Origin of the sequence: Vibrio sp. 1CM7H, assembly GCF_023161645.1 — a bacterium.
GTDB lineage: Bacteria > Pseudomonadota > Gammaproteobacteria > Enterobacterales > Vibrionaceae > Vibrio > Vibrio diabolicus.
Genome location: NZ_JALNTV010000002.1, coordinates 173,015 through 230,685, shown reverse-complemented (window position 1 = coordinate 230,685; position 57,671 = coordinate 173,015). Strand labels below are relative to the sequence as shown.

Below are 57,671 nucleotides of genomic sequence, written 5' to 3'. Positions count from 1 at the left end.
GTCTGCACCTTCGTTACCAAAGAAGTCTTTTACTGATCTTCAACCGAGGATGTCGGCAACGATATCTCGCTTTTCCAAAATGTCGGGATTGACACGCGTGCTACTCATTAACTGCGTCGATAATTCTGTCTATAGAGAGTTCATCAGTAAAGCTCTTCAGAGTCATTCTAACGCTGCGATTGTTTTGTCGGAATCACTTGATGCCAAACGTTTATTTGACCGTTACAGTGTTGATGTAAGTGGTGATATTGCCTTCCAACCTGGCTTGATTTCACAAGCTGACGACGGTTATTTGATTGTACCTGCTAATCTCATTCTGGCTAACCCGGGACTTTGGCCGAATATAAAGTCTGCAATTCAACAAAACCTTATCGAGCCACTGAACCTAAGCCCTACTCGCTTACCTACTTCAGTACCGCCATCTAAAGCTTATGATGTAAAACTGATTGTAACTGGGGAAAGAAGTCAGTTAGCAGAGCTAGAATATATCGACGAGGACTTTTGTTCAGGCTTTGCCATGTATACCGAAGTTGAAGAAGATATTCATTTGTCAGAGCAGAATTTGACAGATTACTTTGGTTTGGTGAACTGGATATGTTCTCAATATCAGCTGCCTCACTTAACGGAATGTGGCTTTAGAAGACTGTTGCTAGCTGGTATGAGATTTACTGAAGATCAACATTATTTGCCGTTAGGTGTAATGTGGCATTCTCAACTTCTAACACTTGCTAGCCAGTTCAGTGATGGCCAAACATTAGATTACGAGTCATTAGATAAAGCGATTGACGACAAGTATTATCGCGAATCCTATCTTCCTCAGCGTGCCGTGTACGATATTTTAGATGGACAAGTCATTATTGAGACAACTGGGGAACAAGTTGGTCAAATCAATGGCCTAACCGTCATCGATATGGCTGGACACCCTGTCAGCTATGGTGAGCCTGCCAGAATATCGTGTGTAATTCACTTTGGTGATGGCGATGTTTCCGATGTTGAGCGCAAAGCTGAGCTTGGAGGCAATCTACATGCGAAAGGCATGATGATTATGCAAGCTTTCTTAAGCTCTGCTCTAAAACTGGATGAACCACTGCCTTACTCTGCCTCGATTGTATTTGAACAGTCTTATAGTGAAGTTGACGGTGACAGCGCATCTCTCGCAGAACTTTGTTGCTTGGTGAGTGCGTTATCTGAATCTCCAATTAATCAACAAGTTGCGGTTACAGGAGCCGTCGATCAGTTTGGTCGAGTGCAAGCAGTCGGTGGCTTGAACGAGAAAATTGAAGGTTTTTATCAGGTTTGTAAACATCAGGGTTTTACGGGAAATCAAGGCGTTGTCATGCCGAAATCAAACCTTAAACACCTTGCATTACATAAAGATGTAATAGAAAGCATTAAAAATGGTGAGTTCCATATTTGGTCCGTCTCTACGGTAGATGAAGCTATTCCGATTGTTATGAATAAACCTTTTAGAGGCGAAGACGAGAGCATTATTGGCAAAATAGCGGAACGTATTGAAAACTTTGAAAGACATGAGCATCCAGAAGGAATTGTGCAGCGCATCAAAAACTGGTTTGTCTAGTACTGATCGGAGTTGTTTAGCGTACACGTGTTCACTAAGATGCAGCTATCAAAAATTGGAGTAATTGATAATGCAAAACAAACGTGATTCTTATAACCGTGACGATCTACTTGCTTCTAGCCAAGGGGAACTGTTTGGGCCTGGTTACCCTCAGCTTCCTGCGCCAAACATGCTAATGATGGATCGTATTACTAAAATGTCTGAGACAGAGGGCGATTTTGGTAAAGGTTTGATCTTGGCGGAATTGGATATTACTCCAGATTTGTGGTTCTTTGATTGCCACTTCCCTGGTGATCCAGTAATGCCTGGCTGCCTTGGCCTTGACGCGATGTGGCAACTTGTTGGCTTCTTCCTTGGCTGGGTTGGCGGTAAAGGTAAAGGTCGCGCTCTAGGTGTTGGTGAAGTGAAGTTTACAGGCCAAATCCTACCGACGGCGAAAAAAGTAACCTACGAAATCCATATGAAACGCGTCGTAAATCGTAAACTAGTAATGGGTTTGGCTGACGGTCGTGTATGCGTAGATGGCAAAGAAATCTACGTTGCGAAAGATTTGAAAGTTGGTTTGTTCCAAGACACTTCAAACTTCTAATCACGACTTTAATCGATTTATAAAGGCTCCTATTTAGGGGCCTTTTTGTTTGCCTAGTCTATAAATGTAGAAAAGGCTCCGTAGAGCCCTTTCGAATCCTTCTTTTTGTATGTGGAGAGTTTATTTGTAGAGACCAGATTGTCTTTCATCTCTGGCATCACGCCAACCACCTAACCAATACGACCGAGCATCAACTTGTTGATATGGGCAAGCCTCTTGAGACCTTCCATTCAACCCAGCTTTATAGCCTTGAGATTGAGCTCGTTCTAGGCGATCACGCTTTTGTCTCTTCATAGTTAATTCCTCATACAGGTCCATTTACTAACGTACAGCTGTTATTGTGAAACTTTGATGGAGTTTTTATGACTCCACTTATAAGAATCGATCAAGTTGAGTGATTTCTCAAGGCATAAAAAAAGTAGAGGCTCAAATGTGTGAGCCTCTGCTTGATTTAAAAATTACTGACGATTTTTGACTATTTTCTACGGAACCCAAACAATCCAAGCATGGTCAAAGCTAACCAACCAAGGCCTGCACCTTGACGCTCTGTTGTCGTTGAGTCAACGCTTCGAGACACAATGTACTTCTCAGTCGCACCTGCAATAGGCACCAATTTTACAGCTACGATTTGTTCATCAGAACTACATGTCGCATTGTTTGCTGTTGTACTGTAACCGCCAGCACATTTCATCGCGGTACCAGAAATCACACCTGCATCGTTGATATCGGTTGCGTCAATGATACGGAACTGGTTGTTGTGTTCAGAGTAGTCACCGCCATTAGTCAAACTATCTAGGAACCAAGCTTTTCCATTAAATAGTGTTGAAGCTCGTTCACTAGTCTCACCACCTACGCTATATGGGTAGATAAAACCGCGCTTACGACGTGGCTTACCATCGTCTTCACGCGTCGTTTCCGCATCGAGCTGTCCGACAATTTCATTGTAAGAGTTGATCCCGCCCATCTTACCGCCAGCACCGCTGAAGAAAATTCCGGTACTTGGGTAAAAAGCGTTAATAGAATCCTTACGAACATCATCTACGATAAAGAGACGATTCGGAGCAGAGCCCGTTGGCATTAAGTATCCGCCTGAACGTTTTGCTTCACCAATAGCAACAAAATTTGAGTTAACATCGGTTAATCGTGAGTTTGTATGAACCGTATCATCGCCCTCACGCTGTCTCGCTCCTACAACAACTTTGTTTTTCCAAGTTGCGTTTTCAACGCTACCTTCTGCCTCTAGTGTTCCGACAAAAACAGTAGCATTCAGATAATTGTCATCACGATATGTATTGTAGCCCACTCCGTAAACCGTTGTACCATCTGTGACAAGGTCACGCATACTTCCTTGAGCCAGTCTTTCTCCGTCTTTAGATGTGCCACTTGGCCAAGCCAACTCACTGACGGTTCCACTTTGATCCCAAATAGCTGCTTTCGATGTGTGGTGAGCGCCATTGGTATTGCTTGCTGTTCGAGATACACTACCAACGGTAAAAGTGCCATCGGTTTTCCAAGCGTGGCTTTGCACAACGCTTGCGTCGTTATCACCTGTAACAAAATTTGGTTCAATAGGTGCTACGACTGTATTTCTTGTTTCCAGTGTCGACTTGTTTTCACTGTTGACTTTACTTTGATTACCGACAGCTGCACCATCTTCGGTAAGCTGATTGATAACATTGTTATATTCATTTTTATAAGCAGCAGAATCGCCTTCTACAAATGCTAACGCATTAGAAGTAAAGTCTTTACTACGCTCTTTGTTCCATGGGGTCCAGTTTACAGAAGCCCAAGAGTCACAAGTAGAATAGCGAAGCTGGTTATAACAGTAACGTTCAAAATCTTTGAGTTCTTGGATGTAATAAAAGCCCGCGTCCAATCCAAATGGAATTTCCTCACGATAGCTGTTCCCATCCACGGCTTGTGTTGCTGAAATAGGTGTTGTGCGAGTTTCCATCGCAAGCTTAAATTGGTCTGGTGTACAGTTTGCTGCCGCATCAAAACAGCCCAAAGCGAAAGGGGAACCTGTTGAAGGATCTGTACCCGCATCACCTTGCTGAATTGCAACGCCGTAAGCCGTTTGGTAGTCACCGTTTGAACCATGATCCTGAGGTGAAACCTCAACCACTTGATACAATGCCGCCTGTGCGTTCATTGTGGTACCAACCATCATCGCAATGGCGGTCAATTTGAATTTATTACTACAATTCATTGAATTCTTAACTATCCTGTTGCATTGCTTCGAGTTCTTCCCATCTCTCGAATGCGATTTCCAACTCCTGCTCTAGTGCAGCAAGCTGTTCCAATACCGGCTGAGTTTGCTCTACAGGTTTAGCAAAGAACTCTGGATCGTTCACTTGCTCCTGAAGGCTCTCGATATCCGACTCTAATTGTTCTAGTTTAGCTGGTAGAGCTTCTAATTCTCTTTGCAGCTTATACGATAACTTCTTCGAGTTGTTCTTAGGTTGAGTTGTTTTGGGAGTTTCCTCAACCACTTTTTCTTTTTTCGCTGGCTTTTCAACCGCTTGACGAACCGCCAATACCTGTTCACGCTGTTGTCTTGCATCGTGATAACCACCAACAAACTCTTCAATCACTCCGTTCCCTTCGAAGATCCAGCTTGTGGTAACGGTATTATCAACAAACTCTCGGTCGTGGCTAACTAAAAGCAATGTGCCCTGATAGTTGGCAAGCATTTCTTCTAAAAGTTCCAACGTTTCGATATCCAAATCGTTGGTTGGTTCATCAAGAATAAGTAAGTTGTTTGGTTTCAACAAGATACGAGCTAGCAGTAATCGGTTTTTCTCACCACCAGAGAGCGCCTTAACCGGGGTTCTTGCGCGCTTAGGTGCAAATAAGAAGTCTTGAAGATAACTCAGCGCATGACGCTGACGTCCCCCAACCATTACTTCTTGTTTCCCATCCGCTAAGTTATCGATCACTGTCTTTTCTGGATCCAAAATCTCTCGGTACTGATCAAAGTACGCGACTTCTAATTTTGTTCCGCAGTGTAAACGACCAGACTGCGATTCCAATTGCCCTAATAGCAATTTAAGTACCGTACTCTTACCGCAGCCATTTGGTCCGATAAGTGCAATACGGTCACCGCGCATAATGTTAAAGCTAAAGTTGTCGACGATTGTCTTGCCTTCGTAAGCAAAAGATATGTTTTCTGCTTCAAATACAATTTTCCCTGAACGTGAAGCATCATCGATATTAAGGTTAACTTTGCCTTGGACATCCCGGCGATCGCGACGCTCTTCACGAAGTTTCTTCAATGCGCGTACACGACCTTCATTTCGAGTTCGGCGTGCTTTAATGCCCTGCCGAATCCAAACTTCCTCTTGAGCAAGTTTTTTGTCGAATTCAGCATTCTGCATTTCTTCAACGCGGAGCATCTCTTCTTTTTCTTCTAGGTAGTTGTCGTAATCACCAGGGAAAGAAGCTAATTGCCCGCGATCTAAATCAACAATGCGTCTTGCCATTGATTTGATGAACGCACGGTCGTGAGAAATAAAGATGATCGAGCCTTTGAAGTCTTTTAAGAAGTTCTCTAACCATTCGATAGTTGTTACATCAAGATGGTTTGTTGGCTCATCAAGAAGTAATACATCAGGGTCACAAACCAGCGCGCGAGCTAAAGCGGCTTTACGTTGCCAACCACCGGATAAATCGGTCAGTTTAGTTTCTGGACTTAGTTTTAAAGCACCAAGTACGTTCTTAACACGGTCATCAAAACGCCAAGCATTAGAATGGTCAAGCTGCTCTTGAACCTTGGCTAAACGGTTGATGTTTTTCTCACTCGGGTCTTGAGCAACAAGATCGAGAAGATCGTGATAGATCTTCAGTTGTTCGCCGATTTCAGCCAAACCGCCAGATACGTATTCGTAAACCGTACCCTCTTGATTACGCGGTGGATCTTGTTCAAGTCGAGAAACAACGACGTCTTGAGTGATTTGAATCTTGCCGTCGTCCAACAAAATGTCGCCGGCAAGCACTTTCATTAACGTGGACTTACCTGCTCCGTTGCGACCCACTAAACAAACGCGTTCGTTTTCTTGAAGAGCGAACTCCGCTTTGTCCAGTAATGGGTGGTCACCAAATGCAAGTTGTGCGTTATGAATGGTAAGTAATGCCATTATTATCCAACCAATGTGTGAGTTGTTCTAAGTCAAACGGCCAGTTCAACTCAGAATCTTGATACTTTAATATGGGTATTGTGACGCCGTAACGAGAAAACAGTGCATCATCGAACGCAATATCAATGATATCTGTTTGCTCGGCCAAACCAATTTGGTCTACTAGAGCAAATGCCATCTCACAAAGATGGCATCCCTCCGTGCTATACAATATCAGCACGTATTAATCCTTTTGTTTATACTACGCGTGCGTTACTAGCCAACAGTTATGAATCTGTTTATTACGCGCAAAATCTAATGGTAACGTTTGAGAAGAAATATTCTGAGCCTTCAAACCAAGTTCGGCCAGCGACTCTTCATCCATCTTGAAGTGGCGCTTGTTATTCGAGAATACGATAGTGCCTTCACTTCTTAGTAAACGTTTAAGATTCTTCATCAGTTTAATGTGGTCACGTTGTACGTCGAATGATGTTTCCATACGCTTAGAGTTAGAGAACGTAGGTGGATCAATAAAGATCAAGTCGTACTCACCTTTCGCGTTTTCTAGCCATTGCAAACAGTCTGCTTGTTCATAGCGATGTTGACGTCCTACACAGCCGTTAAGCTGCATATTGTCTTTCGCCCAGTTCAAGTAGGTATTTGACATATCAATAGTCGTTGTGGAACGAGCGCCACCAACCGCTGCGTGAACCGTCGCACTCCCAGTATATGCAAACAAGTTTAAGAAATCTTTACCTTGCGCCATTTCACCTAAGCGACGACGAGTGATCTTATGATCCAAGAACAATCCAGTGTCTAGATAGTCATGAAGGTTTACGATCAGCTTCACACCGTACTCGTTTACTTCAAGCGTCTCTGATACCTGACCTAATTTTTGGTATTGGCTGCGACCCTTCTGCTTTTCACGAACTTTAAGTACTACTTTGTTCGCCTCTACACCTGTCACCTGAATCGTTGCACGAATGATATCCGTTAGGCGACGTTTTGCTTTTTCTTCTGGAATGTTTTTTGGCGCAGCATACTCTTGAATTACGATTTGATCGCCGTATACGTCTATCGCCACATTGTATTCAGGAAGATCAGCGTCATAGATTCGGTAGCAATCAAGCTTCTCTTTACGAGCCCACTTGCCAATCTTGCCAATGTTTTTCTTTAAACGATTTGAAAAGTCTGGTGCGATTTGAACATTAGTATCAGCACCCTTCACCTCATCAGCACTGCGCTCTGCAATACTGTAGTTCTTTTGGTGACAAGGTAACGCACCATTATTCAATTTAAATTGTTTATCAGCACGCATACGAAGACAGCTCAGCAGCTCGTCTGAACTCGAGAAGATAGAGGCTTTGCATCCACCAAACTCAGATTTTAGCTGTCCACCAAATGCGGTGTAGAGCGCAATTAGCCCCGGCTCAGTTCCTAGACGTTCACCGTAAGGTGGGTTTGAAACGATAACACCGTGTTCGAATCCTGCAGGACGAGTAATGGTTGCAGCATCACCTTGTGCGAACTCAATCAATTCTTCAACGCCTGCTCTGCGCGCGTTTTCTTGAGCAACTTTTAATACTTTAGGGTCGTTATCGAAGCCAAAAAACTTAGCGTCAACTTTCTTGACACCTCGTCTAGCTTGAACATTAGCCTCTGATTTAATCTCTGCCCAAGTCTCTGGTTCAAAGTCTTCCAACACTTCGAAACCCCATTGCTTTCGCTTAACGCCAGGAGCCATGTTGGCAGCCATCATCGCAGCTTCAATAAGCAAAGTACCAGAACCGCACATTGGATCGAGTAATGGTTGATGCCCATCCCAGCCACAACGCATGATAATCGCAGAAGCAAGCGTTTCACGTAACGGGGCACGACCCGATTCTGGTCGGTAGCCACGCTGATGCAAACCACTGCCTACTATATCGATCCCAAGCAACGCTTTATCTTTATGCAAACGAACGTGAATACGAACATCTGGGCGTTCTTTACTGATGTTGGGACGCGGCAAACCTTTATTTTCAAAGCAATCTACGATGCCATCTTTGACTTTCATCGCACCGTATTGGCTATTTCTGATCTCACGGTTTGTGCCGTTAAAGTCCACAACAAAACGTTTAGAGCTATGAAATTGGTTAACCCAGTTAATAGCAGATGTAGATAAATACAAGTCCATGTCGTTGTTACACGTGAACTCAGATAAAACACGTACAAATCGAGACGCTAAACGGCTCCACAAACAACAGCGATAAACCTGTTCGTTTGTCGCTTTAAATTTTACGCCTGCCTGTACTGGTTTCGCATTTTCAATGCCTAGTTTAGTCAGTTCTTCAACAAGCAAATTTTCCATGCCATTTGAAGTTACCGCGAGATATTGATTCATAGTGTTCTTTCGCTGATAAAAAATGGCTTCAATTATACCTGACTTTACGATCAATGCCTCGTTTTTAAAGGAATTTCCCCACCTGTTAGTTCAAATCATCACCAACAAAATGATCTGAAACTTTCAACATCTTCAATTTGAGTATTTTTTATTCACGAACGAAATTTTGTTCCCTTGGAAAGAAGTGAATACTTATTTACATAAATTTTGGTATACACCAGGCAAGGATTATTGATGTAAGTTACTTACATTTTTGCCTTATAGGGGAATAAATGGGCTCATTTTAAGCGCTAGGTTGCCTAGTTAAGGGAGTCATCAGATTGAAATAAGTAAAATAAAAGTGACCAGCTTCATGTTTGCATGCATAGAAAACATACAGTTTCATGGCTGATGGGGCTCTAGTATCAAAGGAAAGGACAAAAAAAATCGACCTAACGAGGTCGACTAATGCAAACAAAGGAACGAAATAGAGAAAAAATTAAACAGGTTTACCCCACCATTGCCATAGGGGTTATTGCAAAGAGGTGATTTGCACAAGCCATGCGGTCATGCATTACTTTAATCGGTTGCCCAAACTGAAGCGCCTTATTGCCATCAAGCACAAACGCTTCTTGGTTAACATAAGCACATAAGCTCGACGTCTCGCCTGGTTCTAACACGATGAACATGCCATCAGAATATTGGTTTGTTAGAAAGACCATGTCCCCTTCTTCAGGCTCGTAACCAGAGGACTGTGCGTCAAAGAACCAGCTTTTAGGCTGTACAGGTTTATGAAAGCGCTTTGCTGCAACACAATACAGTGTTAACTCAGCTTGGCGGTATTCGCTGATGTCGAGGCATCGAATACGTTCATTAAACGTTTGGAATGCACTGGCGTCATCAACGGTAAATTCATTGTTTGAGAAGGCACAGTTAACCAACAATTTTCGGGATAAATTGGTTTGGAAAATCATTTCCTCCCCCAGATCCAGCATTAAGCAAGCTTTTTGCTCGTCAAAATACCAATTCCATTTGTCGCTGGGTTTAAGCATTATTCCGTTCTCTCTTGACTAGTTAAATCAGTGGTAAAGAGGTAAGACGCTTAATTACCTACTCGTGATTCTTAAATTTTACAAACGAACGGATAAAAAAAAAGAGGAAACAAAGTCCTCTTTTTTATGTAATAGCTACTGATTTTTCAGTGGTTTTTGATGTATATGTTAAAGACTCTTAACAATATCACGTACTAGGCTTGGGCCGTGGTAAATAAAGCCAGTGTAGACTTGAACAAGTTTAGCGCCTGCCATCAGCTTTTCTTTGGCTGCAACATAGGAATCCACACCACCAACACCGATAATTGGAAGTTTGTCTCCTAGCTCTTCATGAAGCTTACGTACGACTTCCGTAGAGCGTAATTGCACAGGGCGACCACTTAAACCACCTGCCTCATTGGCGTGTTTCATTCCTTCTACGATCGTGCGATCCAGAGTTGTGTTAGTCGCGATCACACCATCTATATTGTTTTTCAATAAAGAATCGCAGATTTGGCAGATTTCTTCGTCACTCAAATCAGGCGCAATTTTTAATGCTAGCGGGACGTATTTGTTGTATTTCTCTGAAAGTTCCGCTTGTTTCGCTTTTAATTCAGAAAGTAGTTCATCAAGCGCTTCACCATATTGAAGTGAACGAAGACCCGGAGTGTTTGGTGATGAGATATTAACCGCAATGTAGCCTGCGTACTCATACACTTTCTCCATACAAATCAGGTAGTCCTCTGCCCCTTTCTCAATTGGTGTGTCTTTGTTTTTACCAATATTAATTCCGAGAACACAGCTGAATTTTGCTTGCTTTACATTCTCGACCAAATTATCAACGCCTAGGTTGTTAAAGCCCATGCGATTGATGATACCTTCAGCTTCGACTAAGCGAAATAAGCGTGGTTTATCATTCCCTGATTGCGGACGAGGTGTTACTGTGCCAACTTCAACAAAGCCAAAGCCCATGGCATCAAATGCTTCAATGCATTCACCGTTTTTATCTAAGCCAGCCGCAAGACCTACTGGGTTACGGAATGTTAGTCCCATACACTCAACTGGACGAGTTGGTAATTGTTGGCGGTAGAAGAGATCAAGTGGTGTGCCGTTAAAGCGTTGGAAGTTCTTGATTGCAAGATCGTGTGCCTTCTCGGCATCGAGTTGGAAAAAGCCAGTTCTGGCTAGACGGTAAAGCATTGTGCCTCCGAAAGAAAAAAGCCCCGTATAAACGGGACAATATTATTTACTGTTTTTCATCGTAATTCAATGAAAATGAATGTATTAAGTAAAAACCTATATCTTTCTAATATTTTCAAATATAAAACAAACAATTAGAGTAAGATTTCAACAATAAAATTTATAACTAACCACCCTAAAGCAATCGATTTCAGCCTATTTTAACTTCCCAACGCCGTTACGCCGTAACTCACCCGCACTATAGTAGAAACGATGAGCAACAAAAAAGCCTCGCTAAATAACGAGGCTTTTACTTACAATTTGACTAGCTCATCTACTCTTTCGACGAACAGTTGAGATTCAAGAGTACTAATTCTCGAAGTGCTACAGAAAACTTAGCAAATTCGTGGACAGAGCCAACTTTGAACTCATTCAAGATGCTTTCCCAACGGTGCAGTGATTGCTCGTTAGTTTCCATCCAATCTTCTAACGCTTTCATCACGTCTAGCTCTTCCGTTGCACAGCCGCAATTTAATACCTGAGCCGTAAGTTGACGTTGTTGCCAGTCCAGATCTTCTCGGAATGCAGCTCTTGCCAGTGCCTGCCAGTTATTATCAACGGCTTGGCTGTTAATTTGCTTCAAGAACCAGTGTAACGACAAACGGTCACCTAAGTTAAAGTAGAGCTTCGATGCTTGCTCAACCGTTTTACCTGTTTCACTCGCCACTGATGAGATATCCAGTGCAGATTGTAAGCTGGATAAACGAGCGACTTGATGTGCAAGTTTCTCTTCTACCCCTTTCTCAATCCACCCTTGAGCAAGTTCATTGTGTTCTTCTACTTCAGACTCAACCAGCATAGTGTCTAAGGTTTCAGTGATAACATTGACATCTTGCTTGTAGATAGCAATCAGCTCACCAACTGTGCATTTACCACTGCGGTTGCGAAGCAACCAACGTGCAATTCGACGTAGTGCTCGACGAACATAAAACATGATTTCGTACTGAGCTTGAGCAGTGGCGATATTATCGAGTTCACGAGTCTGTTTAAGAATTGCTTCTAGATCGAAAATTTCACGAGCCGCACTGTATGCGTTAGCAATATCGACAACACTTGCACCGGTTTCTTCTTGCAAACGAGTGACGAAGTTACAGCCCATTTCATTAACCATCTGGTTAGCCAATGCTGTAGCGATAATTTCAGCTCGCAGTGGGTGATTCACCATTTGATCTTTATAGTTACGTCGTAACGCACTTGGGAAATATTCAACAAGCTGTTTCGCATGGAATTCATCATTCGCGATTTCATCCGTAACAAGTTGCTGTTTAAGTACCATTTTACCGTAGGCAACTAACACTGATAGCTCAGGGCGAGTCAGACCTAGTCCCTGTTTTTCACGCTCGATTAGCGTTTCATCATCAGGGATGTATTCGAGAGCACGATCCAAGTACCCTGCTTTTTCCATGGTATGGATGAATCGAATTTGTTCCTTAACAATGCCAACACCTTGCTGTTCAGTCACGGAGATCGACTCCGACTGACGGTAAGCATCATCCAAGACAATTTCACCCACTTCGTCTTCCATAGACTCTAGAATTTGGTTACGTTGCTTAACCGTAAGATCGCCATTTGAAACCAGTCCATTAAGGAAGATCTTGATGTTGACTTCATTATCCGAACAGTCAACGCCACCCACGTTATCAACGAAGTCTGTGTTCACTCGGCCGCCAGTCAGTGCGTATTCAATACGACCAAGCTGAGTCATACCTAAGTTACCGCCTTCGCCAACCACTTTTGCTCTCAAGTCACGGCCGTCAATGCGCAGCATGTCGTTAGCACGGTCACCAACATCCGTATGAGTTTCTGTCGATGCTTTAACGTAAGTGCCGATACCACCATTCCAAAGCAGATCGACTTTCATTTTCAAGATCATCTTAATCAGATCATTAGGCGCTAAAGATGCTTTCTTAGTACCTAACATTTTCTGAATTTCTGGCGTTAACTGGATCGATTTTGATCGACGAGAGAAGATGCCACCACCTTGAGAGATCAAATCTTTATTGTAATCTTCCCAGCTTGATCTTGGCAGATTAAACAAGCGGTTGCGCTCTTCCCAGCTGGTGGCTGAATCTGGATTTGGATCAATAAAGATGTGCATGTGGTTAAAGGCAGCTTGCAATCGAATATGCTTCGATAACAGCATACCGTTACCGAACACGTCACCTGCCATATCACCTACACCGATTGCGGTAAAGTCAGTGGTCTGGCAGTTGATGCCCATTTCACGGAAGTGACGCTTAACAGATTCCCAACCACCTTTTGCAGTGATACCCATCGCTTTGTGGTCGTAACCATTTGAACCACCTGAAGCAAATGCGTCACCTAACCAGAAGTTGTACTCTGCAGAAACAGAGTTCGCTAGATCTGAGAATGTTGCTGTGCCTTTATCTGCAGCCACTACTAGGTATGGGTCATCTTCGTCATGGCGCACAACGTTTTGTGGTGGCACGACTTCACCTTCAATGATGTTATCTGATACATCAAGTAGAGCACGAATAAATCGTTTGTAACAACGTTGGCCTTCAGCAAAAATCTCATCACGGGTTGTGAGAGATGGCTGGCGTTTACAAACAAAGCCGCCTTTTGCACCCACAGGTACGATAACGGTGTTCTTAACCTGTTGCGCTTTCACGAGACCAAGAATCTCTGTACGGAAATCTTCTTGACGGTCTGACCAACGTAAACCACCACGAGCCACTTTTCCGCCACGAAGGTGAACACCCTCAATATCTGGTGCGTACACAAAGATCTCGAACGCGGGTACAGGCTGCGGAATCTCTGGAATATCGCTCGGTTTCATTTTCAAAGATAACCAAGGCTTAGGTTGCTTGCTTTCGTCTAATTGATAGTAGTTAGTACGAAGTGTCGCCATGATCATGTCGATGTAACGACGAATAATACGATCATCATCCAAGCTCTCTACACGATCCAACTGCTCTGTTAGCTTTTTAATCAGATCGTTTTGGCCTTTTTCACTGCCTTTGTGTTTCGGATCGAATCGCTTGGTGAACAGCTTGACTAGACCTGTTGCTAAGTCTGGATAGTGGCTTAGCGTGTCTTCGATGTATTGTTGACTGAATGGGAAACCGACTTGGCGCATGTATCGAGCATAAGCACGAAGAATGGAAATCTCACGCCCAGATAGCGACGCACCTAGTACCAATCGGTTAAAACCATCACTTTCAAGGTTGCCTGCCCAAATTGCGGCAAATGCTTGTTGGAAACGATCACGAGCCTCACGAAGATCAACCGTTTTCTCGCTCTTATGCAGCATAGAGAAATCAAGGATCCAGAATGTCTGTCCGTTGTTTTTCTCGATCTCATACGGTGATTCACCTATCACTCGTAAGCCAAGGTTTTCAAGCATTGGCATTACGTCAGAAAGATGGATTGGCTCATCGCGATGGTATAGCTTCAAGCGAACAGCTTTTGAATCCGCCCCCTCTTCTTGAGGTCGGTAGAACAACATACCAAGTTTATTATCATCACTTAACGCTTCTAAGCGTTCAATATCTGCAACCGCAGAACCTGGCATCATGTCCTCTTTGTATGAGCGAGGGAACGCACTCATGTATTCTTTTGAAAGAGGAAGGCCTTTGCTTTCACCAAAGTTAGCAATGATGGATTCTTTTAGTCTGTCATCCCAAGAGGTAGAAACTTCCATTAGGTTTTGCTCGATCTTTTTCACGTCTACGTCAATGTTGTTATTGTCTACACGAACAATGTAATGTGTTCTCGCTAGTGGGCTTTCTGAGAAGAACGTTGTAAATTCAACCTCTTGCTCGCAACCAAAGTACTGCTTAAGAATGCGTTGAGTTTGACGACGTAACTCTGTGTTGTAACGATCTTTAGTGACATAAACCATGCAGCTAAAGAAACGACCAAATGGGTCCTTACGAACAAATAAACGCAGTAGGTCACGATCTTGCATTTGTACAACACCCATACCCACCTCAAGCAACTCTTCTTCATTTGCTTGGAGTAGTTCATCGCGTGGGTAGTTTTCTAAGATATTGTGCAATGCTTTGTATGAATACGATCCGTGACGGTATCCGCTCGCTTCAAGGATACGGTCCACTTTTTCACGGATCAGAGGGATGCTTTGTACCGCTTGGTTATACACGGCAGAGGTATATAAACCAGTAAAGCGATGCTCACCTATTACTTTACCGTTTTCATCAAACTTCTTAATACCGATGTAATCAGTATAAGCTGGACGGTGAATACGAGATGCTTTGTTACCTTTTGTGATGATCAGAGCGTATGGCTTTTTCGCTTCTAACCGCGCTGAATCTGAAAGCTCAGATAGCTTGACGCTACGCACACGCTTGTCATCAGCAAATAGACCAAGTCCTTTTTCTTTAGCAGGAACAAGCTCGGTATCACCATTGACTTCTTCTAAGTCATAATCTTTGTAACCCATAAAGGTAAAATTATGATCTTCTAGCCAACGAAGAAATGCGATCGTTTCGTCCATACGATCCGTTTGGATAGAAACACGATCTTTATTTTTCTCAAGTTCATCAGTCACAAGCTTAAGCTTATCAACCATTTGCTTCCAGTCATCAACGACTAAACGAGTGTCAGATAGAATTTTTAACAGCTCTTCTTTAAGCGCTTGCATCTCTTCTTTACTAGTAAGGCGGTCTACCTCGATATGGAACAGTGATTGAAGAACACCACCCTCACCGTTTACGTCGGTAACTTGGCCTTTTTTATCACGCTGTATCTGTGTTGGGTTGTTTAACATTAGGTGGCAAACAAGGTCCAAACGCGCTAAAGCCATTTTGACTGAGTCCACTAAGAATGGACTATCTGGAACAACAATTTCTACGATTGTGTGTGTGGATTGCCAGCCTTGACGACTTACGGTCGGGTTAAATACTCGTACCGAAATCTCTTCTGGTTTTTTTTCATTGATATGGTGCCAAAGGCTGACGACAGCACCATAAAGATCGGATTCGTTTCGCTGAATCAGGTCATCATCAGCAATGTTACTGAATAAGTGTTGAGCAAGTTTAGTTACAAGCGTTTGGTGAGAAAGCTCGAGTTTGTCTTGAATCAGTTGGTAAACTTTTTCAAGCAGAACCGGCACTACATTTTCACGCGCGGTCATATTCACACTCCACATTAGAATTGTTGTTTTGTAGGGGGACTTAGTAGCTAGGTTGTTACCTTAGAAACTAAGCATAGGTAATGCATGTGCCCATTGTAAAAGCATAATTACAAATGTTTAACAACTAATCGTGGTGGTAAGAGGTGAAATGTCCGATTCTGTGACTAAGATTCCTATTTAACTCTCTGCAAATACAATACATCACAGAGTTTCTAACTTAAGAAACTTATTATTTTGGTCAGTTGTTAGTCTAAACTGGCCTTTAATGCCTAATTGACTAAGAAATGGTCTAAATCGTGCGGCGGGTAACTGCAAACGTAAACCATTATGTGTGACGACTTGAACAACACTTGCCGCGCCAGAATAATGGGATAAAAACGTTTGATATGAAATGTTGAGGTTGAAGTAGTAATAGTTCATGAAGTAAAAACTAAGTGACATAAACAATAAGGTGGCCTTAATGACCACCCTATTGTGTTGTTTACTATTCGTCTAGTGCTTTAGTCACTTTTTCGAATAAGTCTTTAGCAAGATTATCCATTGCTTTGAGCTTTTCAAGTTCTGCTTTGATCAAAGCTTGGCGACCTTCATCGTATTTACGGAACTTAAGCAAAGGATCAATCATTCTAGATGCGACTTGTGGGTTCGAATCATTAAGTTGGCGAAGGATTTCTCCTGCAAATTGGTAACCTGCACCGGATTTATCATGGAAACGTACAGGGTTAGCACTTAAGAACGAGCCAATCAAACTGCGCGTACGGTTCGGGTTCTTCAAACTAAATGCTTCGTGGTTCATGGTTGCTTTTACTTTTTCAAGTGCATCCTCTGCAGGATTGCTACCTTGAAGTGCAAACCACTTGTCCATAACCAAACCATCGTGCTTCCATTTATCGCTATAGTCTGCCATAAGAGCTTCACGACACTCAAGCTGAGCACTATTTGCCGCACTCATCGCTGCAATCGTATCTGTCATGTTATTTGCAGATGCGTATTGTGCTTTCACTAAATCATTACCTTTTTCCGTATGTGCTAGGTATTGCAGGCAACGGTTACGTAATGCACGCTTGCCAATCGCAGCATGATCGATCGTGTACTCTGTTTGCTTCAGTGTATGATAAGTTGCACTTAGCTCATCTTCTAACTCTTGGGAAAGTGACACTGTAATGCTGTTTAGAACTTTGTCTACGGCATCGATGTCAATTTGCTGGTACCAGCCAGTAATCTCATTAATTGAAGGCAAAGAGAAAACTTGAGCAATGAAAGCTGGCTCAAGCGTCTCATCCAATAGCACACCACGGAACGCATCTATCACGCCTTCAGAAAGCGATACTTCTTGTCCGGCTTGAACGTTTTTCACGTTCTGACGAATGTACTTAGCCAATAGCATTTGGCTTGCATCCCAACGAGCAAAGTCATTCGTCGCGTGTTTCATCAAGAAGACTAATTCATCATCACTGTAGTCGTATTCTAGTTTTACTGGTGCCGAAAATTCACGCAACAAAGATGGCACTGGTTGTTCTTCGACATTCTCGAATACGAACGTTTGCTTATCTTGTTTAATATCTAGCACGTTGTGAACAGATTCACCGTTAATCAGCAACGGGATAACTCGACCTTTCGAATCGTACAGCTCGATATCAAACGGAATGTGCAGCGCTTGCTTCTCAGCCTGGTCTTGCGTTGGCTCCGCAAATTGCTCTACCGTTAGTGCGTAAGTTTTTGCATTGGCATTGTATTCGCTATTTACGCGCAGCGTCGGTGTACCAGACTGGCTGTACCATAGACGGAATTGTTTTAAATCGACACCGGTGGCATCTTCCATTGCAGAAACAAAGTCTTCACATGTGGCAGCAGTACCATCGTGACGTTCAAAGTAAAGTTTCATCCCTTTTTGGAAGCCCTCTTCGCCAAGGAGTGTATGGTACATGCGAATAACTTCGCTGCCCTTTTCATACACTGTTAGCGTGTAGAAGTTGTTCATCTCAATGACTTTGTCAGGACGAATTGGATGTGACATTGGACTTGCATCTTCTGCAAACTGAGGTCCACGGATGATACGTACGTTATCGATACGGTTATCTGCACGAGAGCCTAAGTCAGAAGAGAATTCTTGGTCACGGAACACGGTTAAGCCTTCTTTTAGACTTAGTTGGAACCAGTCACGGCAAGTGACACGGTTGCCAGTCCAGTTGTGAAAATACTCATGACCGATCACAGCTTCGATACCTAAGTAGTCACGATCGGTCGCCGTTTGGTCATTCGCCAGAACATACTTTGAGTTAAAGATGTTTAGGCCTTTGTTTTCCATTGCGCCCATATTGAAGAAATCAACGGCAACGATCATGTAAATATCCAGATCGTATTCAAGGCCAAAGCGTTCTTCATCCCACTTCATCGAGTTGATCAGCGATGTCATCGCATGGCCTGCACGATCTAAGTTACCTTTATCAACAAAGATTTCTAAATCAACACTGCGACCTGACATCGTTGTGTATTTGTCACGCAGTACGTCAAAGTCCCCTGCGACAAGAGCAAACAAGTAAGCTGGCTTTGGATGCGGGTCCTGCCATTGAACCCAATGACGACCGTTCTCTGCATCGCCTTCTGCAATTCGGTTACCATTGCTCAGCAAATATGGATAAGCGGATTTATCTGCGATCACTTTTGTCGTGTATTTTGCCAGAACATCAGGACGATCTAAGTAATAAGTAATACGACGGAAGCCCTCGGCCTCACACTGAGTACAAAATGCGCCGCCTGATTTGTACAAACCTTCGAGTGCTGTATTCGCTTCAGGATCAATTTTGGTGACGATTTCAAGTTCAAACTCGGATGGAAGATCGGTCAGTACAAGCGATGATTCTTTCACTTCGTGATGAGCCCAATCCTCACCGTTTACTTTTACAGCGCGCAGCTCAAGCCCCTCGCCATCGAGTTCTAGCGTTGTTGTATCGCCTTTTTGAGCAACCTTTGATATCGCCGTAACGATGGTGTCATTGTCATAAAGATCAAACGTAAGATCGATATCGGTAATCGCATGAGATGGCTCTTGATAATCTTTACGATATTTGGCCTGGGGAGCTTGGGACATGAGCATAAATCCTTGTATGTCGAACAACAAAAATACCAGACTGCATGATCAAAAATGCAGTTCTGGTATCACTATATAAGCTATTTGTAGGGGTTGTGGTATCAGAATACAAGTCTTTCCATCAAAAAACGGAGCTTTTAGTGCTCTAGCTCCGTTTTTTGATTAACATTTAAACAACATTGACAATTTACCGTATGCTCGCGTAATTTGTCGTAACAAGATAAGCTATCAAGGCGTTACCCGATTAAGTACCGCGTACATATCGCCATTTGAATCTTCAATCGTTAATTCATTTTTGTTGAGCTTATAGGTGGTCCCGTGCTCGCCATTTTCATAGAGCAAGACTAAATATTCATCTTCTGTGTAGAAAACACCTTGCTTGATTGACTCATCCCCTTCTTCGTTGGATACCCGAAACATAAACACGAAGTCAGGTTGAAGTATCAGATCCATATGGTTGATGTTGTTTGCCACAAGGCCATCTCCGGATACATAAGAGCTAGACCATATGCCCGCTAGCGAGTTAGACAACCCTTTAGTAAAAGTCACACCATTAAGATCAAGCGTATTGTGATTATTGCGATAGGCATAAATTTGAGGCTCATCTGTGTTTAAGCCAAGAACGATGGTGTCTTCATTGGCGTTATACAATCCTTCCCAATGATCGACAGAATAATCTTTCTTTTGAATATCAATAGAAAAGCTGTAGTCGGAACCCAGTGACAGTTTTATCGCACGAAAATTTTCAGCCGACTCTTCGGGGTTTGGGTTCATTAAATACCAGTCTCCGATGAGAAACGGCGTGTCAAAGTGACTTAATTCATCTTCTCTGGTGTTTTCTCCGCTAAACACACTAAAGCAGCAAAAGCTAAGTAAAATAAAGAACCATTTCATATCGGCATCCTTATCGTTTTCTTTTAGCTTAGGCAGTAGTCCTCACTTTCGCGAAATTTTAGATGTAGATCACGTAAATTATTGGGAAAAAATAAGCGAATATCTTACTTGATACTCCATACAAACAAAGATGAAAAGACATAAAAAAAGAGTGAGCCTGAAAGACTCACTCTTTTTACTTTGAATTGCCAGTTATTATGACTGATTTTTCTGCTTGAGTAGATCAACCATAATCGCGACAGACTCATCTAAATAAACATCAGGCGCTTCATAATCTTTAGGTATATCATCCAATGTTTTGAATGCATCCTTACCTAAAGCAGCTTGACGCTCATTGATGCGTTGCAAACGAAGTGCTTCCGCTTTATCCGATTCAGCCTTACGAACTTTCTCGTTCAAAGACAACATATTATCGTCTTTTTCTTTACGATACTTCTCTATGTCTTCATTGATGAAACGGAATTCCATCTCATCAGAAATACGCTTGTTATGAAGAGCGGTGAGTTTTTCAACTAGTGCTTCGTTGCTTGGGAAGGTTTGATATTTTGCTTTATCAATCTGATCCCAAGGTAGTGCATTGTCTTCTACACTTTCACCCGTTTCAGAAGCTTCAATTGGTGTTGGGTACGAAATATCGGGCGCAACACCACGATTTTGCGTACTTCCACCGTCAATACGGTAGAACTTCTGAATCGTGTACTGAACGTAGCCTAGTTCTTTATCGAAAAGATCGTAGATATGATTCAGTGAACGATGCTGTTGAACCGTACCTTTACCGAAAGAATTTTCACCTAAAATAATTGCACGATTATAATCTTGCATTGCTGCTGCAAAAATTTCAGACGCTGAAGCACTGTAGCGGTTAATCAACACCGTCAGTGGACCATCGTAGCTCACTTTTCCGTCAGTATCGGCGTTCACCTTAATACGACCATAGCTGTCACGAACTTGAACAACAGGACCTTCTTTAATGAATAACCCTGTTAATGCTGTCGCTTCCGTTAATGCACCACCACCGTTGTTACGTAGATCAACGATTACGCCGTCAACGTTTTTGGTTTTTAACTCAGCAAGCAGTTTATCGGTATCTTTCGACAAACCGACGTAGAAACTTGGCACTTCTAAAATACCAATCTTCTTACCATCTTTTTCGATGATCTCCGACTTAACTGCGCGATCTTCTAGACGAACTTTGTCACGAACAATTGTGACAATGTAACTCTTCGCATCGTTACCTTCTGGCAAGATCTGTAGATTAACCTTTGTGCCTTTTGGGCCTTTGATTAATTGAACTACATCATCCAGACGCCAACCGATCACGTCGACAATCTCTTCACCGTCTTGTCCAACACCGATGATTCGATCCCCTTCGCCAAGTTGCTTGCTCTTCGACGCAGGGCCACCAACAACAAGTGAACGAATTACTGTGTAATCGTCAGTCATTTGCAGAACGGCACCAATGCCTTCCAGAGAAAGGTTCATTTCCGATTGGAATTGCTCAGCATTACGTGGGGAAAGGTAGCTAGTATGAGGGTCGACTTGTCGGGCGAAGGCATTCATATATAACTGGAATGCATCTTCGTTATTAGTCTGTGTGATCCGCTTCATCGCGTTGTTATAACGCTTCTCTAAAACCTCTTTAATCTCTGGCCATTCTTTGCCAGTCAGCTTCAGATTTAACGCGTCATATTTCACGCGCTTACGCCATAACTCGTTGAGCTCCGCTTCGTCTTTTGGCCATGCAGCTTCAGAACGGTCTAACTCTATCTCGTCATCAGTATCAAACTTGATCTCTTCGTCGAGTAGCGTTAACGCATAAGCAAAGCGCTCGAAACGCTTTTGCATTGAGAGGTTATAAACATCAAAAGCAATTTGGTTGTTACCAGCTTTTAGCTGATCATCAAGCTCAATTGACCAGTCTTTAAAAGAGTCGATGTCCGCTTGAGTAAAAATATTTCTATTATAATCAAGCAATTCTACATAGCGTTCAAAGATCGCTTTGGAGAAATCATCATTGAGGCTGAAATGCTTATAATGAGAGCGGGTAAATCGAGAGGTGACTCGTTTGCTAGCTGTTTCGTGCTGAACTTCAGGAGCGAGAACCGGCAAGTCATCTTTATGTAGTTTGGCTTCGAGAGCCTGAGCTGATGCTGCTAGCCATAAGCTAGCAGCAATCAGTGTCACTTTTGAACGGCAATTCATGCGTAGGAGTATCTCCTTTATGCGCGCAAGTGCTCCGCTTTCACAACCATTTGTAGGCCGTTAGCAAGTTGAACACGTACATCATCCTTATTGATTTCAACAATGGTCGCTGCCATGTTTCCTTTGCCCATGTTCACGTTAACTGCGTTACCTACTGTGATTTCGTCAGCATTTAGAGCGCGCGTTTCTACAGGCTTAGTTGGTTTTTGTACTTTTGGTTTGTTAGTACGACGAGGCTGTTGAGGCTTTTTAGCCGCTGGTTTCGCTTTCGCCTTACCCTCTTCACGAGCTTTTTGTGCTTGTTCTTTACGACGAGCTTGAACTTTCGCCTTGCTTTCTGCAAGTGTCGCTTTCGCGTGTTCAACGTGCTCTTCTTCTAGCTCACCACAAGGGTTGCCGTCTAGGTCTACACGTACTGCACCTGGTTTTACACCATGTAGGTAACGCCATGATGAAGTGTACTGTCTTAACGCTGCACGAAGCTGTGTTTTGCTTACTTTTTCGTCTTCACTTAGACGTTCCGCAAGATCTTGAAAAATACCAATTTTCAGAGGTTTTGCTTCACCTTCTAAAGTAAAGCACTTAGGGAAACATTCAGCAATATATGCAATAACTTCTTTGCTGTTTTTTAACTTTTCAGTCATGAGGGTTCCTGATTTGAGCGGATTTCCGCGAAGCATTAAGAAAAAATATTCTCGTATTATAGTGACATGCCAAGGAAAAACCACACTCGAGGGCTAATTTATGCGTCGTTCGCGTGTGAATTAAGCAGCTTTTCTACTTCAGCCATGAAATGAGTGAGACCTTCTTCGTCTGTTTCATTGAATCGACCAATACTTGGGCTGTCAATATCAAGGACACCAACCACCTCTCCATTGATAGAAAACGGAATCACAATTTCCGAATTACTCGCTGCATCGCACGCTATATGTCCCTCAAATTCATGAACGTCGTATACTCTTTGTATGGTGTTAGTTTTTGCAGCAGTACCACAGACACCGCGCCCCATAGGAATGCGGACACAAGCTGGTTTTCCTTGGAACGGACCAAGAACGAGCTCTTCACCTTTTGCTAGGTAAAAGCCAGCCCAGTTAAGATCGTCCAATTCCATGAAAAGCAGTGAGCTCAAGTTTGCTAGGTTAGCAATAAAGTCAGGCTCAGATTCAATTAGAGCAACGGCTTGTTTGGTTAGTCTATGGTATTGTTCTATGTTCATATTAACTTCCTACTTACTATAAAAGCTTCCATTCTCACAGTATGGCGCTAAAATGCAGCCCTACTTTATAATAGGACTTATTCTCAATTACAATGCTTCTGAAAAATGACACTATTAGCCGTTCTTGGTTGATAACACAAGTAAAAAAGCACAAGTCCAAGCTGATCATAGCGAACTTGATAGCGGTGCTTGCAACCTTGATTAGTGTTCCAATCCCCCTTCTCATGCCGTTGATGGTTGATGAGGTTTTATTGGACCAACCAGCAAAAGGCTTAGCTGCTATGAATGCCATTCTCCCTGAAGCGTGGCACACTCCGACGGGTTATATATTTTTCACCCTTTTCTTGGTCGTCCTGATGCGAGCTGCAAGTCAGGGGTTAAATATCCTTCAAAGCCGACAATTTACACTTGTTTCTAAAACGATCACGTTTGAGATGCGCAGTAAAATGATCGACAAACTTGGTCGTATCAGCATCCGCCAATACGAAACCAAAGGCAGCGGAGGCATCAACGCCCACCTTATCACTGACATTGAAACCATCGATAAATTTATTGGTTCTACGTTAGCAAAATTCGTTATCAGTTTTTTAACGGTCATTGGTACTGCCATCGTTCTGCTTTGGCTCGACTGGCGACTTGGTCTATTTATTCTGCTAGTTAACCCTATTGTCATTTACTTCTCACGTAAACTAGGAAGCATGGTTAAACATCTGAAACGGAAGGAAAATCATTCTTTTGAAATTTTCCAAAACCGTTTAGTTGAAACATTAGATGGCATTTACCAGCTGCGCGCAGCCAATAAAGAGCGAGAATTTCTCCAGCAACTCAAAGACAGTGCGAACCAAGTTCGCGTGGATGCAGACAAGTATGCGTGGCAATCAGAGGCGGCAGGTCGCGTCTCTTTCCTACTCTTCTTAATCGGTTTTGAGTTATTCAGAGCCGTCGCCATGCTGATGGTCATGTTTAGTGACCTCACTATTGGTCAAATCTTTGCTGTTTTTGGTTACCTATGGTTTATGTTGTCTCCTGTTCAAGAGCTGCTCGGCATTCAGTTTTCTTGGTACAGCGCGAAAGCTGCGTTAAAACGCATCAACGACTTATTAGTATTAGAAGAAGAACAAAGACCGGTACCTAAGGTAAATCCTTTCAAAGAAGACAGAGAAGTCGATGTTAAAGTAGAAAACGTAGACTTCTCTTATAATAATGAAAACAAAGTCCTAGATAACCTTTCTTTACATATACCGGCAGGAAAGAAAGTGGCGTTAGTTGGTGCGAGCGGAGGCGGTAAGTCGACCTTAATACAACTACTTATTGGGGTTTATCGTCAAAACTCCGGTAGCATTCGCTTTAATGATGAATTAACAGAAGATATTGGTTTTGAAGTAATTCGCGACAAAATTGCCGTGGTATTACAGCAACCTATACTATTTAACGACACCTTGAGGCATAATCTAACGCTCGGTGGGAATTTTGACGAAATGTCACTTTGGCGAGCACTCGAAGTTGCTCAGCTGCAAGATGTTATTTCTCAACTGAACCACGGTTTGGATACTCAAGTTGGCCGTAACGGCATTCGTTTGTCAGGTGGTCAACGACAACGCCTTGCCATCGCAAGAATGGTGCTGAGTAATCCTCAATTTGTTATTTTAGACGAAGCCACGTCTGCGCTTGATACCGCTACTGAAGCGGCATTGCACAAAGCATTGACTGAATTCTTACGTGGTAGAACAACATTAATCGTTGCGCACCGTCTATCAGCCGTAAAACAAGCCGATTTGATCTACGTGCTTGAAGATGGAAAAGTGACGCAAACAGGTACTCATGGTGAGTTAGTTGAGCAAGAAGGCTTATATCAAACCTTATATGGGGGCATACAGTCCCACGCTTAAATCGTTCAAGTTAGAGAGGTCGTTATGACCTCTCTGTCTAAGCACGCCATGCAGCCAAATAATGTGCGCTTGTGCCAAGGTTGCGAATTGCCTGTCGATATCGTCGACTTACCCAATGGAAAAAATGCACACTGTCCTCGTTGTGGCACACAGTTGTATCGAGGCGGTAGCCCTAGCCTCTCAGGTAATTTAGCCGTCGCGATAACCTGTATCCTGCTATTTATTCCATCACACTTTTTTAACTTTATTAGTATCCGACTCTTTGGTGCGATGATTCCGGCAACCCTACCTTCAGGGATGATCACATTGATGGAAGAAGGCTTTGTTCTTCTTTCACTGCTTATTCTATTTTGTAGCTCTCTAGCGCCGCTGACGGTTTGTGTTTCAGTGGTTACGGCACATATCTCGCTGCATCAACGGTGGTTTCGAGGGCTTCGTGTTTCACTGTGGCTAATTCAACATTTGAAACATTGGGTAATGCTGGATGTGTTCTTAGTTAGCATCGCCATTTCCTGCTTCAAACTCCAAGATTATTCCGACATTTTTGTAGGCCCAGGGTTAATTGGTCTGGTTCTTTTGCAGATATTTACCGTTTTGTTAGTTTCTCGAATCAGTGTGCGTCGTTACTGGGAAGCCTGGAAGCCAGAACGTCTTTATTCCTTTGAACACAAAGACGTGCATTGCCATGAGTGCCACCTGTCTCAACCTGAAGGTGACCATTGTCGGCGTTGTCACCACGAGTTATATCATCGCAAGCCCAACTCCATTCAGAAGACGTGGGCTTACCTCATTGCGGCAACGATAGCGATTTTCCCTGCCAACTTGATTCCTATTTCCATCTTGCTGACCAATGGCAAACGTTTGGAAGATACCATTTTCTCAGGCGTAGCTGGGTTGGTAAAAAGCGGTATGTATGGCATCGCAGTGATCATTTTTGTGGCCAGTATTGTTGTGCCAGTTGTAAAAATACTTGGCCTTGCCTACATCATGCTTTGCATTCAATTCAAACGTTCGGTGTTTAAGAGACAACGAATGATGGTTTACTTTGTTGTTAAATGGATCGGTAAATGGTCTGTGATGGACTTGTTTGTTATTTCTATCATGATGACCTTAGTCGATCGTGGTCAGATACTTGATTTCACACCAGGATATGGCGCCGTGGCCTTTGGTGTTGTCGTGGTATTGACCATGCTTGCAGCGGAAAGTATTGATCCAAGGCTAATCTGGGACCAAACAGGCCCAACACAATCAGAAAAAGAGTCAATGAATGAGTGATCAGAACAGTTCTCAAACGTCATACGTACCAGATGTAAAGCGGAGCAAAGGCATATCTCCTCTTTGGCTTTTGCCAATTTTGACCATGGTCTTAGCTGGCTGGCTTGTGGTGAAGTCGATACACGATGCAGGACAACGGGTGCAAATCTATTTTTCTGACGCTGCTGGCTTGGTCGCCGGGCGAACCACTATCCGTTACCAAGGGCTAGAAGTCGGTATGGTGAGAGACATTAACCTCACTGAAGATCTCGGCAGTATTTATGTTGATGCCGATATCTACCCTGAAGCGGCAAAATTGCTGAACGATAAAACTCGCTTTTGGCTGGTAAAACCAACAGCAAGCCTAACGGGAGTTTCTGGGCTCGATGCGCTCGTGTCGGGTAATTACATCTCGATTCAACCTGGAGATGGTCAAGAGTTTGAAACAACGTTCCATGCGTTAGACTCTGCACCAACAGATTTGCGCGTTTCACAAGGTTTGAACATTAAACTCAAAAGCCGCGATTTAGGTGGTGTGTCGATTGGATCTCAAATTGTTTATAAGAAAATTCCAATCGGTGAAGTCTACAGCTACCAGCTGGATGAAGACGCAAAATCTATCACGATTCAAGCCAACATCCAGGATCAATACCGACATATCATTAACAACCGCAGTCGGTTCTGGAACGTAAGTGGAATCGGTGCCAGCATCGGTTTTGAAGGCGTCGATGTAAGGCTAGAAAGCATGAGTGCTCTACTCGGAGGCGCGATCGCCGTCGATTCTCCGGATGACGGTGAGCCTGTAGAAGAGAATACTGAATTCCGTCTGTATAAAGATTTGAAAACTGCAGGTCGAGGTATCGCTGTTAAAATCGTCCTCCCTGATGACAGTAAAATCAGTGGCGAAGGCGCACCCATTATGTATCGCGGAATCGAGATTGGCCAAGTTACAGACTTAAACCTATCCGAAGGGCGAGAAGTGATATTAGCGTCAGCGGCAATTCAACCAGCTTTCAGTGACATGCTGACGACAGGTACCCGATTCGTCTTAGAAGAAGCAAAAGTGTCTCTCTCTGGTGTTGAAAACATTGCCAATCTCGTGAGAGGAAACTTCTTAACCATCGTGCCAGGTGCTGGTGATCGCTCTCGCCGCTTTACTGCCATTCGTAAAAACGTTTTTAACCAACAGCAAGAAAAGTCCATCGCTATTCGTTTAGTGTCTGACAACTCGTTTGGCCTAGATAGCGGTGCCAACGTGCTTTACAAAGGCATCGTGATCGGTTCAATTATCAACGTAGGCTTAGTTGAAGAAGGTAAAAAATCGCAACATGAAGTATTTATGGACGTATTGATTGATCATGAATACAAACACCTGATCAAATCAAACAACCGTTTTTATGTAACCGGAAGTGCCTCTGCAGAGTTAACGGAATCGGGCCTCAGCGTTACCGTTCCTCCGGCAAAACAGTTGTTAACTGGGTCCATTAGCTTTGTAAGCGAAGGCAAGCAAGATATTCAAAAAGAGTATCAACTGTTCCAAAACGAATCATTGGCAGAACTAGCACAGTACAACCAAAGTGGCTCTAGAGCACTCACACTGTTTGCTTCTGAATTGCCGCCGATTTCCAAAGGCAGCCCTCTACTCTATCGTAATCTTCCTGTTGGTAACGTCTCCGATTTCCAATTGGTTGATGGCGGTGTGTTAATTAAAGCAACCATCGAAAACCGCTTTGCTTACCTCGTAACACCGCAAACCGTCTTTTGGAACCGTTCAGGGATAGAGATAGATGCATCGCTAGCCGGTGTGAGTGTAAAAGCTCACCCTTTAAAATCGTTAATCGAAGGTGGCATCGCTTTTGACTCTGTTCCTGGCGTTGAAAACAAAATTGGAGACAACTGGAAGTTATATACAGATCAAAAAACCGCTCGCAAGTTTGGACGCGTTATTGCGTTAGAAACAGACGGCTCACAAGAAATTGCCAAAGGAATGCCGATAGAGTATCAAGGCGTCAAAGTTGGTGAAGTCACACTGGTTGTACCGAATTTTCGTCGCAATATGGTTGAAATCACCGCAAGAATCCTACCTGAATACGTAGAAAACATTGCGGTTGAAGGCTCACATTTTTGGCTAACTGAGCCAGAGATTGGCTTAGGGGGCGTGAAAAACCTTGGCGCATTGGTGTCGAAATCTATCAGTGTTGAGCCAGGTAAAGGTAAAGCTAAATTTGATTTTCAGTTGGAAAATGGTTCAGAACGTGTTCAGGGCATGATGTTTACTTTACAAAGTGAACAACGAGGCTCAGTACAAGTCGGAACGCCTATTCTTTACCGCCAGATGGAAGTCGGCCAAGTAACCGACGTGAGCCTAGGAGAATTTGCCGATCGCGTCGTCACGACCATCAAGATACAGCCTGAATATGCTTACCTCGTTCGTCAAAACAGTGTGTTTTGGAATGTTTCAGGAGTAGATGTCTCCATCGGAATTACTGGTGCGAACATCAAAGCGGGCACATTTGATAGTTTAGTTCGCGGAGGAATTGCGTTTTCAACGCCAGAGCAATCGACTATTCCACCAGCGGCAAAAAGTGGGCAATCTTTCTTTTTATATCCACAAGCTGAAGAAGGTTGGACTCAATGGCGTACAGCGATTCCTAAGCCGTAGAATAAAGCTCCATTCACATACAATTGAAGTTTGATCACTTTAAAAGAGCAGCAATCGCTGCTCTTTTTTATTGCTCGGCCCTTGTCACTATTCGTTTCTGCTTCGCTTTCGTATATTATTTGCCACAAATTCTGCAAACGAGATCCCACATTGCATCCTAATGTTTACATCCCAGACGCGTTTCTGGAAAAAATCCAAACTATCCTTCCTGCTAACCTCAACATGGAAGACTTTATCGCATCGTGCCAAAAGCCACTGCGCAAAAGTATTCGTATTAATACGTTGAAGATCAGCGTTGAAGCGTTTCTAGAACGTGCAGACGCAAAAGGCTGGAAGCTTTCCCCTGTGCCTTGGTGTGACACAGGGTTTTGGATTGAAGCGGACGAGTCAGTTGTACCATTAGGCAACACCGCAGAGCACATGTCAGGCTTATTCTACATTCAAGAAGCCAGTTCAATGATGCCAGTATCTGCGCTGTTTATGAATGACGAATCGTACGATGCCGTGTTAGATACAGCAGCTGCACCAGGATCAAAGACCACTCAAATCGCGGCTTTAATGAACAATGAAGGCGTTCTCGTGGCCAATGAATACGCCGCAAGTCGTGTAAAAGTGCTGCATGCCAACGTGGAACGTTGTGGTGTACGTAACGCCGCACTAAGTAACTTCGACGGGCGCGTTTTTGGTGGTTGGCTACCAGAACAATTTGATGCGGTTCTGCTCGACGCGCCCTGCTCCGGCGAAGGCACCGTTCGCAAAGACGAAGATGCAATGAAAAACTGGACGCAAGCTTCCGTGCTCGACATCGCTGACACACAGAAAGATCTTATTGAAAGCGCCTTCCATGCACTAAAGCCCGGCGGTGTGATGGTTTACTCAACGTGCACACTCAGTACCGAAGAAAACCAACAAGTTTGTCATCACTTGAAAGAAACCTTTGGTGATGACGTTGAGTTTGAAAGCCTTGAGACCTTGTTTGAAAACGCAAATGCTGCTCTAACTGAAGAAGGTTTTTTGCATATCTTTCCACAGGTCTACGACTGCGAAGGATTCTTTGTCGCTAGAATTCGTAAACTGGCAGCTGTTGAACCACCAAAGGTCAAAAAGCGCATGGGCAAGTTCCCGTTTACCAAAGCATCGAAAAAAGAATCGGTTGAAATTGCCCAACAGCTGCAAAGTGCGTTAGGTATTGAACTTCCGAATGACAGTTCTGTATGGCTTCGCGATAAAGATGTCTGGTTGTTCCCTAATGCTTTAGAGCCAATGATCGGCGAATTACGCTTCTCCCGGATGGGTATAAAGATCGCGGAAGCCCATAAAAATGGCTACCGTTGGCAGCATCAGGTGGCAACGGCATTAGCGACGGGCTCTGAGGCAAACGCCATCGAGCTAACCATTGAAGAAGCGCGCGAATGGTACATGGGGCGTGATGTTCGCCCACAAACGATTCCTGAGGGAATGAAAACAGGTAAAGGCGAAGTACTTGTCACCTATCAAGGCGCAGTCATTGGCCTTGGAAAGTGGGTAAGCAACAGAATAAAGAATGGTCTTCCTCGCGAATTAGTACGAGATAAGAACTTATTTTAAAGAAGTAACGAATCATAAATAAATGAAAAGCCATCGTATTTGCGATGGCTTTTTAATTCGTAAGTATGAAAGCAACTGGGCTCGCTAGCGATCCGGATACGCTGTACTAAACTAGTTGTATCAAAGTAATGCTTTGATATGGCATTTCTCTCTATGTTCACCAACAAAATTATTGTTGGAAAAAGTTTAGCGCAGGCTCTGCGGAGCCGTTTCCCCTAGGCCCAAAAAAGGAAAAGTTTGGGCCGTTTTTTTGGCTGCAGATCCGCTATACGTGAGTTTGGGCTACGCCAGACGAATACCGTCTTTCTCGATAACAATCTTGCCCTGCTTGTACAATCCACCAATGGTCTTTTTGTAAGTACCTTTACTTGTGCGGAAAGCATCAAAAATCGCTTCAGGAGAAGACTTATCGTTCAAAGGTAAAAAGCCGCCTTTCTTCTCTAACAAATCAAGAATCTTGCTAGAAAGATCGTCCATTTTTGCCACGCCGACTTTTTGTAGCGCGAGATCGATTTTACCATCTTCACGAATTTGCTTAATAAAGCCTTTCAGTTTCTTACCGATGTAAAGCTTACCAAACACATCCGATGGGAAAATCATGCCCCAATGCTTACCGTTAACAATCGCTTTGTAGCCAAGTTGACTGCGCTCTGCGATGATCAAATCAACTTGTTCGTTAACTTCATAATTCGCCGGAGTTTTGTCTAACCATTTGTTGAACTTAGTCGTACCAACAATGCGGCCTGACGCTTTGTCAGTGTAAACATAGACAAGAATAGTTTGTCCCGCAGAGAAGCGAGTGCGTTGCTCACTAAAAGGAATAAGTAGATCCTTTTCTTTGATGCCCCAATTTACAAAAGCACCTGTCGCGTTGACGCCCTCAATCTTCATTAAGCCCCATTCACCCACTTGGGCAATAGGTCTTTCAATGGTCGCAGCAAGCTGGCTTTCTGAATCGAAGTACAAAAATACGTCTACATGATCACCAATTTCAGTACCCTCTGGTACATACTTATTAGGCAGTAGAACAGAACCGTAATCATCACCATCCAGAAATACGCCAAAATCAGCCTTTTTAATGACTTCTAAGCTGTTAATTTGACCAATTTTAATCATTGATTTTGTCTCTTTTTAAATTTACGTGGAATTATACCTAAACTAACAAGAAAATCAGAGAGAAAAGCATAGTGCTCTGTTATGCTGTTGTCGTTCAGCTATATGCCCCAGTCACTCTTTTAGCACTTTTATGCTTACCTGCTCAACAGTACGCATAAGTTAAGAATGCTTTAACAAAGTCAGGAGCTTTCTTTGGTCACCGTCGATAAACAAGACTCAATAACATTAAAAATCAGTCATGCACTCGCAAAGAGCAAAAGTGTCGACCTAGATATTTACTTTTTTATACCTGGTGAGCTTGGTTTAAACGCCGATATCATCAGTGAATCCGAATTTTATTACACTTCAATCACACAGCAACGCTCTTATTACAGTACTGAAATCCTTCTACCGCTAGTACACAGTCGACTTGCCAAACGTGGACGCCTGTCGAATCAACAATACCGAGTAAGTTTGAGTTTGTTCGCGTACCAATACGTTATCGCGCTAGACAAAGCGGTAGCAAGTTTAAACAAGCATCAGAACAACTCCGTAACGGAAGATGAAGTAGACGAAGTTATCGAGCTCACGCTTGAGATCTTAAAGCGCTTGCGACGTTCTATTCCTTATGAAGAGAACTTAAAACGGTACTACGTTAACATCGATAACTACCTGTCTTGGTATACCGAGCAGAAGTTTTTATCTCTAGTGGCTCATCTCCCGCGTGAAGGCGATTATGGCACGATTAAGAAACGCTTGATCACGCTCTGTGAAAAAGAGCAAGCCCATCGAAAACTCAACAAGTACAACTCTCCAAGAGTCGTTGAAGACGTTACTCGCCTATCTAACAAAATGCGCTTGCTAAGACGCTTGATTGAACACCCTATCGTGCTTCGTGAAGAAACCATATCAATGGGTAACAACATCAAGCGTGCTATCAAAGGTATTGCTACTGGCTTGGTGATGGTTGTCGTGACCTCAACCGTGATTCTCGCTCGCGATTACCTTGGGGAAATTTCCGCGTCCTTCATTATCGCGATGTCATTTATTTATGCTCTACGAGAAATCTTTAAAGATGATTTGCGCGATGCGATGTGGCGATGGATCCGTAAAGGCAAGCCAAAGTGGCGTAAGAAGTATGTTGATCCAACAACGAAAAAAGTGGTCGGCAGAAAATTAGAGTGGCTCGATTATCGTACGTTAAGTAGCTTGCCAGATAAGATTCAAAGAATACGTAAGAAGCGCGTCGTGCAGCGCGAAGAGCAGATACTTCATTATCACGAGAAAACCGAAATGGCGACCTCTCTATTTTTGAGTGGTTATGAGCAAACAAGAGAAACACTGAACATCAGTTTGCGCCCTATCATCCGCTTGATGGATAAAAGCTCAAACCGAGTTTACCGTTTAAATGAAGGGCAAGTGACCAAAGAGTCGGTAGAGAAACGTCATTTGCTCAATGTGATTGTCAAAGAGGACAACCACACCGATGAGCCTGTTTATTACCGTTGGAAAGTGGTCTTAAACCGCTCCAAAATCGTCTCGATTGAGCAGATTGAACTCAATTAAAGCGATATTCTTTAAAACAGCAAACCACTAAGCAGCCTCTTTTCCTTGTTGGGCTGCTTTTTTTATCGAAAGAGTCAACGAGAATTCAGCCATAGGTTCGTCACCATGTAAGCTAGGACACAATGCGACGATTTTTACATCGCGATTCACTCGTTCACCCGTTGCCAACGTATGATCGAGCATCTCATCAATCACATCACCATCGTTACACACAAAGTGTACATCCGCTTCCGGACGTTTTAAAAACTCGGCTTTGACGCCTTTAAATGCTAAAGAGATTGCTTCTCCTTTTTCTTGCGCCTTGCTCATAGCAAGAAAACCACCAGCTACATCCGCCCCAACAGCTAAAGCGCCGAAATACATGCTATTCAAATGGTTCTTTGTTCTTCTTCGCAAAGGGATTCGAACCTCAACGTGCTCGCTATCTATCGCAATGATCTTAGGGTGACAAAGCCAAATCAGAGGCACTTTAGAAAAGCCGAATAGATTTAGATACAAATTTGCACGACGTACAGCTGATAACATTTTGGTCTCCTTACCAATCTAGTCAGACCAGTTAATCAACGAAAGAAATAGATGTCAAAGAAATGTTAACAAAAGCTCGATCTCACGAGTTATTTAGCCACTAATTTAGTGACATTGTCACACAGATAAACATGAGGTTTGCCGCAGTTATCTTGATTGCCTAACGGTGAGATAGATGAAATGGTTATAAATTCAAATGTATATATATTGATTTAATGATCAAGTTTTGTCATTTATACATAAGTCATTTAAATGAATACCTACACCTTTGTATACAATTCGGTATTTCCTGGCGAAGATTCCCGTGAAACGGTTTATTCCTGCCTGTAATTCCGTTATCTTTACCCCTTCGCAATAGAGAATAAAGCTATAACATGCCTATAAAAACAGATGAATTGAGAACCCAACCTTTGGGTCCAATGCCTACCCCAGCAGAGCTAGGTAGTGTACATCCTATTACGGATGACGTTGCAGACCGTATCGCTCAATCTCGTCGTCAGATTGAAAACATTTTATCGGGTGAAGACGATCGCCTTCTTGCGATTGTAGGTCCGTGTTCTGTTCACGACACTGAAGCTGCCATTGATTACGCCACTCGCCTGAGTGAAATCCAAGACAAGTACAAAGACGAACTGTTTATCGTGATGCGTACTTACTTTGAAAAGCCTCGTACAGTAGTTGGTTGGAAAGGTTTAATTACCGACCCTAACCTAGATGGCTCTTACGCGCTTGAAGCTGGTCTCCATAAAGCACGTAAACTACTACTGGATATCAACAAGCTTGGTCTTGCGACTGCTACTGAGTTTCTTGATATGATTACTGGTCAATACATAGCGGATTTGATCACGTGGGGCGCGATCGGTGCTCGTACAACAGAATCGCAAATTCACCGTGAAATGGCATCGGCGCTGTCTTGCCCAGTTGGTTTCAAAAATGGCACAAATGGCAACGTAAAAATTGCAATTGATGCAATTCGCGCATCGAAAGCCTCGCATTACTTCTACTCTCCAGATAAGAATGGCCGCATGACGGTTTACCGTACAAGTGGTAACCCATATGGTCATATTATTTTACGCGGCGGAGAGAAAGGCCCTAACTTTGATGAAGCGTCAGTAAAACAAGCGTGTGATGCTCTAGCCGAGTTTGGCTTGCCACAACGTTTGGTTGTGGATTTCAGCCACGCAAACTGTCAGAAGCAGCACAGAAAACAAATCGACGTTGCTCAAGACATTTGTAACCAAATTAAGTCAGGCAGTACTCGTATTGCGGGTATCATGGCTGAAAGCTTTATTCTTGAAGGCAATCAGCCAATGACTGACATCAACAACCTAACGTATGGTCAATCTATTACAGACCCATGCCTAGGCTGGGAAGATACTGCTACAATGCTAGATATGCTGGCAAACGCCGTTAAATCCCGAAAGTCCCTATAACAAAATAATCAAGGAATCTTCATGCCATCGTTTGATATTGTTTCTGAAATCGATACGGTTGAACTACGTAACGCCGTTGATAATGCTAACCGTGAATTGTCTACTCGTTTCGATTTCCGCAACGTTAATGCGAGCTTTGAGCTAGTAGAAGAAAACGTAAAAATGTCTGCGGAAGGTGACTTCCAACTTAAGCAAATGCGCGATATTTTACGTGGCCACTTGGCAAAGCGTAATATTGATGCAAACGCAATGGATGCACAGGACCCAGATGTAACTGGTAAGAACTGGCACCAAACTCTGCTTTTCCGCCAAGGTATCGATACACCAACAGCCAAAAAAGTAGTGAAACTTATCAAAGACGCAAAGTTAAAAGTACAAGCCTCTATTCAAGGCGACAAGGTACGTGTTACTGGTAAGAAACGTGATGACCTGCAAGCGACAATGGCAGCGATTCGTGAAGCAGAGATGGGCATACCATTCCAGTTTAACAACTTCCGTGATTAATCAGTCTGAGAAGTAACTTAGTTTAAAAAACGCCAGCGCATAGTTCGCTGGCGTTTTTGTTGGCCTTTTAATCGAGCAAGCCAAGTGCCCACTTTTTAACGCGGTTATATCACCAAGTCCTGCCCTTGCAGCAATAAGAACTCGCTCGTCCCTTTAGGGATAAACACGCAAACTCGAAGCTTTTCAGATTTAGCCTTGGTCAACATATCAGAGAGTTCAGCTGCGCTCGAGAAAGCTTCTCGCTCTGCATCTCTTCGTATTAGCTCTAACACGTTCGCTTCGCATCGAGTTGAGTAAAGTGCTAGCTCGGCTTGTTGCATGTAGCGCACGGCCTTAATTGGCAACATCTCAACGTCTTTCCCTACCTGTATCCAAGTACAACTTCCTTTTTCATCCAAAGGTGTTGCCATGGTCGCTTGGTAAATCGTTTCTAACTCTCTATTATCTCGCGCGTTTTCAACCTCAGGATTCGAGAAGAATTGCTCCCAAAACTTACGACGTAAATCGACGCTAGGTAGTGCTTCTTTAATCGAATTACGCTTTGAGTTAGCAAAGTCCGCCATCAACCCCATGTTTTGTGGCAGTATCGATTCAAGCTTTTCACGGATGTTTCGAATTAAAACTGGTGAGGCACCGCCACTAGAAATAGCAATTTGTATGCGGCCACGATTGATCATAGAGGGCGTAATGAAGTCACAATAAGGCTTATCATCCACAACGTTCACTAGGATGCCTAATTCTTTCGCATCTTTATACACTTGGTGATTTAGCTCTGGATTATCTGTCGTGGCCCACACTTGAACAAAGCTTTTAGTGACAATGTCACTTGAATAGAAACGTTGCACCCAGCGCACTTGATGCTCTGCAGCAAGCTTAGACAGAAAATCGACCAACGTTGGAGAAACGATAGTGACATCCGCCCCTGCTTTTAGCAAAGCTTCCACCTTTCTGCTTGCCACTTCACCGCCGCCCACGACAAGAACGGGTTTATTGATTAAATCTAAGAACAGAGGAAAATATCGCATTTCAATCCATGATTACTCTAATTAGCTGTTGCGGACCATGCTACCAAAAATGGGGCAAGCTCATCACCCTGTTTCGGTATCACAAATAATTTTTGTTCGAATTTTTACTGAACTTCACCAAGCTCAGCTAATGACAGTTTTAATAACAACTTTTTATTCTCTTGTATTGTTCACTCTTCTATTGATTGTTCTGATGCACCAAATTGTCCATGATTTGCACTATTTACAAACAATTAACATTTCGTCATTCTAAATCTCAAGGCGCTTTGTAAGTTCTCTCAAAACTTCATTTAAATTATATATTTGAGAATTAACAGATCCTTTCCTACGCTTATAACTGGTTGATCTATCGAATACCGTTTCTTCGAAAATCAATCACGTAGGACGATAACTCTAACGAATTGGACACGTTGTTTCAGGTCACTCCTGATTAAACATGGATCATACAGGAAGGATACAAATGGCAAATAAACTCACAGTTCTTGCTTCCGTCGTAGCGGCTTCTACTGCGATGATGGCAACATCAGCTCAAGCAGCAGACACTACTCTGGACAAAGTCACAAAACAAGGTTTTCTTACTTGTGGCGTAAGTACCGGTCTACCTGGTTTCTCTAACCCTAACTCAAAAGGTGAATGGGAAGGTATCGACGTAGAATATTGCCAAGCACTGGCTGCAGCCGTTCTTGGGGATAAAACGAAAGTTAAATATGTACCCCTAACCGCGAAAGAACGTTTCACTGCGCTTCAATCAGGTGAGATTGATGTGCTTTCTCGTAACACCACCTGGACACTGCATCGTGATACTGCACTTGGCCTCAACTTCGTAGGGGTAAACTACTACGATGGCCAGGGCTTTATGGTGAAGAAAGATCTTGGCATCTCAAGCGCAAAAGAGCTTGATGGTGCATCAGTTTGCGTACAGTCCGGTACAACAACTGAGCTGAACCTTGCTGACTACTTCCGTAACAGCGGTATGTCATACAAGCCGGTCGTATTCGATACGGCAGCCCAAACGTCAAAAGGTTTCGATGCAGGACGTTGTGATGTGTTAACGACTGACCAATCTGGTCTTTATGCATTGCGTCTGAACCTGAAAGATCCCTCTTCTGCAGCCGTTCTTCCGGAAATCATTTCCAAAGAACCACTAGGTCCCGTCGTTCGTCAAGGTGATGACCAATGGTTCAACATTGCGAAGTGGACATTATCAGCAATGATTAACGCCGAAGAGTATGGTATTAGTTCGAAAAATGCGGATGAAATGCTGAAATCAAAAGATCCAAACATCAAACGTATTCTTGGTGTTGACGGTCCGAAAGGCAAAGGTTTGGGTATTCGTGATGATTGGGGCTACCAAGTTATCAAACAAGTCGGTAACTATGGTGAAAGCTTCGAACGCACAGTCGGTACTGGTTCGCCGTTAGAAATTTCTCGTGGCGTTAATGCGCTATGGAATGCAGGCGGCTTTATGTACGCGCCACCAATCCGATAGAACAAGTTAATCAGGGCGGTTCATGCCGCCCTTTTTCTTGATTTTATCCATCTGTATGAGTAAGGACCGCTCATTGAATGGTAAGAAGTATTCGCTTAGATAGGCTATTTCAACTCGAATATCGCCGTTTAACTCTGGTGAAAACATGCTTCGACCAGCAAGGACGTGACTATTTATACAGGCAGATATCTATAACTAAGGTTTGAGGTTATCGCTGTATGAAACCGACAAAAGATGCATCGCCAAGTACGATGTCCAAACCGAGCGGAAGCAAGAGCTTGATTTATAATCCCGCCTTTCGTTCTGCTATTTTCCAGATCATTGCCATAACTGCACTGGTATTTTTCTTTTACACGATTATTAACAACGCACTGAACAACTTAGATGCTCGTGGGATCGCTACGGGTTTCGGTTTTTTAAATCAAGAAGCCGGGTTTGGTATCGGGCTGACGCTAATTGAATACGATGAAACGTACTCTTACGGCAGAACGTTTATTATTGGCCTTCTTAATACAGCGCTGGTCTCCGTATTAGGTATTATTCTGGCTACCGTGATTGGTTTTACCATGGGGGTCGCTCGCCTTTCTTCTAACTGGTTAGTGAGTCGCTTGGCTGCTGTTTATATCGAAACGTTCCGAAATATCCCACTTCTTCTACAAATATTTTTCTGGTATTTCGCTGTTCTTCAAGCATTACCCTCACCTCGTCAAAGCTTGAGCCTTGGCGAAGCCATCTTCTTGAATGTTCGTGGTTTATATTTTCCAGCACCAGAAATGGAGCCAGGCAGTGGCTTTGTTATTGCTGCATTAATCTTCGGGGTGATCGCCAGCTTGCTGATTAATGTATGGGCGAATAACAAGCAACGCCTAACTGGGCAACAAACGCCAATGGGAAGAATAGCTTTAGGCTTAGTCGTTGGCCTTCCGCTGATTGTCTACTTCCTTGCTGGTATGCCAATTTCACTAAATTATCCTGAACTGAAAGGGTTTAACTTCCAAGGTGGTATTAGCATTATTCCTGAACTTGCTGCACTACTTTTGGCACTGAGCGTTTATACCGCCTCCTTCATTGCCGAAATTGTACGTTCTGGTATTAATGCGGTTAGCCATGGTCAAACGGAAGCGGCGATGTCGCTGGGCTTACCACGCACGAAAACTTTAAAGCTTGTTGTCATTCCGCAAGCGTTACGAATTATTATTCCACCTTTAACCAGTCAATATCTCAACCTCACCAAAAACTCATCGTTAGCGATGGCGATTGGTTACCCAGATCTTGTCTCTGTCTTTGCAGGTACTACCCTGAACCAAACGGGGCAAGCGATTGAGATCATTGCGATGACGATGGGCGTGTACTTAACCTTAAGTTTGATTACGTCTGCATTAATGAACTTGTATAACCGTAAAGTCGCACTGGTGGAGAGATAATATGAGTACTCATCAATTTCAACCGGATCTCCCACCACCAGCCAATACCGTCGGTTTTGTTGGTTGGATGCGGAAAAACCTATTTAATGGACCTGTCAATTCCATTGTTACCGTAATTCTTGCTTATCTTGTCTTTAGTGCAATTTGGCATATCGTTGATTGGGCGTTTATCAACGCGGACTGGATTGGTTCGACGCGTGACGACTGCAGCCGAGAAGGTGCTTGCTGGGTATTTATCAGCGTGCGCTGGGAGCAGTTCATGTACGGTTTCTATCCTGAGTCTGAACTGTGGCGCCCTCGCCTTTTCTATATCACATTGGCTATATTTACTATGTTGCTAGCGTATGAAAAGACACCGAAACGGATTTGGATTTGGCTTTTCTTCGTAAACATCTACCCATTCATTATCGCTGGGCTGTTATATGGTGGGATATTTGGGCTAGAAGTGGTCGATACACACAAATGGGGCGGATTACTCGTTACGCTCATCATTGCGCTAGTCGGTATTGTCGTTTCATTACCGATTGGTGTGGTACTCGCGCTCGGTAGACGTTCAGAGATGCCCATCATTCGCAGTATTTGTACCGTCTATATTGAAGTTTGGCGTGGTGTGCCACTGATTACCGTTCTGTTCATGGCTTCCGTTATGCTGCCTTTGTTTATGTCCGAAGGATCAGAGACAGACAAACTTATTCGCGCTCTTATTGGTGTGGTGATGTTTGCCTCGGCGTACATGGCCGAAGTGGTACGGGGCGGCTTACAAGCGATTCCAAAAGGCCAATATGAGGCTGCCGACGCACTTGGGTTAAGTTACTGGAAAAAAACAGGGCTTATTATCTTGCCGCAAGCGCTGAAGATTACGATCCCTTCTATCGTGAACACGTTTATCGGATTGTTTAAAGACACCAGTTTGGTTCTTATCATTGGTATGTTTGACGTACTAGGTATAGGACAAGCAGCAAACACCGACCCTGACTGGCTAGGCTTTGCTACTGAAAGTTATGTATTTGTCGCGTTAGTGTTTTGGGTATTTTGTTTTGGCATGTCGCGTTATTCGATATGGCTTGAAAACAAACTTCATACCGGTCACAAACGATAACTCATCAAGCTCAAGGACGTATTATGACGCAACAACAAGACTATATGATCCAATTGAAGGACATGAATAAATGGTATGGTGAGTTTCACGTACTAAAGAATATTAACCTCGATGTTAAGCGCGGGGAAAAAATCGTAATCTGTGGCCCATCAGGGTCAGGAAAATCAACGATGATTCGCTGTATTAACCGCCTCGAAGAGCACCAAGCTGGTAGCATCTATGTTTCCGGTACGGAGTTAACTGAAGATTTAAAAAATATTGAAGCTGTGCGCCGTGAAGTGGGCATGTGCTTTCAGCACTTTAATCTCTTCCCTCATTTAACTGTACTGGAAAACTGTACGCTCGCGCCTATTTGGGTGAAGAAGATGCCTAAAGATGAGGCAGAAGCGGTCGCGATGAAATATCTGGAACGCGTTAAAATTCCGGACCAAGCAGAGAAATATCCTGGCCAGTTGTCTGGTGGGCAGCAACAACGCGTGGCGATTGCTCGCTCTTTGTGTATGAACCCTAAAGTCATGCTTTTTGATGAACCAACATCTGCACTCGACCCGGAAATGGTTCGCGAAGTACTGGATGTAATGGTCGAGCTCGCCGAGGAAGGCATGACCATGCTCTGTGTGACACATGAAATGGGGTTTGCGAAAGAGGTTGCCGATCGCGTGATATTTATGGACGCAGGAGAGATCATCGAAGAGAACAACCCTGTTGATTTCTTTGAAAACCCTCAATCAGATCGAACTCAAAATTTCCTAGCGCAAATCTTACATCACTAAGATCTTTTGCAATTGGCATAATAAAAGCACTGATTTCAATGAAGTCAGTGCTTTTTGTTAGTAAATTCAAAATTCTGTGTGACAATCACTATGACTTTGCTCTGCAGTAATATTGTGTTACAAGTTGTCAAATACATAACATCTTATTTCTATTATTATTTTATCTAAGTTACGCATGGTTAGGGCTTGATTTTTTGAACTTTCAATCCCATAAATGTACTTAAAAGAAAGTCTCTTATCGAGGAAGATTATGAACAGTCCAATGTTTACCCGCACTTCAACACAAGAAAGTGCTCTACAAACAAACAAAGTGTTGCGTAATACTTACGCACTACTTTCAATGACGCTTTTATGGTCGGCAGTCGTTGCTGGCGTAGCAATGGCATTTAACCTGCCACATCCAGGAATCATCCTAATGTTGGTTGGTTTCTACGGCCTGTTATTCTTAACAGAGAAAAACCGTAACAACAGCCTTGGCCTTGTGTTTACGTTCTTATTCACTGGTTTCTTAGGCTACACTATTGGTCCAATCTTAAACATGTATATCGGTGCTGGGATGGGCGATATCGTATTAACCGCTCTAGGTGGTACGGCGCTATCTTTCATGGCGGCATCAGCTTATGCACTAACAACAAAACGTGACCTATCTATGATGGGCGGCTTGATGCTATCGCTGTTTGTTGTGCTTGTTGTGGGTATGATTGCAAGCTTCTTTATTCAATCAACCATTTTACACTTGGCGTTGAGCAGCTTGTTTATCATTTTCTCTACGATGGCGATCCTGATGACAACACAAAGCATTATTCGTGGCGGTGAAACAAACTACATCTCTGCGACAGTAACTTTGTATGTATCAATCTACAACATCTTCATCAGCCTACTAAGCATTCTAGGTATTATGAACGACGATTAATCGTTCGCTCTAAGGTGAATACTAGAAGCCCGAAGGTAATTCCTTCGGGCTTTTTCTTTGCTAGTGGTTAAGTGCATTACGCCTGTTCGACTGCTAACTCGATAACTTCATCAGCCTCAGGATTTTCTCTAAAACGTCTCACTTTAATCGTATCTTCACCCAACATGATTTGCTTAGCAATTCGGTGCATACCATCAAAAACACGGTAATCATTGGTTAAAATTACGGGATACGACAAATCGGCATTGTTGATGCGTTGGCAATGCTTCGCGATCTCACGACAGGTTGGCTGTGGTCCATCATCACTAAACCAGGTCACTTCATTAGGGCCTTTGATATCATCAATAGCAATTTCTTCTACAGGTAGGGACTCCGCGAGCTCCCAAATACGCTCGATAGACCAAATGGATTTTACGTTGTCATTTATTTCAATGTAACGTTGTTTCGACATGACTAACTCCTTGTCATCGTTATTGTTTACAACCTGAATGCAGGTTGCTTATCAACCAAGAGAATATCGGTCTATAAGAGCAAACACAACGTCGTAAGCTATTCATTTACAGATAAAATTCCATATTCAGACAAGTAGCCAAGAAAAAAACAAAACAAAAATGAATAAGCCTGGATATCCATGCAATTTTATTGTTACTCACCCCGAAAATTTTCTAACAAACTGAATAGTTTCCTATTTATTTGAATAAAAGAGCATTTATATCAAAGCACCTGGCTCAGTCAAAAAGCACTCACCATTTTGTACGCTTTTGCTTCGCTCGGCACTACTTCGAGATTCTTTTGTTGAGAACATCCTCACCTGTCGCTAATCTATAAACATCCATGTTCACTTAACGGATAAAACGTTATGTTCGTTTACAACGGCAAAGAAATTGAAACTGATGCTCAAGGCTACTTACTGGATCATACTCAATGGGAAGAAGGTATGATTGAGCTTTTAGCAAAAGAAGAAGACATCGAGCTTACGGATGCTCATTTGGAAGTTGTGCACTTTGTGCGAGATTTTTATGAAGAGTTTAATACTTCCCCTGCTGTGCGTATGCTTGTCAAAGCAATGGAAAAAGCGCACGGCCCAGAAAAAGGTAACAGTAAGTATCTATTCAAGCTGTTTAAAAAGGGGCCAGCCAAACAAGCGACTAAATTAGCCGGCCTACCAAAGCCAGCTAAATGCTTGTAGAATTTACAAAATCTTAAAACCGCGCAACGGCTTATATGACGCAGACTCCTGTATCACACTCTCTACTGTTGCCGTTCGCGGGCCTTCTTTCAACCACTCGGAAAACGCAGCTATTTGTGCATCTGTTCCACACGCCATAACTTCAACATCACCATCGTTTAGGTTCTTCGCGTAACCCGTCAAACCCAGTTTCAATCCTTGATGGGAAGTATGGTAACGAAAGCCGACGCCTTGAACGTGACCTTTTACTATAAATCTCTCACACTTTACGTTCATCTTTGTACCGCTTCTTTTTACTGAGTGATATATTCTTTTCGTCTATTCACCCCACTAAGGATAGTGGGTTTTTGCACGGTTATTATAATTATGAAAGAAATTCCATTCCGCTGGATTGATAAGTATCTCATTCACTTAAAGATTCAAGAAAAGTTCTATTTGCTCTTCGTTCTCCCTCTTCTTGCTTTAGTCATTCTCACTCTCGTCCTTAATAGCGCGGCTAATACGTTGATCTCAAGTATGTACCAAGAAGAGCTCATGCTTATGAAAGGTCTGATAGAGGCAGGCAACCTTTCTCAATCGCAAGTAGCAAACCTCATAGCTGGTTCAGAAACCGTTTCTCTTGGCTCTGGTCCGCAATCCGTGTCTGTTCTAAATGGTGCGTACAGCTTGGTTGCAAACCATGAACTTTCTCTATGGACTGCCCTATCAACGACTCAAGTGAGCATCATCTGTGTGAGCTTGTTTATTCTCGCGCTTGGCGTTTACTACATCATGACGTTTATCGGCGGCGCAATGTTCACGATGAATAAAGCATTAAACACCCTAGCGGATGGTGACCTAACCGCGAGAATGAACTTCTTCCCAGTTCGCGACGAGTTTAGTGAAATTGCTATTACGATAGACAAAGTTGCAGAACGAGAGCAGCAAATGGTGCTGTCGATTCAAGAGTCTGTGGCGTTAATGCAACAAATTAGCTCAGACCTGAATCAATCAATTCATCACAGTTCAGATATTTCTGCGACGCAACAAGAGCACCTCAACTCTCTTGCGAGTGCAACGGAACAGATGGCATCAACGATTCGAGAAGTCGCGACATTAGCTCACGATTCAAGTGCGCAAACCGATGATGCGCGCAGCGTGGCTCAGTCTGGACAAGTAAAAGTAGAGAATACGCTTCACTCGATTTCGAACCTCTCTAATGAGATTCAATCTGCGTCTCAAGCAGTAGCGGAGTTAGATGCCAATGCCGCACAAATTGATGAAGTCGTGACAACCATTAATGGGATTTCCGAGCAAACTAACCTACTTGCATTGAACGCAGCCATTGAAGCAGCACGTGCTGGTGAGCAAGGTCGTGGATTTGCGGTCGTTGCGGATGAGGTTCGCGCTCTTGCGGGACGCACTCAGCAAGCGACGGTTGAAATCCAAACGATGATCGAATCATTACAGCGTAACAGTCAATCACTTACTAAACTGATGGAAGTGACTGTCAACAATGCAAATGAGGGACAAAACCTCATGACGGAAGTGAATCACGAAATAGGCTCTTTGGCAGATAAAAATCAAACTATCTCCGACAGTAGCATTCAAATTGCAACAGCGGCTGAAGAACAAGGTGTAGTCGCGGACAATATCGCCTCAAGCGTTGAAGAGATTCGAGTTCAAGCAGATAACGTGTGCAATATGATCAGCACGACTTCACAAAACGTGGATCAACTGCGTAAGCAAAGCGACACCATGGAGTCGCTCCTTACTGGACTTAAAGCGTAGCAACGTAATCTGTTACGACCAGTTCAAATAAAAGGGTTACTTTAGTGACCCTTTTTTGTATTTAAAAGCCACTACAATGTACTGGATTGCCGAGGGATATTGCTTTTACCATTCACATCCCGGACAATACGCCCCTTTCAAAATTCAACAAGAGCTAATGAAATGACAGCTGCTATCTATTTGGTAAAAGGTCGTGAGAAATCGGTCAAGCGCAAGCACCCTTGGATCTTCTCTCGAGGCATCAACAAAGTTGAGGGCGAACCCGCTCTTGGCGAAACGGTTGATGTATTCACTCACGACGGTAAATGGCTAGCTAAAGCGGCATATTCGCCAGCTTCACAAATTCGTGCTCGTATTTGGAGTTTTGATAAAGAAGAGATCGACACCGCATTTTTCGTAAAACGATTAAAAGACGCACAACTTCTTCGTGAAGACATTATCGAACGTGATGGCCTTACGGGTTACCGCCTTATCGCGGCAGAGTCTGATGGTATGCCAGGCGTTACGATTGACCGTTACCAAAACTTTTTTGTGTGTCAACTTCTCAGTGCTGGCGCAGAACACAATAAACAGGCCATTGTTGATGCTCTAGTTGAGTGCTTCCCTGATTGTAATGTGTACGAGCGTTCTGACGTCGCGGTACGTAAGAAAGAGGGTTTGAAAGAAACCACGGGCGTCTTGCACGGCGAAGAGCCACCTAAATCGGTCGTCATCGAAGAAAATGGCGTAAAGATTAGTGTAGATATCGTTGGCGGTCATAAAACAGGTTTCTACCTAGATCAACGTGATAGTCGCCAGCAAGCGATGAAATATGTGAAAGGCAAGGAAGTTCTTAACTGCTTCTCTTACACAGGTGGCTTCGGACTTTACGCTCTGAAAGGTGATGCAAAGCGTGTGATAAACGCTGACGTATCACAACCTGCTCTAGACACTGCGAAGTTCAACGCAGAACTGAATGAATTTGATATCTCGAAGAAGCGCGCTGTGTTCCTAAACGCAGACGTGTTTAAACTGCTTCGCGAGTATCGTGACCAAGGAACTCAGTTCGATGTGGTTATCATGGATCCACCTAAGTTTGCAGACAGTAAAGCACAACTAAACGGCGCATGTCGTGGTTACAAAGACATCAACATGCTAGCAATGCAAATCCTAAAACCTGGCGGTACGCTACTGACCTATTCGTGCTCTGGCTTAATGGATCAAGTTTTGTTCCAGAAAATCATTGCTGACGCAGCCGTAGATGCTAACCGCCAAGTAAAGTTTGTGGAGCGCTTTGAACAAGCTGCTGACCACCCAACCGATACAGCATACCCGGAGGGTTTCTACCTGAAAGGTTTTGCATGTAAAGTTCTGTAATCACAGTGTTAGTTTACCGTATTATTAAATAAAAAACGGAGCGAAAAAACGCTCCGTTTTTTTTGGGCCATCTATTCTCGTAATTGCTCGAGATTAGAAATCAGACTATTGGCAATATCGGCTGCAGAGGCACCATCAAAGTTAACCTCTAGCTGTTGTCCATCTTTGTTGATGGTTAACGTCGAGTTACCTCCACTTTCAGTCACTTCAACGGAAATGTCATCCACACTGCCGCGATAGTCACCCGAACCAAGATCATCAAGCAAGGCGGAGATATCCGTACCACTCATATCATCAAATACATCGGTAAAATCAAGCTGATCCCCGTCACTGAAATCTGTCACGGTATCCGTTGCGGATTGCATTTCTGTCCATTTGAATACGTCATCACCTTCACCGCCAGTCAAGATATCATTACCTAAACCACCGATGATCAGGTCATTGCCTTCAGTACCAACCAGAATATCATCGCCATCTGTCCCCATAACCAGATTCAGATCCGAATTTAAGGCCATGGTTTGATAACCAAGCGCCGTGACAGCCTCTACCGTGACGTTCTCGAAATCAACCGCTACCGTAGCTTCGTTACTTACCGCACCATCAGTGTCGATTGCCTGATAAGTAAAGTCATCGTTCACATCAGTAAAGCTGGTAATTTCAGTCCCCACCAAGGTAAAGCCCGCTTTATCACTCGCGCTATCGGTTTCTGGAGTAAGTCGAATTTCATCAAAGCTCCCATTTGCTAACGCAACAGTAATAGAACCTTCGTGGTTGCTGGTATAAGTAATATCCGTTGAGTAAAACTGCTGAACATCAACAAGTGCACCATTTAGGAAGATGTATGCCGTTAACCATGCACCACCACTGTTGAAGCGGTCATTCAGACTGGCTAAGTTCAGTTTCGCTTCGTTTGCTGATAAATCCTCATCCAGTTCTAACGTAATATATTCACCAGTACTGATTTCATCACCCTGACCCGTTTCATTTGGCGAAACGACAACCAACCCGACCTGTTGATTCGCAAAATCGACTGAAATCTGAGCGTCGGAATCAAAGATGATGCTGTTGCCAATGGTGGTGATCTGACCTCCAGTGAACGTTAAGTTCGAGTTAGGAGGAGTGTAAGAACCAACCAAGATATCTTTCCCTTGATCTTCAAGAAGATCGGCTGAGTCAAAGCTCTGCTCCTCAAAGAAATCTTCAGTCAGACGATACTTAACCTCTGTGTTTTCAGGGAACTGTGTGGTTTCGTCTATAATGACTTCCTGTCCATTTCCATCCACATAATACAGTTCACCGTGTTCAGGAAGGCTAACGACCTGAATTAAAATATCATCATCATTTGCAGTAACTGCGTCATCTTCGAGATCTTCAACACGCTGTTCCCCAGACGTCGTTAATCCATCAAATTCAACATCCTGAACCGGGAAAATACCATTTTGAACATCGAGCGAAATGATGAAATCACGGGCTGTAGGTGGTGAGTTATCCACGATGGTCGCCAGACCAGTATCGCTGCCTTGCACTGCTCCCAAGCCAGTTGCTGTAACGCTGAAATCTTCAGGGCCTTCGTACACACCGTCATCAATTGATTCGATGCGTAGATCAAATTCCGTCATACCTGCCGGCACCGTCACGATGCCACTGACAGGTACACTTACCCAACCTGAACCGGTGTTGTACTCTAGAGTGCCAAGGTCACCTACTTCTGTTTCATCCAGGTTCAGCGTTAACTGAACCTGGACCGCGGCTTCTGAAGCATTACTCAATGACACGGTAAATGTAGCGAAACTACCTTCATCAATGGTACCCGCATCCGAGATAGACACAGTTGGTCGATCGTCGTCCGTTTTAGTGCCATCATCCACAATGGTCGCTAAACCAGTATCGGTGCCCTGAACTGCGCCCAAACCCGTCACGGTCACGCTGAAGTCTTCCGGACCTTCATAAACTTCATCATCAATGGTCGCAATGCGCACATCAAATTCGGTAAGCATTGCTGGCACTGTTACGATGCCATCGACAGGCACAGCAACCCAACCTGCTCCGGTGTTATATTCTAGCGAGCCAAGATCATCCACTTCTGTTTCGTCTGGGTTTAAGGTCAACTGCACCTGGACTGTACCTTCCGAAGCATTACTCAATGACACGGTAAACGTCGCGATATCACCCTCATCTACGATACCCGCATCTGAGATAGATACGGTCGGGCGATCATCATCCGGGTCAGGACCAGGGCCGTTACCGCCGTCGTAAATAATGCCCAACGCAGTGTCAGTACCAAGTACTCCAGTTGCACCTTGCACTGCAACCGTGAAGGTTTCATCCCCTTCGTAGACGCCATCATCTGTGGTTGGCACAGTGACTTTCAGCTCGTTCTCACCGGCGGGAATGGTATACGTACCGTCACTGTTGGCATTCACCACTGTCACACCATCAGCAAGGGTCACCACAAAGCTACCTATATCGTCCGCTTCCGCCGTGTTGCTGCCGTCGGTTGAGGTGTTCAACCTGACGGTCACATCGATATCGGCCGCCGCCGATAATCTAACGGTATACACAGCCTCAGTACCTTCATTCACGCCAACGCTATCTTCGACAATATAGACATTCGGACGGTCATCATCTGGATCGGGACCAGGGCCGTTACCACCGTCGTAAATAATGCCCAGCGCACTGTCACTGCCTAGGACGCCCGTGTCACCTTGTACCGCCACAGTGAAGGTTTCATCCCCTTCGTAGACGCCATCATCTGTGGTTGGCACAGTGACTTTCAGCTCGTTCTCACCGGCGGGAATGGTATACGTACCGTCACTGTTGGCATTCACCACTGTCACACCATCAGCAAGGGTCACCACAAAGCTACCTATATCGTCCGCTTCCGCCGTGTTGCTGCCGTCGGTTGAGGTGTTCAACCTGACGGTCACATCGATATCGGCCGCCGCCGATAATCTAACGGTATACACAGCATCGGTACCTTCGTTAACACCCACGCTATCTTCAACGATGTAGACATTTGGACGGTCATCATCTGGATCGGGTCCTGGGCCAGTGCCGTCATCCACAATCGTTGCCGTGCCCGTATCACTGCCTTGTACTGCGCCAATGCCCGTTACCGTAACGCTGAAATCCTCTGGGCCTTCATAAACGGCGTCATCAATAGAAGCGATACGCACATCAAATTCGGTTTGCCCGGCTGGCACGGTCACCACGCCATCATTTGGCACCGTAACCCAACCGGAGCCCGTGTTGTATTCTAAGGTGCCTAAGTCACCCGCTTCGGTATCGCCTAAGTTGAGGCCAAGTTCAACTTGAACACTCGACTCGGAGGCATTCGATAAGGTGACTTTGAAGTTCGCAGTCTCACCCTCATTAATGGTGCCAGCGTCGGTAATAGCCACACTCGGACGGTCATCATCGGGATCAGGTCCAGGGCCACTGCTGTCATCCACAATCGTTGCCGTCCCCGTATCGCTGCCTTGCACCGCACCAATGCCCGTTACCGTAACACTGAAATCTTCAGGACCTTCATAAACGGCGTCATCAATGGAAGCAATGCGCACATCAAACTGAGTCTGCCCGGCAGGCACCGTCACCACACCGTCGTTTGGCACCGTAACCCAACCGGAGCCCGTGTTGTATTCCAAGGTGCCTAAGTCGCCGGCTTCGGTATCACCGAGGTTGAGACTTAGTTCGACCTCAACATCTGTAGCTGATGGATTAGATAAAGACACTTTAAAGCTGGCTAACTCACCTTCATTAATCGTCCCTGCATCGCTCATCGTTACCGTTGGACGATCATCATCAGGACTTAAACCAGGCCCACTACCATCATCAACAATGGTTGCAATCCCAGTTGCAGGTGTACTTTGTTCTTCTGTGTTGCCAGAAAGCGTAAATGTTTCTGGACCTTCGAATATAGAGTCATTTATAGAATCGAGAGAAACCGTAAAACCATTTTCACCTAACGGGACCGACACAGTAAAAATACCGTTGTCATCGACTGAGATTTCTTCTGTTGTGCCATCGGAAAATGTTATGAGAACACTCTCGTTGACGTAGTCACTTCCGCTCTCGTCAGTAGATCCACCAGTCGCAGTCTGATCGAACAGAGAAAAAGTGATATTGATATTGTCTTCTGTTGGTTGGTTAAGTGTGACGTCGAAGGAAACCAGATCGCCCTCATTGACAGTTGGGCTAGAAATCTCTTGAACAATTACTGTTGCAGGAACTGATATTGCTGTTGGTTCTGGTGGTTGTATTTGGAAAATATCGAGTAGCGTCTCTACCTGAGTACTTGAAAATCCTGTTCCGTCAGTTCCCACTGTCTCAAAATTGGTACTGGCGAGTAATTCAGCACCTGTGCGATCTATAGCCCCCGTATTTTGTGGGCTAGACCCGTTTCCTTCACCTGCAGCAGGCTCAAACTCTTCACCCAGCTCAGTCGGGTCTTCCCCACTAGCAATTGCTTCAATTAACGCTGTGATATCATCAGTTACGTTTATCGAACTTCCTTGTGGTGTCACCTGCTCGATCACAAGCTCAGAAGTATCTGATACCTCATCAATTATTAACTCTCCTGGTTGAGGTAGTTGTCCCTCTTCTAGGGTCCTGATTTCCCCATCCAGCCCGATAACCACGATGTTGCCCATCAATGAGCTCAAAGTTACTCGATCCATATCTACCTCGCCCCACTTCAAACCAAGTCAAAAGTTTGTCACCTCTACATTTACGTCTATAGTTTAGTCAAAATCATCATATTTTCGTTGTATGTGTAGCTTGTAGGACGTTTGATAACTCTAGGGGCAGAGTTACAAAAAAGCGCAGAGTGACACAGGCCGTGAAACGCTATGATATTAAGAATTCAAGCTTTTCTCCGAGCTAAACTTGCTATGTTGCTAAGCAACATTCGACATATGTGCTAAGGTTTTAAAAGGCGAAATCTTGGGTTTTTGAAACAAAAGCTTTGTTTTAACAGTAGGTTGATAAATCCCTTACTCAAGCACTGTTATTTATGATGTTTCGTCTCAGTTATGAGATGAAATAGCAAAAAGCAACACGAATTTTTAGGAGAAATACCGTGAAATGGAACCGACTAAATATTGCTTGCTGCTGTAGTTTAATAGTGTCTTTACCCGTTTTCGGTCAAACTTTAGAGCAAGCCGTGGCATTGACGTTAAAAAACAATCCTGACATTAAGAGCGCATTTAACGAGTTCACCAGTCGAAAATACGTAAATGAAGCCTCTTCGGGCGCCTACTTACCTTCTATTGATTTAGATGCGGGCATTGGTTACGAGGGATTAGACCCTTCTGACGAGGTGGGACGTGGGGATACAGATTACACTCGAAAGGAAGCTTCGGTAACACTAACTCAGCTCATATGGGATGGCAGTGCAACCTTAAATGATATCGATCGTACCGCAGCCGATGCAGAGTCAGTTAGATTTCAACTTTTGGCCGATGCATCAGATAAAGCGCTTGAAGTCACCAAAGTGTATTTAGACGCAGTAAAAGCTTACGAAATACTCAAGCTTTCTGAAAATAACTTGGCGGTTCACAAAGATATTTACGAAGACATTAAAAAACGAGTCAACTCAGGTATCGGCTCTACCGCTGACTTAACACAGGTAGAAGCACGTTTGGCAAAAGCGCACGGTAATTTGGCAGCTGCTCAAAATAATTTGTACGACTCTCACACTATGTTCACTCGTTTAGTGGGTCAAACCCCGCAAGGGTTGATCTTTCCAAGAGCGGATCAGAATTTCATTCCATACACCATTGATGAAGCGGTAGGTTTGGCATTTGAACTACACCCTGTCATCCAAGTCGCGCTCGCAGACGTAGACTCTGCTAAGTTTCAATACAAACAATCTAAAGGTGTTAATTACCCAACCATTTCCATTGAAGCTTCACAAACATGGCGTGACGACGCTGATGGCTTAAAAGGCCGCAGTGATGAGACACTTGCCATGCTACGTCTACGCTACAACCTATTTAATGGCGGCAGTGACGCTGCAAACTCAGAAAACTTCGCCTATCAGTTAAATAAAGCGAAAGACTTACGTGAAGGTGCTTATCGCAATGTTGAAGAAGGGTTAAGGCTTTCATGGAGCGCGCTGGATTTGACCCTACAGCAAAAAGAGTTCCTGTCAGATCATGTAGACTCGGCATCTGAAACCGTTATTGCGTATGAAAAACAATATCGCATTGGTAAGCGAACGCTGCTTGATCTATTGAATACTGAAAACGAACTCTTTGAGGCACGTAAAGACTACTTAGATTCTAAATACGCAGAGCAGTACGCCAAATATCGAGTGATGAACGCAACAGGTCAACTGTTGAGTGCATTAAGGGTTGAAATGCCTAAAGAATGGCTAGAAGAAGTGGAGTATTAATTATGAAATACATAACTCTTATTGCACTCTCATTGATGATTTCGGCATGCAGTTCATCCGATAAAGGCGATGAATATGATTATATTGATACGCCAATTGCCGATCAGTGGGCAGATCATCTTGATGATGATTCTGATGGAGTCATTAATGAGCGCGATTTATGTCCGGGGACTCCTTTAGGTGCCGAGATTGATAACGATGGCTGCGGTTCGTATGTCGACTCCTCGCAAGAAATGCAAATTCGAGTTCTGTTCGCGAATGATTCCGATGTGATCAATCCTATCTTTACGGAGCAAATTCGAGAACTATCCGACTTCTTGAAGGAGTATCCAAATACATCGATAGAGATTCAGGGCTATGCCAGTCGTACTGGTACTGCAGAACACAATCTTGACTTATCTAAACGCCGCGCTGAGAACGTTAGAAAAGAACTCATGATGAATGGTATTAGTGGAGATAGAGTCACCATTGTCGGCTATGGAGACACGGTACTTGCAACACAAGGCACCGACCAAGTGAGTCATGCGTTGAACCGTCGAGTCACCGCAACGGTGATTGGCCACAAAGGTGAAGTGAAGAAAGAGTGGACCGTTTTCACGACACTTCCTAAGAGCTAACATCGCGATGAACTGAGTTTAAAAGTAAAAGGTCTGGCAAAATGCTAGACCTTTTTTGATTTTCAATTTTCCCTGTGACTAGACTACTACATGTCTTTGTATTGCGCTTCTAAACTTGCAATCAGACTTTGAGTCACATCATCGACACTTGCACCATCAAAATGGATGTCCAATGTCGAGCCGCCTTTCGTAATACTCAAGTTCGCTTCCGAGCCGCCATCTGGTGCCACTTCTACGTGATACTCTCCGACATCACCAGTATGATCACCGGACTGAAGATCAGTAAGAAGCTCTCCAATTTCATCTTTAGATAAGTCATCAAACAGATCGGAGAAGTCTAAAGTATCCTCATCTTTGTTGAAATCAGTAACCGTATCAACCTCGTTGGTCACTTCACTCCACTTAAAGATGTCAGAGCCCTCATCTCCCGTTAAGATATCATTACCTAAACCACCAATCAGAATATCATCACCTTCACCGCCAACGAGTATGTCGTTACCACCCTGACCAAACAGTAAATCGTTGCCAGCACCACCAGATAAGTTATCCGACTTATCACCTTGGTGAGATTGGTTGAATTCTTCTAAGTTATTTTTAACGTATTCATGGATGTCTTCACCATCAATGGTAGAAACATCTTGACCCGTTTGCTGTGCCACATGTGATTGAATCGCACTCAAACCTTGCTCATTACCGCCAAATTCAATTAAATCACCCAGCAAGATATCGTCACCTTCTCCACCCTGAATAGTGTCTGAGCCTTGTTTTAGGGGCACATCTTGACCCAATATCGTTTCAGCAAGTTTAGTAACATCGATATCTGACTCTACCACACCATCAGTGTCATACTGCTTAAGTGTTTGTTCATCAACACCACTACCAAGACCTATCGACTCTACTGAAGACAATGCTGCTAACACTTGATACATATGTTGAGCTTGTGTTGAGCTACCACCTTCATCGTAGTAACGGATAGAACCATTATATCTGTCGATATCACCAAGGGTTCTGCCTGTTAGCGGTGAATATACCTGACCGTAACTATCTATAACGACGTCACCTTTGTAGGTAACCGTCTGTCCGTATGAATAACTACTGTTACTAACTATATCTTGCAGGGTAACAAGCTTGCCAGAATCATCGACATCCAAAATCACTTTCGAGAATTCATTCGGCGCTAAATGATAGAGATGCGTTGCTCTATTTGGTTGACCATCAGTAACAAAGTACGTGATATTTTGGCCATTAGGGTTAGGTTGACTGCTAAACCATTCAACAGCTGACTGTAAACCCGCCTCATAGTTTGTGCCGCCGTCACCCTCATCACCTATAGCACTATTCAGTTCTTTTACAAACTCATCTCTTGCTGTTGGAGAACTCAAGTCAACGGAAATAACTGCTGACGCACTTGAAGCAAACTCACTGAGGTGAATATTCACTGTTCCAGGCTTCTCACCCTGATTTGCAGCGCTTAACAGTTCATCAAACACATCTAGCACTTCTTGCTTAGCAGTTCCTACCCAGTTACCCATGCTCCCTGAAGTATCCAAAACAAAGGCGATGTTGTAGTCCTGACCCGCAATAATCTCCAATCCTTGGACATCGCCAACAATAATATCGTGATCGTCACTGCCCGTTATCTGATCGTTCCCATGTGAACCCGACTCTAGAACATAGTCACGAGCTGTAAGCTCAACAGACTCTGTTGTTGAAGCAGCATCATTATTTGCTTCTTCAACCGACGTCGCGGTAACGCTTAGTGGGAACTCTAGACTACCTTCATAATCAAACGGCACTCTGATATCTAAAGAGACCTTACCGTTAGCATCCAAAGTGACAAGGTAATTACCGTTTGCGTCCTGATTAACGGCATGTCCATCGATATACAGCTCTACACCATCCGGCAAACCTTCCACAAAAACAGTTTGCGCCAAACTTTCACTTCCATCGACATCAACCAAATCAACGTTAATATCAACGGGAATCCAACGCTCTTGAAGCACTTCATAGGTGCCGTCGGGCTTCAATTCAACGACTTTGTCTGCAAAAACAATTCGTTCAATTTCATATAAGTGATCACCACGATCATCACTACCTGTGTGGTCGTTTACCGAATCGATAGAACGATTATCTAGCAAAATCCAATATGGGACTTGACCTCCATGATCGTCTTTGAAGGTCATTTTGTAGTCACTGAAGTTTCCAGTTAAGTAAACCGTATCTTGGCCATCATAATCTGTAATAGTGGACGCATCATCACCATAGAAAGAGTCGTTATTACCACCGCCAATAAATACGTCATCACCGCCGCCACCGTAGAAGGTGTCATTGTAATCAGTCCCAACGAATAAGCCATCGGTATCACTTCTGTCGTTGTTGTCTCCTAGCATCACTCCGGCGTATGAGTGATTTTTTTGTACGACATCATCCAAACCAAGATCAGCAGCGACGAGTTCATTCTCTGTAGGCGTTTTATCTATCGCAGAAGTGGCTAAGTTGTGATTAGGATCAACAGCATCTCTCTTTACTAACTCTCCAACATTAATCGTGATCGCAGGGGCATCTGCAACTGCGACAACGTTGATATCAAGCGTATTTGTTGCGCCAGTATTTGTGGTGTAATTAATTAATGGAACATCACCTGACCAGTGCTCGGTAGGTTCAAATACGTAACTACCATCTTGGTTTACTAATAAAGTGCCACTAGTCAAAGATACGTTTTCACCTACCGCATAGTCAGTGCCATTAATAGTAATGTGATCAACCATCAGAAGGTTGTCGTCATCAGAGTCATTACGCAATACGTTACCCTGTAGCGAATTATCTTCGTTGGTCTTACCAATATCACTTTCCGTTTCCGTCGGTAAGTTCTCATGTACTACAACATTGATCGCTAAGTTAGACTCTGCTGAATCACCATTCGCGCGTTCTGTACTCGTTGCCGTCAAATTGATTGTGAAGTCATCATGGGAGCCAGCTGGTGGAGTCACAGTAAGTGTATCTAATGCCCAACTTGTCACGTCCAGTTCTTCATCAATGGTTGCTACAGTAATAGAACTGTTTCCATCTGAAAGGATCGCACCTACAGGTAAGCCAGTTAGCGTGACTTTAAGTGATTCAGAGCCATCTTTATCATTTAAGCTTGTTTTAATTTCAGAGAGCGGTATCGCTGTATCTTGTAACCCTTCGTTCAGCTGATATGTTTCGTAAAACGCAACACCATTAACTTCTTGTAGTTCAGACGTTCTGATATCAGTTGCTTCTAGTGCACTTTCATCACTAACTACGTAAAGACTGCTGTTGCTCAGATTGACAGGTGCTTGTCCATTAATGGATACATCCACATTAAAGTTACCCGGACCACTTTGGTTATGGTGATAAATTTCAATTGGATAAAAGCCAGATACCGAAGGGGTAAAGCTAGCACCCTTAATATCACCACTGTCACTACCCCAACGAGCTTGATCAAGTAACGTACCACCCAACTTGATTGCAAGGCTATCATCGGCTTGACCGACAAAGTCGTAACTCGAGCCAGCTTCGAGATAAACAAGAGATGTGACTAGAACGGCCTCATTTGCCAAGGTTGCATGAGTCCCTAAATCTTCCACATTTGCCCAACTCAATCGAGTACCATCGGCTTCATCAAGAGCGTTGATCGCTGAGATTA

General features: G+C 43.7%; 40 protein-coding genes (2 of these 40 running past the window's edge). 19 read left to right on the top strand and 21 right to left on the bottom strand.

The annotated features are described in order from the left end of the window. Both MSG33_RS09360 and fabA read left to right on the top strand, forming a co-directional pair. Positions 1-1,579: the 3' portion of a Lon protease family protein gene (locus tag MSG33_RS09360; protein WP_053807435.1), read on the top strand. It extends 62 nt beyond the left edge of the window; only the last 1,579 of its 1,641 coding nucleotides appear in the window; its start codon lies off the left edge, out of view; the stop codon is at positions 1,577-1,579. Between the two features lie 70 nt (positions 1,580-1,649). Continuing rightward, entirely contained in the window at positions 1,650-2,168 is a 519-nt protein-coding gene (gene fabA, locus MSG33_RS09355) for a bifunctional 3-hydroxydecanoyl-ACP dehydratase/trans-2-decenoyl-ACP isomerase (RefSeq protein ID WP_005396499.1), read from the top strand. A 120-nt stretch (positions 2,169-2,288) separates the two neighbouring features. Here the strand turns inward: fabA and rmf are convergent, their stop codons facing one another. From rmf to MSG33_RS09285, 14 genes are all read right to left on the bottom strand, one after another. Then, positions 2,289-2,462 carry a ribosome modulation factor gene (gene rmf, locus MSG33_RS09350; protein WP_005377453.1) on the bottom strand — a complete coding sequence of 58 codons (174 nt, stop codon included), beginning with the start codon at positions 2,460-2,462 and terminating at the stop codon, positions 2,289-2,291. 181 nt (positions 2,463-2,643) lie between these two features. Beyond that, positions 2,644-4,377, bottom strand: a complete 1,734-nt coding sequence (locus tag MSG33_RS09345) for a DUF3466 family protein (protein WP_248380779.1) — start codon at positions 4,375-4,377, stop codon at positions 2,644-2,646. A gap of 7 nt (positions 4,378-4,384) precedes the next feature. Beyond that, positions 4,385-6,304: an ABC transporter ATP-binding protein gene (locus MSG33_RS09340; RefSeq protein ID WP_248380777.1), complete on the bottom strand. Its 1,920-nt coding sequence runs from the start codon at positions 6,302-6,304 to the stop codon at positions 4,385-4,387. Continuing rightward, positions 6,282-6,524, bottom strand: coding sequence for a glutaredoxin family protein (locus MSG33_RS09335; RefSeq protein WP_256899080.1), 243 nt, complete (start codon positions 6,522-6,524; stop codon positions 6,282-6,284). Before MSG33_RS09335 ends, MSG33_RS09340 begins: the two co-directional genes overlap by 23 nt. Positions 6,525-6,545: 21 nt before the next feature. Beyond that, positions 6,546-8,666: a bifunctional 23S rRNA (guanine(2069)-N(7))-methyltransferase RlmK/23S rRNA (guanine(2445)-N(2))-methyltransferase RlmL gene (gene rlmKL / locus MSG33_RS09330; RefSeq protein ID WP_248380773.1), complete on the bottom strand. Its 2,121-nt coding sequence runs from the start codon at positions 8,664-8,666 to the stop codon at positions 6,546-6,548. Positions 8,667-9,154: 488 nt separating this feature from the next. Continuing rightward, on the bottom strand, positions 9,155-9,697 hold the full coding sequence (locus MSG33_RS09325; RefSeq protein WP_005396505.1) for a cell division protein ZapC: 543 nt from the start codon (positions 9,695-9,697) through the stop codon (positions 9,155-9,157). A gap of 168 nt (positions 9,698-9,865) precedes the next feature. Beyond that, positions 9,866-10,876 carry a quinone-dependent dihydroorotate dehydrogenase gene (gene pyrD / locus MSG33_RS09320; RefSeq protein ID WP_248380770.1) on the bottom strand — a complete coding sequence of 337 codons (1,011 nt, stop codon included), beginning with the start codon at positions 10,874-10,876 and terminating at the stop codon, positions 9,866-9,868. 313 nt (positions 10,877-11,189) lie between these two features. Then, positions 11,190-16,031 (bottom strand): NAD-glutamate dehydrogenase, encoded by a 4,842-nt coding sequence (locus MSG33_RS09315; protein WP_065646471.1) that lies wholly within the window; start codon positions 16,029-16,031, stop codon positions 11,190-11,192. A gap of 201 nt (positions 16,032-16,232) precedes the next feature. Continuing rightward, the gene (locus MSG33_RS09310; protein WP_046876238.1) at positions 16,233-16,451 is read right to left on the bottom strand and encodes a DUF2835 domain-containing protein; all 219 of its coding nucleotides are present in this window, start codon (positions 16,449-16,451) and stop codon (positions 16,233-16,235) included. Between the two features lie 64 nt (positions 16,452-16,515). Further along, on the bottom strand, positions 16,516-19,122 hold the full coding sequence (gene pepN, locus MSG33_RS09305; protein WP_248380768.1) for an aminopeptidase N: 2,607 nt from the start codon (positions 19,120-19,122) through the stop codon (positions 16,516-16,518). Between the two features lie 228 nt (positions 19,123-19,350). Beyond that, positions 19,351-20,016 carry a hypothetical protein gene (locus MSG33_RS09300; protein ID WP_005396553.1) on the bottom strand — a complete coding sequence of 222 codons (666 nt, stop codon included), beginning with the start codon at positions 20,014-20,016 and terminating at the stop codon, positions 19,351-19,353. A 195-nt stretch (positions 20,017-20,211) separates the two neighbouring features. Then, positions 20,212-22,218, bottom strand: a complete 2,007-nt coding sequence (gene prc, locus MSG33_RS09295) for a carboxy terminal-processing peptidase (protein WP_248380766.1) — start codon at positions 22,216-22,218, stop codon at positions 20,212-20,214. Positions 22,219-22,235: 17 nt separating this feature from the next. Next, positions 22,236-22,862, bottom strand: a complete 627-nt coding sequence (gene proQ / locus MSG33_RS09290; protein ID WP_005396555.1) for an RNA chaperone ProQ — start codon at positions 22,860-22,862, stop codon at positions 22,236-22,238. 98 nt (positions 22,863-22,960) lie between these two features. Continuing rightward, entirely contained in the window at positions 22,961-23,434 is a 474-nt protein-coding gene (locus MSG33_RS09285) for a GAF domain-containing protein (protein ID WP_065646467.1), read from the bottom strand. 92 nt (positions 23,435-23,526) lie between these two features. Here MSG33_RS09285 and MSG33_RS09280 point away from each other — a divergent pair, with 92 nt between their 5' ends. From MSG33_RS09280 to rsmF, 4 genes are all read left to right on the top strand, one after another. Further along, positions 23,527-25,323 (top strand): ABC transporter ATP-binding protein, encoded by a 1,797-nt coding sequence (locus tag MSG33_RS09280; protein ID WP_006743267.1) that lies wholly within the window; start codon positions 23,527-23,529, stop codon positions 25,321-25,323. A gap of 24 nt (positions 25,324-25,347) precedes the next feature. Further along, positions 25,348-26,598: a paraquat-inducible protein A gene (locus MSG33_RS09275; protein WP_248380764.1), complete on the top strand. Its 1,251-nt coding sequence runs from the start codon at positions 25,348-25,350 to the stop codon at positions 26,596-26,598. Next, the gene (locus MSG33_RS09270) at positions 26,591-29,239 is read left to right on the top strand and encodes an MlaD family protein (RefSeq protein ID WP_248380760.1); all 2,649 of its coding nucleotides are present in this window, start codon (positions 26,591-26,593) and stop codon (positions 29,237-29,239) included. Before MSG33_RS09275 ends, MSG33_RS09270 begins: the two co-directional genes overlap by 8 nt. A gap of 150 nt (positions 29,240-29,389) precedes the next feature. Beyond that, positions 29,390-30,826 carry a 16S rRNA (cytosine(1407)-C(5))-methyltransferase RsmF gene (gene rsmF, locus MSG33_RS09265; protein WP_248380758.1) on the top strand — a complete coding sequence of 479 codons (1,437 nt, stop codon included), beginning with the start codon at positions 29,390-29,392 and terminating at the stop codon, positions 30,824-30,826. A gap of 282 nt (positions 30,827-31,108) precedes the next feature. On the opposite strand, the gene MSG33_RS09260 is transcribed toward rsmF, so the two are convergent. After that, positions 31,109-31,942 carry a S1-like domain-containing RNA-binding protein gene (locus MSG33_RS09260; RefSeq protein ID WP_005396561.1) on the bottom strand — a complete coding sequence of 278 codons (834 nt, stop codon included), beginning with the start codon at positions 31,940-31,942 and terminating at the stop codon, positions 31,109-31,111. Between the two features lie 192 nt (positions 31,943-32,134). On the opposite strand from MSG33_RS09260, the gene MSG33_RS09255 reads away from it, so the two are divergent. Then, entirely contained in the window at positions 32,135-33,487 is a 1,353-nt protein-coding gene (locus MSG33_RS09255; protein WP_006743263.1) for a hypothetical protein, read from the top strand. A 27-nt stretch (positions 33,488-33,514) separates the two neighbouring features. Here MSG33_RS09255 and MSG33_RS09250 read toward each other — a convergent pair whose 3' ends face one another. Beyond that, complete coding sequence (locus tag MSG33_RS09250; RefSeq protein WP_065646463.1) at positions 33,515-34,012, bottom strand: DUF4442 domain-containing protein; 498 nt, start codon at positions 34,010-34,012, stop codon at positions 33,515-33,517. A gap of 374 nt (positions 34,013-34,386) precedes the next feature. Between MSG33_RS09250 and MSG33_RS09245 the strand changes: the two genes are divergently transcribed. Further along, a complete protein-coding gene (locus MSG33_RS09245; RefSeq protein ID WP_006743262.1) occupies positions 34,387-35,445 on the top strand; it encodes a 3-deoxy-7-phosphoheptulonate synthase in 1,059 nt (352 codons plus the stop codon). Between the two features lie 21 nt (positions 35,446-35,466). Beyond that, positions 35,467-35,949, top strand: a complete 483-nt coding sequence (locus MSG33_RS09240) for a YajQ family cyclic di-GMP-binding protein (RefSeq protein ID WP_005377415.1) — start codon at positions 35,467-35,469, stop codon at positions 35,947-35,949. 104 nt (positions 35,950-36,053) lie between these two features. Here MSG33_RS09240 and MSG33_RS09235 read toward each other — a convergent pair whose 3' ends face one another. Next, entirely contained in the window at positions 36,054-36,974 is a 921-nt protein-coding gene (locus tag MSG33_RS09235; protein WP_006743261.1) for a bifunctional precorrin-2 dehydrogenase/sirohydrochlorin ferrochelatase, read from the bottom strand. 460 nt (positions 36,975-37,434) lie between these two features. On the opposite strand from MSG33_RS09235, the gene MSG33_RS09230 reads away from it, so the two are divergent. The 5 genes from MSG33_RS09230 to MSG33_RS09210 all read left to right on the top strand — a co-directional run bounded on the left by MSG33_RS09230 (position 37,435) and on the right by MSG33_RS09210 (position 42,672). After that, complete coding sequence (locus MSG33_RS09230; RefSeq protein WP_005396567.1) at positions 37,435-38,463, top strand: amino acid ABC transporter substrate-binding protein; 1,029 nt, start codon at positions 37,435-37,437, stop codon at positions 38,461-38,463. Between the two features lie 218 nt (positions 38,464-38,681). Next, positions 38,682-39,887 carry an amino acid ABC transporter permease gene (locus MSG33_RS09225; protein WP_248380755.1) on the top strand — a complete coding sequence of 402 codons (1,206 nt, stop codon included), beginning with the start codon at positions 38,682-38,684 and terminating at the stop codon, positions 39,885-39,887. Between the two features lies 1 nt (position 39,888). After that, on the top strand, positions 39,889-40,986 hold the full coding sequence (locus tag MSG33_RS09220) for an amino acid ABC transporter permease (RefSeq protein WP_248380753.1): 1,098 nt from the start codon (positions 39,889-39,891) through the stop codon (positions 40,984-40,986). 23 nt (positions 40,987-41,009) lie between these two features. Next, on the top strand, positions 41,010-41,759 hold the full coding sequence (locus MSG33_RS09215) for an amino acid ABC transporter ATP-binding protein (RefSeq protein WP_005377400.1): 750 nt from the start codon (positions 41,010-41,012) through the stop codon (positions 41,757-41,759). A 250-nt stretch (positions 41,760-42,009) separates the two neighbouring features. Beyond that, positions 42,010-42,672, top strand: coding sequence for a Bax inhibitor-1/YccA family protein (locus tag MSG33_RS09210; protein ID WP_005396571.1), 663 nt, complete (start codon positions 42,010-42,012; stop codon positions 42,670-42,672). A 76-nt stretch (positions 42,673-42,748) separates the two neighbouring features. On the opposite strand, the gene MSG33_RS09205 is transcribed toward MSG33_RS09210, so the two are convergent. Next, on the bottom strand, positions 42,749-43,123 hold the full coding sequence (locus MSG33_RS09205; RefSeq protein WP_005396572.1) for a hypothetical protein: 375 nt from the start codon (positions 43,121-43,123) through the stop codon (positions 42,749-42,751). A 408-nt stretch (positions 43,124-43,531) separates the two neighbouring features. Between MSG33_RS09205 and MSG33_RS09200 the strand changes: the two genes are divergently transcribed. Further along, positions 43,532-43,861, top strand: a complete 330-nt coding sequence (locus MSG33_RS09200) for a TusE/DsrC/DsvC family sulfur relay protein (protein ID WP_005377396.1) — start codon at positions 43,532-43,534, stop codon at positions 43,859-43,861. Between the two features lie 3 nt (positions 43,862-43,864). Here MSG33_RS09200 and yccX read toward each other — a convergent pair whose 3' ends face one another. Further along, positions 43,865-44,137: an acylphosphatase gene (gene yccX / locus MSG33_RS09195; RefSeq protein WP_005396574.1), complete on the bottom strand. Its 273-nt coding sequence runs from the start codon at positions 44,135-44,137 to the stop codon at positions 43,865-43,867. 90 nt (positions 44,138-44,227) lie between these two features. On the opposite strand from yccX, the gene MSG33_RS09190 reads away from it, so the two are divergent. Continuing rightward, positions 44,228-45,631 (top strand): methyl-accepting chemotaxis protein, encoded by a 1,404-nt coding sequence (locus MSG33_RS09190; protein ID WP_046876204.1) that lies wholly within the window; start codon positions 44,228-44,230, stop codon positions 45,629-45,631. Between the two features lie 162 nt (positions 45,632-45,793). Further along, positions 45,794-46,987 (top strand): class I SAM-dependent methyltransferase, encoded by a 1,194-nt coding sequence (locus tag MSG33_RS09185; RefSeq protein WP_170903338.1) that lies wholly within the window; start codon positions 45,794-45,796, stop codon positions 46,985-46,987. A 71-nt stretch (positions 46,988-47,058) separates the two neighbouring features. Here MSG33_RS09185 and MSG33_RS09180 read toward each other — a convergent pair whose 3' ends face one another. Continuing rightward, positions 47,059-51,666, bottom strand: coding sequence for a Calx-beta domain-containing protein (locus MSG33_RS09180; RefSeq protein ID WP_248380751.1), 4,608 nt, complete (start codon positions 51,664-51,666; stop codon positions 47,059-47,061). 401 nt (positions 51,667-52,067) lie between these two features. Between MSG33_RS09180 and MSG33_RS09175 the strand changes: the two genes are divergently transcribed. Together MSG33_RS09175 and MSG33_RS09170 are read left to right on the top strand one after the other, a co-directional pair. Beyond that, positions 52,068-53,384, top strand: coding sequence for a TolC family outer membrane protein (locus MSG33_RS09175; protein WP_048626423.1), 1,317 nt, complete (start codon positions 52,068-52,070; stop codon positions 53,382-53,384). Positions 53,385-53,386: 2 nt separating this feature from the next. Next, on the top strand, positions 53,387-54,001 hold the full coding sequence (locus tag MSG33_RS09170; RefSeq protein ID WP_006741557.1) for an OmpA family protein: 615 nt from the start codon (positions 53,387-53,389) through the stop codon (positions 53,999-54,001). 86 nt (positions 54,002-54,087) lie between these two features. On the opposite strand, the gene MSG33_RS09165 is transcribed toward MSG33_RS09170, so the two are convergent. Continuing rightward, positions 54,088-57,671, bottom strand: the final stretch of a protein-coding gene (locus MSG33_RS09165) for a tandem-95 repeat protein (RefSeq protein ID WP_248380748.1). It continues 10,432 nt past the right edge of the window; only the last 3,584 of its 14,016 coding nucleotides appear in the window; the start codon falls outside the window, past its right edge — the gene reads right to left on this strand; the stop codon is at positions 54,088-54,090.

Excerpts from the sequence above, each read along its gene's own strand:
- MSG33_RS09280 (WP_006743267.1), top strand. The coding sequence starts at position 23,527 with ATGCTTCTGAAAAATGACACTATTAGCCGTTCTTGGTTGATAACACAA.
- MSG33_RS09315 (WP_065646471.1), bottom strand. The coding sequence starts at position 16,031 with ATGACCGCGCGTGAAAATGTAGTGCCGGTTCTGCTTGAAAAAGTTTAC.
- MSG33_RS09210 (WP_005396571.1), top strand. The coding sequence starts at position 42,010 with ATGAACAGTCCAATGTTTACCCGCACTTCAACACAAGAAAGTGCTCTA.
- rlmKL (WP_248380773.1), bottom strand. The coding sequence starts at position 8,666 with ATGAATCAATATCTCGCGGTAACTTCAAATGGCATGGAAAATTTGCTT.
- MSG33_RS09260 (WP_005396561.1), bottom strand. The coding sequence starts at position 31,942 with ATGATTAAAATTGGTCAAATTAACAGCTTAGAAGTCATTAAAAAGGCT.
- MSG33_RS09170 (WP_006741557.1), top strand. The coding sequence starts at position 53,387 with ATGAAATACATAACTCTTATTGCACTCTCATTGATGATTTCGGCATGC.
- MSG33_RS09270 (WP_248380760.1), top strand. The coding sequence starts at position 26,591 with ATGAGTGATCAGAACAGTTCTCAAACGTCATACGTACCAGATGTAAAG.
- pepN (WP_248380768.1), bottom strand. The coding sequence starts at position 19,122 with ATGTCCCAAGCTCCCCAGGCCAAATATCGTAAAGATTATCAAGAGCCA.
- MSG33_RS09310 (WP_046876238.1), bottom strand. The coding sequence starts at position 16,451 with ATGAACTATTACTACTTCAACCTCAACATTTCATATCAAACGTTTTTA.
- MSG33_RS09245 (WP_006743262.1), top strand. The coding sequence starts at position 34,387 with ATGCCTATAAAAACAGATGAATTGAGAACCCAACCTTTGGGTCCAATG.
- MSG33_RS09190 (WP_046876204.1), top strand. The coding sequence starts at position 44,228 with ATGAAAGAAATTCCATTCCGCTGGATTGATAAGTATCTCATTCACTTA.
- MSG33_RS09180 (WP_248380751.1), bottom strand. The coding sequence starts at position 51,666 with ATGGATCGAGTAACTTTGAGCTCATTGATGGGCAACATCGTGGTTATC.
- MSG33_RS09205 (WP_005396572.1), bottom strand. The coding sequence starts at position 43,123 with ATGTCGAAACAACGTTACATTGAAATAAATGACAACGTAAAATCCATT.
- MSG33_RS09185 (WP_170903338.1), top strand. The coding sequence starts at position 45,794 with ATGACAGCTGCTATCTATTTGGTAAAAGGTCGTGAGAAATCGGTCAAG.
- yccX (WP_005396574.1), bottom strand. The coding sequence starts at position 44,137 with ATGAACGTAAAGTGTGAGAGATTTATAGTAAAAGGTCACGTTCAAGGC.
- MSG33_RS09250 (WP_065646463.1), bottom strand. The coding sequence starts at position 34,012 with ATGTTATCAGCTGTACGTCGTGCAAATTTGTATCTAAATCTATTCGGC.
- MSG33_RS09300 (WP_005396553.1), bottom strand. The coding sequence starts at position 20,016 with ATGAAATGGTTCTTTATTTTACTTAGCTTTTGCTGCTTTAGTGTGTTT.
- MSG33_RS09340 (WP_248380777.1), bottom strand. The coding sequence starts at position 6,304 with ATGGCATTACTTACCATTCATAACGCACAACTTGCATTTGGTGACCAC.
- MSG33_RS09345 (WP_248380779.1), bottom strand. The coding sequence starts at position 4,377 with ATGAATTGTAGTAATAAATTCAAATTGACCGCCATTGCGATGATGGTT.
- MSG33_RS09225 (WP_248380755.1), top strand. The coding sequence starts at position 38,682 with ATGAAACCGACAAAAGATGCATCGCCAAGTACGATGTCCAAACCGAGC.
- rmf (WP_005377453.1), bottom strand. The coding sequence starts at position 2,462 with ATGAAGAGACAAAAGCGTGATCGCCTAGAACGAGCTCAATCTCAAGGC.
- prc (WP_248380766.1), bottom strand. The coding sequence starts at position 22,218 with ATGAATTGCCGTTCAAAAGTGACACTGATTGCTGCTAGCTTATGGCTA.
- MSG33_RS09275 (WP_248380764.1), top strand. The coding sequence starts at position 25,348 with ATGACCTCTCTGTCTAAGCACGCCATGCAGCCAAATAATGTGCGCTTG.
- MSG33_RS09230 (WP_005396567.1), top strand. The coding sequence starts at position 37,435 with ATGGCAAATAAACTCACAGTTCTTGCTTCCGTCGTAGCGGCTTCTACT.
- MSG33_RS09240 (WP_005377415.1), top strand. The coding sequence starts at position 35,467 with ATGCCATCGTTTGATATTGTTTCTGAAATCGATACGGTTGAACTACGT.
- pyrD (WP_248380770.1), bottom strand. The coding sequence starts at position 10,876 with ATGCTTTACCGTCTAGCCAGAACTGGCTTTTTCCAACTCGATGCCGAG.
- proQ (WP_005396555.1), bottom strand. The coding sequence starts at position 22,862 with ATGACTGAAAAGTTAAAAAACAGCAAAGAAGTTATTGCATATATTGCT.
- MSG33_RS09325 (WP_005396505.1), bottom strand. The coding sequence starts at position 9,697 with ATGCTTAAACCCAGCGACAAATGGAATTGGTATTTTGACGAGCAAAAA.
- MSG33_RS09215 (WP_005377400.1), top strand. The coding sequence starts at position 41,010 with ATGACGCAACAACAAGACTATATGATCCAATTGAAGGACATGAATAAA.
- MSG33_RS09285 (WP_065646467.1), bottom strand. The coding sequence starts at position 23,434 with ATGAACATAGAACAATACCATAGACTAACCAAACAAGCCGTTGCTCTA.
- MSG33_RS09200 (WP_005377396.1), top strand. The coding sequence starts at position 43,532 with ATGTTCGTTTACAACGGCAAAGAAATTGAAACTGATGCTCAAGGCTAC.
- MSG33_RS09220 (WP_248380753.1), top strand. The coding sequence starts at position 39,889 with ATGAGTACTCATCAATTTCAACCGGATCTCCCACCACCAGCCAATACC.
- MSG33_RS09235 (WP_006743261.1), bottom strand. The coding sequence starts at position 36,974 with ATGCGATATTTTCCTCTGTTCTTAGATTTAATCAATAAACCCGTTCTT.
- fabA (WP_005396499.1), top strand. The coding sequence starts at position 1,650 with ATGCAAAACAAACGTGATTCTTATAACCGTGACGATCTACTTGCTTCT.